At 64.4% G+C, this 57,452-nt stretch carries 54 protein-coding genes and 2 pseudogenes (1 of these 56 cut by a window edge); 25 read left to right on the plus strand and 31 right to left on the minus strand.

Features of this window, described 5'->3' with window-relative positions; genetic code table 11:
• From JN302_RS01800 to panD, 22 genes and pseudogenes are all read left to right on the plus strand, one after another.
• On the plus strand, positions 1-368 hold the 3' end of the coding sequence (locus JN302_RS01800; RefSeq protein ID WP_202309833.1) for an AAA family ATPase. It extends 622 nt beyond the left edge of the window; 368 of the gene's 990 nt are visible here — the last part of the coding sequence; its start codon lies beyond the left edge, outside the window; its stop codon occupies positions 366-368.
• A gap of 8 nt (positions 369-376) precedes the next feature.
• Positions 377-1,363, plus strand: coding sequence for a DUF58 domain-containing protein (locus JN302_RS01805; protein ID WP_202309834.1), 987 nt, complete (start codon positions 377-379; stop codon positions 1,361-1,363).
• Positions 1,360-1,833, plus strand: coding sequence for a DUF4381 domain-containing protein (locus JN302_RS01810; protein WP_202309835.1), 474 nt, complete (start codon positions 1,360-1,362; stop codon positions 1,831-1,833). The genes JN302_RS01805 and JN302_RS01810 overlap by 4 nt, the downstream gene beginning before the upstream one ends.
• A complete protein-coding gene (locus JN302_RS01815; protein ID WP_202309836.1) occupies positions 1,830-2,810 on the plus strand; it encodes a VWA domain-containing protein in 981 nt (326 codons plus the stop codon). The genes JN302_RS01810 and JN302_RS01815 overlap by 4 nt, the downstream gene beginning before the upstream one ends.
• Positions 2,807-4,333, plus strand: coding sequence for a VWA domain-containing protein (locus JN302_RS01820; RefSeq protein WP_202309837.1), 1,527 nt, complete (start codon positions 2,807-2,809; stop codon positions 4,331-4,333). Before JN302_RS01815 ends, JN302_RS01820 begins: the two co-directional genes overlap by 4 nt.
• Complete coding sequence (locus tag JN302_RS01825) at positions 4,330-5,607, plus strand: BatD family protein (RefSeq protein WP_202331400.1); 1,278 nt, start codon at positions 4,330-4,332, stop codon at positions 5,605-5,607. Before JN302_RS01820 ends, JN302_RS01825 begins: the two co-directional genes overlap by 4 nt.
• A gap of 308 nt (positions 5,608-5,915) precedes the next feature.
• Positions 5,916-6,590 (plus strand): response regulator transcription factor, encoded by a 675-nt coding sequence (locus JN302_RS01830; RefSeq protein ID WP_202331402.1) that lies wholly within the window; start codon positions 5,916-5,918, stop codon positions 6,588-6,590.
• A 405-nt stretch (positions 6,591-6,995) separates the two neighbouring features.
• Positions 6,996-7,814, plus strand: coding sequence for a bestrophin-like domain (locus tag JN302_RS01835; RefSeq protein WP_202331404.1), 819 nt, complete (start codon positions 6,996-6,998; stop codon positions 7,812-7,814).
• 150 nt (positions 7,815-7,964) lie between these two features.
• Positions 7,965-8,249 (plus strand): hypothetical protein, encoded by a 285-nt coding sequence (locus JN302_RS01840; RefSeq protein ID WP_202309841.1) that lies wholly within the window; start codon positions 7,965-7,967, stop codon positions 8,247-8,249.
• Positions 8,250-8,683: 434 nt separating this feature from the next.
• Complete coding sequence (locus JN302_RS01845) at positions 8,684-9,745, plus strand: putative urea ABC transporter substrate-binding protein (RefSeq protein WP_202309842.1); 1,062 nt, start codon at positions 8,684-8,686, stop codon at positions 9,743-9,745.
• Positions 9,746-9,837: 92 nt separating this feature from the next.
• On the plus strand, positions 9,838-10,656 hold the full coding sequence (locus JN302_RS01850) for an ABC transporter permease (RefSeq protein WP_202314450.1): 819 nt from the start codon (positions 9,838-9,840) through the stop codon (positions 10,654-10,656).
• Complete coding sequence (locus tag JN302_RS01855) at positions 10,653-11,477, plus strand: ATP-binding cassette domain-containing protein (protein WP_202309843.1); 825 nt, start codon at positions 10,653-10,655, stop codon at positions 11,475-11,477. Before JN302_RS01850 ends, JN302_RS01855 begins: the two co-directional genes overlap by 4 nt.
• Positions 11,474-12,679, plus strand: a complete 1,206-nt coding sequence (locus tag JN302_RS01860; protein ID WP_202309844.1) for an agmatinase family protein — start codon at positions 11,474-11,476, stop codon at positions 12,677-12,679. The genes JN302_RS01855 and JN302_RS01860 overlap by 4 nt, the downstream gene beginning before the upstream one ends.
• A 2-nt stretch (positions 12,680-12,681) precedes the next feature.
• Positions 12,682-13,191, plus strand: coding sequence for a hypothetical protein (locus tag JN302_RS01865; protein WP_202309845.1), 510 nt, complete (start codon positions 12,682-12,684; stop codon positions 13,189-13,191).
• A gap of 43 nt (positions 13,192-13,234) precedes the next feature.
• Positions 13,235-13,816, plus strand: coding sequence for a HupE/UreJ family protein (locus JN302_RS01870; RefSeq protein WP_244742797.1), 582 nt, complete (start codon positions 13,235-13,237; stop codon positions 13,814-13,816).
• Positions 13,817-14,165: 349 nt separating this feature from the next.
• Positions 14,166-14,404: pseudogene (locus JN302_RS01875) on the plus strand (IS3 family transposase); the annotation flags it as partial.
• A gap of 304 nt (positions 14,405-14,708) precedes the next feature.
• The gene (gene bioB, locus JN302_RS01880; protein WP_202331406.1) at positions 14,709-15,707 is read left to right on the plus strand and encodes a biotin synthase BioB; all 999 of its coding nucleotides are present in this window, start codon (positions 14,709-14,711) and stop codon (positions 15,705-15,707) included.
• On the plus strand, positions 15,704-16,843 hold the full coding sequence (locus JN302_RS01885; RefSeq protein WP_202331408.1) for an 8-amino-7-oxononanoate synthase: 1,140 nt from the start codon (positions 15,704-15,706) through the stop codon (positions 16,841-16,843). The genes bioB and JN302_RS01885 overlap by 4 nt, the downstream gene beginning before the upstream one ends.
• Complete coding sequence (bioD, locus tag JN302_RS01890) at positions 16,840-17,475, plus strand: dethiobiotin synthase (protein WP_202309848.1); 636 nt, start codon at positions 16,840-16,842, stop codon at positions 17,473-17,475. The genes JN302_RS01885 and bioD overlap by 4 nt, the downstream gene beginning before the upstream one ends.
• On the plus strand, positions 17,472-18,737 hold the full coding sequence (locus JN302_RS01895) for an adenosylmethionine--8-amino-7-oxononanoate transaminase (RefSeq protein ID WP_202331410.1): 1,266 nt from the start codon (positions 17,472-17,474) through the stop codon (positions 18,735-18,737). Before bioD ends, JN302_RS01895 begins: the two co-directional genes overlap by 4 nt.
• Entirely contained in the window at positions 18,734-19,717 is a 984-nt protein-coding gene (locus JN302_RS01900) for a beta-ketoacyl-ACP synthase III (RefSeq protein WP_202331412.1), read from the plus strand. Before JN302_RS01895 ends, JN302_RS01900 begins: the two co-directional genes overlap by 4 nt.
• Positions 19,718-19,751: 34 nt before the next feature.
• Positions 19,752-20,204 (plus strand): aspartate 1-decarboxylase, encoded by a 453-nt coding sequence (gene panD / locus JN302_RS01905; RefSeq protein WP_202331414.1) that lies wholly within the window; start codon positions 19,752-19,754, stop codon positions 20,202-20,204.
• Positions 20,205-20,456: 252 nt separating this feature from the next.
• On the opposite strand, the gene JN302_RS01910 is transcribed toward panD, so the two are convergent.
• From JN302_RS01910 to JN302_RS01970, 13 genes are all read right to left on the minus strand, one after another.
• Positions 20,457-21,866, minus strand: coding sequence for an FAD-dependent oxidoreductase (locus tag JN302_RS01910; RefSeq protein WP_244846161.1), 1,410 nt, complete (start codon positions 21,864-21,866; stop codon positions 20,457-20,459).
• Between the two features lies 1 nt (position 21,867).
• Positions 21,868-22,482: a cysteine hydrolase family protein gene (locus tag JN302_RS01915; RefSeq protein WP_202334149.1), complete on the minus strand. Its 615-nt coding sequence runs from the start codon at positions 22,480-22,482 to the stop codon at positions 21,868-21,870.
• Entirely contained in the window at positions 22,482-24,533 is a 2,052-nt protein-coding gene (locus JN302_RS01920) for a hydantoinase/oxoprolinase family protein (RefSeq protein ID WP_202331416.1), read from the minus strand. The genes JN302_RS01915 and JN302_RS01920 overlap by 1 nt, the downstream gene beginning before the upstream one ends.
• Positions 24,530-26,266, minus strand: a complete 1,737-nt coding sequence (locus JN302_RS01925) for a hydantoinase B/oxoprolinase family protein (protein WP_202309853.1) — start codon at positions 26,264-26,266, stop codon at positions 24,530-24,532. The genes JN302_RS01920 and JN302_RS01925 overlap by 4 nt, the downstream gene beginning before the upstream one ends.
• Positions 26,263-27,135, minus strand: coding sequence for an isocitrate lyase/PEP mutase family protein (locus JN302_RS01930; protein WP_202331418.1), 873 nt, complete (start codon positions 27,133-27,135; stop codon positions 26,263-26,265). The genes JN302_RS01925 and JN302_RS01930 overlap by 4 nt, the downstream gene beginning before the upstream one ends.
• Positions 27,132-27,638: a LeuD/DmdB family oxidoreductase small subunit gene (locus tag JN302_RS01935; protein WP_202309855.1), complete on the minus strand. Its 507-nt coding sequence runs from the start codon at positions 27,636-27,638 to the stop codon at positions 27,132-27,134. Before JN302_RS01935 ends, JN302_RS01930 begins: the two co-directional genes overlap by 4 nt.
• Positions 27,635-28,909 carry a 3-isopropylmalate dehydratase large subunit gene (locus JN302_RS01940; protein ID WP_202331420.1) on the minus strand — a complete coding sequence of 425 codons (1,275 nt, stop codon included), beginning with the start codon at positions 28,907-28,909 and terminating at the stop codon, positions 27,635-27,637. Before JN302_RS01940 ends, JN302_RS01935 begins: the two co-directional genes overlap by 4 nt.
• Positions 28,909-29,613 (minus strand): ABC transporter ATP-binding protein, encoded by a 705-nt coding sequence (locus tag JN302_RS01945; protein WP_202309857.1) that lies wholly within the window; start codon positions 29,611-29,613, stop codon positions 28,909-28,911. The genes JN302_RS01940 and JN302_RS01945 overlap by 1 nt, the downstream gene beginning before the upstream one ends.
• Positions 29,606-30,352: an ABC transporter ATP-binding protein gene (locus tag JN302_RS01950; RefSeq protein WP_202309858.1), complete on the minus strand. Its 747-nt coding sequence runs from the start codon at positions 30,350-30,352 to the stop codon at positions 29,606-29,608. The genes JN302_RS01945 and JN302_RS01950 overlap by 8 nt, the downstream gene beginning before the upstream one ends.
• A complete protein-coding gene (locus JN302_RS01955) occupies positions 30,345-31,346 on the minus strand; it encodes a branched-chain amino acid ABC transporter permease (protein WP_202331422.1) in 1,002 nt (333 codons plus the stop codon). Before JN302_RS01955 ends, JN302_RS01950 begins: the two co-directional genes overlap by 8 nt.
• Complete coding sequence (locus JN302_RS01960) at positions 31,343-32,215, minus strand: branched-chain amino acid ABC transporter permease (protein ID WP_202331424.1); 873 nt, start codon at positions 32,213-32,215, stop codon at positions 31,343-31,345. The genes JN302_RS01955 and JN302_RS01960 overlap by 4 nt, the downstream gene beginning before the upstream one ends.
• Before the next feature lie 63 nt (positions 32,216-32,278).
• Complete coding sequence (locus JN302_RS01965) at positions 32,279-33,517, minus strand: ABC transporter substrate-binding protein (protein WP_202331426.1); 1,239 nt, start codon at positions 33,515-33,517, stop codon at positions 32,279-32,281.
• Between the two features lie 24 nt (positions 33,518-33,541).
• A complete protein-coding gene (locus tag JN302_RS01970; protein ID WP_202331428.1) occupies positions 33,542-34,408 on the minus strand; it encodes a GntR family transcriptional regulator in 867 nt (288 codons plus the stop codon).
• Positions 34,409-34,494: 86 nt separating this feature from the next.
• On the opposite strand from JN302_RS01970, the gene JN302_RS01975 reads away from it, so the two are divergent.
• Complete coding sequence (locus JN302_RS01975) at positions 34,495-35,076, plus strand: nuclear transport factor 2 family protein (protein ID WP_202331430.1); 582 nt, start codon at positions 34,495-34,497, stop codon at positions 35,074-35,076.
• 31 nt (positions 35,077-35,107) lie between these two features.
• Here the strand turns inward: JN302_RS01975 and JN302_RS01980 are convergent, their stop codons facing one another.
• From JN302_RS01980 to JN302_RS02025, 10 genes are all read right to left on the minus strand, one after another.
• A complete protein-coding gene (locus tag JN302_RS01980; protein WP_202309862.1) occupies positions 35,108-36,058 on the minus strand; it encodes a LysR family transcriptional regulator in 951 nt (316 codons plus the stop codon).
• A 50-nt stretch (positions 36,059-36,108) separates the two neighbouring features.
• On the minus strand, positions 36,109-37,542 hold the full coding sequence (locus JN302_RS01985) for an aminobutyraldehyde dehydrogenase (RefSeq protein ID WP_202331432.1): 1,434 nt from the start codon (positions 37,540-37,542) through the stop codon (positions 36,109-36,111).
• A 57-nt stretch (positions 37,543-37,599) separates the two neighbouring features.
• On the minus strand, positions 37,600-38,640 hold the full coding sequence (locus tag JN302_RS01990; RefSeq protein ID WP_202331434.1) for an ABC transporter ATP-binding protein: 1,041 nt from the start codon (positions 38,638-38,640) through the stop codon (positions 37,600-37,602).
• Positions 38,641-38,642: 2 nt separating this feature from the next.
• On the minus strand, positions 38,643-39,446 hold the full coding sequence (locus JN302_RS01995) for an ABC transporter permease (protein WP_202309865.1): 804 nt from the start codon (positions 39,444-39,446) through the stop codon (positions 38,643-38,645).
• Positions 39,439-40,260 (minus strand): ABC transporter permease, encoded by an 822-nt coding sequence (locus JN302_RS02000; protein WP_202331435.1) that lies wholly within the window; start codon positions 40,258-40,260, stop codon positions 39,439-39,441. Before JN302_RS02000 ends, JN302_RS01995 begins: the two co-directional genes overlap by 8 nt.
• A gap of 55 nt (positions 40,261-40,315) precedes the next feature.
• Entirely contained in the window at positions 40,316-41,356 is a 1,041-nt protein-coding gene (locus tag JN302_RS02005) for an ABC transporter substrate-binding protein (RefSeq protein ID WP_202309867.1), read from the minus strand.
• 42 nt (positions 41,357-41,398) lie between these two features.
• Positions 41,399-41,875, minus strand: coding sequence for a DUF3830 family protein (locus tag JN302_RS02010; RefSeq protein ID WP_202309868.1), 477 nt, complete (start codon positions 41,873-41,875; stop codon positions 41,399-41,401).
• Between the two features lie 320 nt (positions 41,876-42,195).
• Complete coding sequence (gene lpdA, locus JN302_RS02015) at positions 42,196-43,596, minus strand: dihydrolipoyl dehydrogenase (RefSeq protein WP_202331437.1); 1,401 nt, start codon at positions 43,594-43,596, stop codon at positions 42,196-42,198.
• A complete protein-coding gene (locus tag JN302_RS02020) occupies positions 43,593-44,837 on the minus strand; it encodes a dihydrolipoamide acetyltransferase family protein (RefSeq protein WP_202331439.1) in 1,245 nt (414 codons plus the stop codon). Before JN302_RS02020 ends, lpdA begins: the two co-directional genes overlap by 4 nt.
• Positions 44,838-44,847: 10 nt before the next feature.
• Positions 44,848-46,926, minus strand: a complete 2,079-nt coding sequence (locus JN302_RS02025; protein ID WP_202331441.1) for a transketolase C-terminal domain-containing protein — start codon at positions 46,924-46,926, stop codon at positions 44,848-44,850.
• A gap of 118 nt (positions 46,927-47,044) precedes the next feature.
• On the opposite strand from JN302_RS02025, the gene JN302_RS02030 reads away from it, so the two are divergent.
• Positions 47,045-47,515, plus strand: a complete 471-nt coding sequence (locus JN302_RS02030; protein ID WP_202331443.1) for an Lrp/AsnC family transcriptional regulator — start codon at positions 47,045-47,047, stop codon at positions 47,513-47,515.
• A 140-nt stretch (positions 47,516-47,655) separates the two neighbouring features.
• On the opposite strand, the gene JN302_RS02035 is transcribed toward JN302_RS02030, so the two are convergent.
• The 7 genes and pseudogenes from JN302_RS02035 to JN302_RS02065 form a co-directional block, all read right to left on the minus strand.
• Positions 47,656-48,048, minus strand: coding sequence for a hypothetical protein (locus tag JN302_RS02035; protein ID WP_244846162.1), 393 nt, complete (start codon positions 48,046-48,048; stop codon positions 47,656-47,658).
• Positions 48,049-48,282: 234 nt separating this feature from the next.
• On the minus strand, positions 48,283-49,935 hold the full coding sequence (locus JN302_RS02040; RefSeq protein WP_244846546.1) for an arylsulfatase: 1,653 nt from the start codon (positions 49,933-49,935) through the stop codon (positions 48,283-48,285).
• Between the two features lie 652 nt (positions 49,936-50,587).
• Positions 50,588-51,295, minus strand: coding sequence for a hypothetical protein (locus JN302_RS02045; RefSeq protein WP_202331444.1), 708 nt, complete (start codon positions 51,293-51,295; stop codon positions 50,588-50,590).
• A 246-nt stretch (positions 51,296-51,541) separates the two neighbouring features.
• Positions 51,542-52,012: a DUF992 domain-containing protein gene (locus tag JN302_RS02050; protein ID WP_244846163.1), complete on the minus strand. Its 471-nt coding sequence runs from the start codon at positions 52,010-52,012 to the stop codon at positions 51,542-51,544.
• A 69-nt stretch (positions 52,013-52,081) separates the two neighbouring features.
• Complete coding sequence (locus tag JN302_RS02055; RefSeq protein WP_202331446.1) at positions 52,082-52,915, minus strand: hypothetical protein; 834 nt, start codon at positions 52,913-52,915, stop codon at positions 52,082-52,084.
• Between the two features lie 92 nt (positions 52,916-53,007).
• Positions 53,008-54,054 (minus strand): HAD family hydrolase, encoded by a 1,047-nt coding sequence (locus JN302_RS02060; protein WP_244846165.1) that lies wholly within the window; start codon positions 54,052-54,054, stop codon positions 53,008-53,010.
• Positions 54,055-54,220: 166 nt separating this feature from the next.
• Positions 54,221-54,418, minus strand: a pseudogene (locus JN302_RS02065) (arylsulfatase); the annotation flags it as partial.
• Between the two features lie 62 nt (positions 54,419-54,480).
• On the opposite strand from JN302_RS02065, the gene JN302_RS02070 reads away from it, so the two are divergent.
• Positions 54,481-55,449 carry an IS5 family transposase gene (locus JN302_RS02070; RefSeq protein ID WP_202328731.1) on the plus strand — a complete coding sequence of 323 codons (969 nt, stop codon included), beginning with the start codon at positions 54,481-54,483 and terminating at the stop codon, positions 55,447-55,449.
• Positions 55,450-55,469: 20 nt separating this feature from the next.
• Here the strand turns inward: JN302_RS02070 and JN302_RS02075 are convergent, their stop codons facing one another.
• A complete protein-coding gene (locus JN302_RS02075; RefSeq protein ID WP_446720708.1) occupies positions 55,470-57,143 on the minus strand; it encodes an arylsulfatase in 1,674 nt (557 codons plus the stop codon).
• Between the last annotated feature and the right edge of the window lie 309 nt (positions 57,144-57,452).

The raw sequence follows: 57,452 nt of genomic DNA on the forward strand, positions 1-57,452 counted from the left end.
CTTCCGCCGTTCCGCAGGACGCCATCTTCGCCGCAAGGCGCGAGATCGGCGCGATCCATGTCTCCGACGCGATCGAGCGCTACATGGCCGATCTGGTGAATGCCACGCGCATCCCCACCGAATACGGCAAGGACCTGCCGCGATGGATCGAGATCGGCGCCAGCCCCCGCGCTTCGCTGGCGCTCGACAGATGCGGTCGTACCCATGCCTGGCTGGCGGGCCGCGACTATGTCGATCCCGAGGACGTGCGCGCCATCGCGCCCGACGTGCTCCGGCACCGGCTGGGCCTGACGTTCGAGGCGCAGGGCGAAGGCGTGACGCCGGACAAGGTGGTTGGTGAATTGCTGAAGCAAGTCGCATTGACCTGAGCGAGACCATGCGGGACAGGCCGGCACGAACACGCGCAGGCATCGGGCGCCCGGCGAGCGCGACCGAGGTCGAGGACACCCGCATCCACGTCGATCTCGCCCATCTCAGGAAGCTGGAGGCACGTGCCCGCCAGATCAGTTTTCTTCCGCGCCAGCCCGCCCGCAGCGTGCTCAACGGCAGGCATGCCTCGCGGCTGCGCGGACGCGGGCTGAACTTCGAGGAATTGCGCGGCTACCTTCCCGGCGACGACATCCGCGCCATCGACTGGAAGGTGACGGCCCGCACCGGTGAGCCGCACGTGCGGGTCTATACGGAGGAGCGCGACCGTCCGACCCTGATCGTGGTCGATCAGCGCATGTCGATGTTCTTCGGGTCGGTCCTCAACATGAAGTCCGTGACCGCCGCCGAATGCGCCGCGCTTGCCGCCTTTCGCATCTTCGATCAGGGAGACCGGGTGGGAGGGATCGTATTCGGCGATAGCGCGATCGCCGAGATCCGGCCCGGGCGCAGCAGAAAGTCGCTGACCGCCTTCCTGACCGCGCTGAGCGATGCCAACGGGCAGCTCGACGCCGACCGGCCGCCGGTGGCGCCGATGTCCATGAATCGCGTCCTGCAATCCGTGGCGCGGATTGCGCCGCGCAACCATCTGGTGCTCGTGTTCAGCGATTTCGACGAAGTGGACGCGTCGACGCACCGGCTGGTCGCCGGCCTGTCCCGCCGCAACGACCTGGTGCTGGTGCTCGTGTCGGATCCCTATGTCGAGGAGATGCCGGCCGGGGTGAAAGTGGTCGTCTCGGACGGAACGCTGCAAGCGGAAATCGACACCGCCGACAAGACGGTGCACCGCCGGCTGAAGGATATGGCGAAGGGCCGGCTGGCCGAAATCCTCGACTGGCAGAGGCAGCTCGGGGTGCCGGTCCTGCCGCTGACGACGTCAGGCGACAGCGTCGAGCAGATGCGGCGGCTCATGGGCCTGCCGGGGCGACGGCGATGAACGACGAGGCCGAACCCGTTACGCTGCTCGATCTGCTCGGCCGGCTGATCGAGGCGCCGGAGCCGCCGCCGGTCTCGATGATGCCCCAGACCTGGGGCTGGGTCGCGCTGGCACTGATCCTGCTGGCGATCGGCATAATCGTCGCGGCTTACCTGCGGCGACGCTACCTGGCCAATGCCTATCGTCGGGATGCAGTCAGGGAACTCGAGGCGGCAGGGGACGACCCGGCGGCAATCGCGGAGATCCTCCGGCGCACCGCGCTCGCCGCCTATCCGCGGCGCAACGTGGCCGGGCTTGCCGGCGACGGCTGGCTGAGCTTCCTCGACGCTCAGGTGTCCGGACGGGACTTTTTGGAGGGGCCCGGCCGAGTGGTGGCATCGGCTCCCTACAGAACGATGCCGAAGGAGCCGGCGCTCTACGCGGTCGCCAGAAACTGGATCCTTCGGCACCGTCCGGAAGGAACGCCATGATCACGCTGGCTTTCCCCTGGGCGCTGCTCCTGTTGCCGCTGCCGTTCCTCTGGCTCCTGTTGCCGCCGCATCGCGAGCGCGTGCCGGCACTGCGCTTTCCCTTCTTCAGGCGGATCGTCGAGACCGCCGGCTCCTGGCCGGGCGAAGGGGCCGTCGTGTTGTCGCGCAGCCGCCTGCAGATGGGGACGGCCATCATCATCTGGCCGCTGCTGGTTCTCGCCCTGGCCCGTCCCGAGCGCCTGGGCGAAGCCGTCGAACTCGACAAGTCCGCCAGGGACGTCATCCTCGCGATCGACATATCGGGATCGATGGACGCCAAGGACTTCGTTGCCCCGGACGGCACCAAGAAGCAACGGCTGGAGGGCGTGCGCGGCGTCGTCGACGATTTCATTGCCGGACGCGACGGCGATCGCATGGCCCTGGTCGTGTTCGGTTCAAAGGCCTATGTGCAGGCTCCGCTGACGGAAGACCTGCAGACCATCAGCGAGTTGCTGAACCAGACGGATGTCGGCATAGCCGGCCCGCACACGGCGCTTGGCGATGCGATCGGCCTGGCGATCCGCACTTTCGAAGCCAGCAACATCGACCAGCGTCTCCTGATCCTGCTTTCGGATGGAACGGATACGGCCAGCCGCATGAGCCCGGTGAATGCCGCCGAAATCGCGCGTGACCGGAATATCGAGATCTATACGATCGGTGTCGGCGATCCGAATGCAGCAGGCGAGAACCGTGTCGATCTCGCGACGCTTCAGGACATTGCACGCCGAACGGGCGGCCAGTATTTTTTTGCGGAGGATGAGAAGGGCCTGCGGCAGGTGTACGACAGAATCGACCAGCTCGCCCCGCGCAAGGTCGAGACCCTGTCGTACCGGCCGCGGCAGGCTCTGGCCTACCTGCCACTGGCTGCGGCGACCCTGATCGGAACACTGGCCATCGCCTGGCTGGCCCTTGGCAGCGCACGCAAGGGGCGGGCATGACGGAGATTTCGTTCTTCCTCGAAGCCTTCCACTTCCTCAGGCCGGCCTGGCTCCTGCTGGTTCCCGCGATCGCGGCGATCTGGTTCCATGTCCGGCGCCGCGCGATGCGTCCCGCGCAGGCGACCGAAAGAATTGCACCGCATCTGCGCAAGGCCATGACGGTCGGCGGCGTCCAGACGCGGCATCTGCTGGCGATCGACGGCGTGGCCCTGGGCCTGTTGCTCACGGCATTGGGGGCTGCCGGGCCGACCTGGTCGCGCGTGCCGGACCCTTTCGTTGCGCAGACCGTACCCCTTGTCGTGGCGCTGAAGGTCACATCGTCCATGACCGCCGATGACCTCGCTCCGACGAGGCTGGAGCGTGCGAAGCAGAAAATCCGGGATCTTCTGAAACTGCGGGCCGGCGGGCGGACCGCTCTCGTCGCCTATGCGGGCTCGGCGCATTCCGTCGTGCCGATGACCGACGACCCAGGCGTCGTCGAACCCTATCTGCAGGGCTTGTCGCCCGAGATCATGCCGGAAGACGGGGCCGACGCGGGAGCAGCGCTCGCGCTCGCCCGTGACATCCTTGCCAGGGAGGATGTGCCCGGCGGCATATTGTTCGTGACCGATGCCGTCGACACGGCGGATGTCGACGCGCTCGGCAATGCCGATGTCGCAAGTCTCGCCGTCCTCGCGATGCTTCCCGAGGGCGCAAACGATCCGGGTATCGACCGCCTGAGCGTTCCGGTCGTGCGCGCCACACCCGACGGCGGCGACGTACGCACGCTCGAACGCCGGCTGAACGCCGCCTATGAGCGCGTCATGACGGAAGAGGGAACGCAGCCCTGGAACGATCGCGGATGGCTGCTCGGCTGGCCGGCGGCGCTGCTTGCGCTGTTGTGGTTCCGCCGCGGCTGGACGATGCGCTGGTCGCTCCTTCTTGCGCTCGGGATCGGCGCGATGCCATCCCCTCCCGCCCATGCCGAAGGCGTCATCGACTGGCTCCTGACGCCGGACCAGCAAGGCCGCCTCGCCTATCAGCGCAAGGAATACGATCGCGCCGCGGAACTGTTCGCCGACCCGATGTGGAAGGGCCAGTCGCTGTACCGGGACGGCCAGTACAGCGAGGCAGCGGATGTCTTTTCCCGGCTCGACACGGCGGCGGCGGCTTTTGCCGAAGGGATGGCGCATATCAAAGGCCGGGAATACCGGGACGGGATCGCCGCCTTTGAAACCACCCTGAAGCGCGATCCGGACTATCCGGGTGCGGCCGAGAACCTCAAGACGGCCAAGGAGATCCTCGACTACATCGAAACCACCCGCGAGCAATCCGACACCGGCGAGGAAGCCGGCGAAGGCGCCGACGAAATCGTCATGGACAACAAGGATGCGCGCGGAGCCGAGACCCGTATCCAGGGCAAGGGTGACGCACTGCTGACGACCGAGCAGTGGATGAACACGGTCGATACCGATCCCGCGGACTTTCTGCGCCAGCGCTTCGCCATCGAGGCGGCGACAAGACAAGCGACGACACGACAATGAGACTGCTCATCTTGCTACTCGTTCTCGTTGGAATGTCGGCGGAGGTCGTCCACGCACAGCAACCCGACCAGCAACCCGTTGTGGAAACCGAGCTTGACAAGTCACAGGTGGTGCCGGGGCAGTACGTGACCCTCCGCGTCACGGTCCTGGTGCCGACCTGGCTGCCGAAGCCGGTGGAGTTTCCGTCGATGGAGGGTCCGAACCTGCGGGTGCGTCTGCCGGAGCGATCGACGGGACCGACGAGCCGCAGGATCAACGGCGAACAATGGTCTGGGGTGACGCGGAACTATCTGATCTCGCCCATGGTGGCTGGAACCTTCGCTATCCCGGCACAGAGCATCTCCGTCACCTATGCCGTTCCGCGAAGTTCCGAGGCGGCCCGGGCCGAGTTGAAGACGAAAGCCGTCACGATCGCCGGCGTCCTGCCGCAAGGCGCCGAGGGGCTCGATCCGTTCATCGCCGCAACCAGCCTGAAACTGACGCAGGAGTTCACGCAACCGACGACGGGACTGCAGCCCGGCCAGAGCATCAAGCGGACCGTTACAGCCGAGATGGAGGGCGCATCTCCAATCGTGCTGCCCGAACTGATGCCCGAAATCCGGATCGAGGGGATAGAAGCCTATCCAGGGCAACCGTCGATCTCAGAGAAGGACGAGCGTGGCCTGCTGTCGGGAACCCGTATCGAACAGGTGACACTCATGGCCGAGGGCGGCGCGAACGGCCACGTGCCGGGGGTCGAACTGCGCTGGTTCAACCTGACGTCGGGCAAGATCGAGACGGCGACGCTGGATGGATTCGACATATCCGTCGACGGCCCGCCCGCATCCCGACCCGGCTCCGATCGCCGGACAATCACGCTGGCGGCTGCGGGGCTTGCGGGCATCGTCGTGCTTGCCGTGTCGGCGTTCCTGATCCGCCGGTACTGGCGGCGGGCGACAGACACCTATCGCCGCCGCCGGGCCCGACGTGCAGCCAGCAAGGCATGGGCGGAACACGCCATGTTGAAGGCCATTCGGAAGCGGGACTATCCGGCGACTTTGCGCGCCGTCGACGAATGGGCCTCACGCCCTCCCGTCACCGACGCGGCCCTGGTCGCCCCCATTCATCAGGCCCTGACCGGAATTGGCCGATCGATCTACGGCCAAACCGAAGGGACGCCTCCGTCTGACGCGTGGCGTACCGTCAGCGAAGCGGTGAAGGCCGCATCGGCGGGACCTCGCCGCAGCGCCCGCGACAGACTTCCGCCTCTCAATCCGGAGGTCGCCAACGGTTGACGGAATCCAGGATCGCAGCCGACGGCTGCCACCAATCCAGCAAGAGAGTAGCCGAAGATTTCCATCAGTAACGACTAAAATAACTGAATCTTTCACAGATGAAGCTTGCGGAAAGAAGGTTGAAATAAAGCCCATGAGGAGAGATGATGGACGCGGCGAGGCGTTGAACTGCGGCCCCTGGAATACCACCTGACATGGCGGGCTGTCGGTGTACCGTGTTGCATGGGGCATGCTGACGTTGGACGACGGCCACCACAGCAGGGGACGGAGGGCTACCGTGGTTTGGCCGTCGGTGTGAGGACCGGCCCATGGATGGAAGCGTTTCTACCGTCTACCTGGTAGATGACGACAAGGGTGTTCGGACGTCGCTGACGAGGTTGCTCTCGACAGCCGGACATGTGGTCAGGTCCTATGCGAGTGCCGGCGATTTCCTGGGCCATCACGACCCTGCCGTTCACGGCTGCGCCGTCATCGACCTCAGCTTGCCTGACATGGACGGGTTGGACGTCCAGCAATCCCTCCTCTCCGGGCGGATCAACCGGCCCGTCATCTTTGTCACCGGGTTCGGGGACATTCCCACGAGCGTCAGGGCGATGAAGGCGGGTGCCGTGGACTTCCTGACCAAACCCGTGGACGCTTCCGCCCTTCTGGCCGCGGTGGCGCAGGCGCTGGATCGCGACCTCCGTAGCCGGCGCGAAGGAGAGCTGAGACATTCCGTCGAGGCGCGGCTGGCGAGCCTCACGCCGCGAGAGGGCGAGGTTCTCGCGCATGTCACGGCAGGGCGCCTCAACAAGCAGATCGCTGCCGAGCTCGGGACAGTCGAGAAGACCGTCAAGGTGCATCGGGCCCGTATGATGAGGAAGATGGGGGTGCGCACAGTTGCGGACCTCGTGCGGGTCGTTGCCTCCGTTGGCAGTTCCGGACCCCTGATGGCGTGGCCCGGGATTGGCCCCAAGGTCAATCACGCCGACATGCCGGTTTGATATACGGACGTCGAGAGGCGGCGGCCACGCAGGAGCGTCCGGTCGCTCTCCAGAAGAGGCCCGTCGAACAAAGCATTGCTTCATGAATTCGCGGCGCGCTGGTTCCAGCCTTGGCAGGGATCGCTGCGTTGCCCGGCTGCACCGCGGCAAGTGCCGCGGAAAGCCTCCCCGCCGGCGTTGCCATCCGGCCGCTTGCCGGCACCACGGACGGGGGTCCTCCTGCCGGTGGCGCGATGGCGGCAGGGTGATTGGCCGAGGCGAAAGCATGGATCGAGCGTCCCCGAAAGCCGGCACCCCGCCGCGTAGCGCGCCTCCCCAAGGGTCGCCCGCTTGACAAGTGCCTGCGCGGCATATTCCAAACTGGTCGCGACGGCTGACGGCGATCTGCTGGACCGGGGACAAGGGATGGCGTTTTTCATATTCATCGCGGAGCGCAGCCTTCTGGCATTTGGGCTGCTTCTGTTTCTTGCCCAGCTGATCGCCCATGAAATCGGGCTGCGGTTCGGACGCCGGGACCGGGCCAAGGACCGCGGCCAGCCGGAGACGGTCGGCATCGTCGTCGGAGGCATGCTGGGGTTGCTGGCTTTCGTCCTGGCACTGACGCTGTCCTTCGCCAACACGCGCTTCAACGAGCGTCGTGAGGGAAGCCTCATGGAGGCCAATGCGATCGGAACCGCCTGGCTCAGAGCCAAGGCCATCGGCGGCCCGCAAGCGGACCAGATCGCCGCCTTGCTCGAGCAATATACGCAAATTCGCGCTGACTTCGTTCGAAAAGGCAGGGGCCAGGCCGCCATCGCCGAGTTGAACCAGCGCACGAACGCGCTCCAGTCCGAGATGTGGGGGCAGTTGGCGCCGATCGTGCGCGAACAGCCCAGCGCCATCTCGAATTCGCTGATGCTCGCCCTGAACGATCTGTTCGACGCGAGCACAAAGGAACGCCTTGCATTCGAGACACGGCTTCCCCCGCAGCTGTTCTGGCTGCTTATCGGCATGACTCTATTGAGTGTGACTTGCCTGGGCTATCAGTTCGGCCTCAAGGAGAAGCCCTCGCGCGTGCTGGTCGCGCTGCTTACCCTCATGTGGACGGCTGTCATCGTCGACATTCTCGACCTGGCAGCCTCACGTATTGGCCAACTCCGGACGGCGACGACCGTCTATGAATGGACACTTCAGGGCTTCGGCGGAACCACCTCCATCCCTTCGCCGTCGGGGACACGGCCTTAGAGCGGTGGCGGGCTGATCTCTAGCCCGAACTTTACCCGCTTGAAGGCCGCGGGATTGCTGGATTTCGAGCGATCCCTGGCGTTGTAGTGTAGTGAGGTATTGGCTGATATTGCGTTTGACAGGGGACGGGGTCGGTGAACCAAGATTCTCATGTACGTCCCACCGTCCCCAACCGCAATTCGCCCCCCCGCCGTGCTGTTGCGCGAGAGCTATCGCGACGGCGATAAGGTGAAGAACCGCACGCTTGCCAATCTCAGCCATTGGCCGGCGGAGAAGGTCGAGGCCCTGCGCGCGGTCTTGCACGGTGACAAGCTGGGGCTGGCGGGAGAGGGGCTGGAGATCGTCCGGGCGATGCCGCACGGCCATGTTGTGGCGGTTCTCGGGACGCTCAAGCGGATCGGGTTGGACCGGCTGCTTATCCATCCCGACCCCTGATCGCTGCGGGCCGCCATTTCACCGCTTCTGCTTCACCCGCTTCTGCTCAATCCCTCGGCGGAATGACGAAATTTCCGGCATTCTCGCCGTGCCGGACCGATGCAAGCCGCCGAAATACCCGTGCCCTGCCGATGCTGCCTGCTTGGCACATTCCTTGCTTGGTTATTTCCTGTGCAGAGCGTCTAGGGTTCCGGCCGCCGCGGCATGATCTGGCAAAGTCGCAGGCTTTCCGCATCATGCACCGGCACATCGGCGGTGCTGGTCCGAGAGACGCGACCGTACGGGTGCGCTGAGGCATCCGGCGGGACACGGCGGGCCAAAATCCCGGGAGAACACTGCACGGGTTTGCTGGCGCGAACCTTCTCCCGGTAGCGCGCACGCAGACCCCAACAGGATATCCGGACATGGTTCCGGATCCAGACGAGGGGTAAGATATGCTGCGCAGACTGACCGGAATCGTCCTAGCCGCCCTCCTGGCCATTCCCTCCACAGCGGCCTTCGCCGCGCCCAAGACCGACTTCAAGATCTGCTGGTCGATCTATGTCGGCTGGATGCCGTGGGGCTATATCGCCGACAGCGGCATCATGAAGAAATGGGCCGACAAATACGGCATCAATGTCGAGATCACGCGCATCAACGACTATGTCGAGAGCATCAACCAATATACCGCCGGCGGCTTCGACGGCTGCTCGATGACCAACATGGATGCGCTGTCGATCCCCGCCGGCGGCGGCGTCGACACCACGGCGCTGATCATCGGCGACTTCTCCAACGGTAACGACGCGGTGATCCTGAAGGACAAGAAGGAGCTCGCCGACATCGCCGGCCAGAGCGTCAACCTCGTCGAACTGTCGGTCTCGCACTATCTGATGGCGCGCGCGCTCGACACGGTCGGCCTGACGGAAAAGGACCTCAGCGTCGTCAACACCTCCGACGCCGACATTGTGGCAGCTTACGGAACGTCGGACGTGACCGCGGTCGTGACCTGGAACCCGCTCGCCTCCGAAATCTTGGCCATGCCCGGCGCGGCCAAGGTGTTCGATTCCTCCGACATCCCGGGCGAGATCATCGACTTGATGGTGGTCAACACCGAAATGCTCGCCGACAACCCTGCGCTTGGCAAGGCGCTCGTCGGCGCCTGGTATGAAGCGATGGCGCTGATGGCGTCCGGCACGCCCGAAGGCAAGGCGGCCAGGGAGGAAATGGCCAAGGCTTCGGGGACGGACCTCGACGGTTTCGAGGCGCAGCTCGCCTCGACACAGATGTTCTACGAACCGGCCAAAGCTGTCGCCTTCGCCAAAAGCGCGGAATTGCCGAAAACCATGGACCTCGTGCGCAACTTCCTCTTCGACCACGGCATTTTGGGCACCAACGCGCCGAACGTCGACGTTATCGGGATGAGCTTCGCCGACGGCTCGGCGCTTGGCGACAAGGAGAATGTCAAGCTGCGCTTCGACCCGGCCTTCATGGCGGAGGCGGCCGCCGGATCGCTCTGACCAGGCGGAGGGCGATGACGATGCTAGAGCGCGTTGCGATCGCAATCCCGGAGGCGGCTGCGCGGGCAGCCGCCGGCAGGCGCAAACCGCGCCTGCGGCTCGTCAACGCCAGGCTGTCTCGCACCTCGGCGTTCCTCCTCGCCCTCTTACCATTCCTGGCCGCTGCGATCACCTATGTCGTCGCATCGGCCGACAGGCTGGCCGCCAATCCCGCAGATAAGCTCCTGCCTTCGCCTGCGCAGATGTGGCGGGCCTTCTTCGAGCTCGCTTCCGTCCCCGACAAGCGTAGCGGCGACATCGTCCTGTGGGTCGACACCTTTGCGAGCCTCGAACGGCTCCTCGCAGGCGTGGGGATCGCGACGCTGTTCGCGCTCTGCCTTGGCACCGCGATCGGCTTTGTCCCCCGCATCCGTGCCCTGTTCCTGCCCTTTGTCACGGTCATCTGCGTCATCCCGCCGCTGGCGCTCTTGCCGATCCTGTTCATCGCGCTCGGCCTCGGCGAGGCGGCCAAGATCACTCTGATCGCAATCGGCGTCGCCCCGGTCATGGTGCGGGACGTCGCCAACCGCGTGGCGGAGCTGCCGACCGAGCTGATCGTCAAGGCGCAGACGCTCGGCGCCAATACCTGGACGATGATCCTGCGCGTTGTGCTACCGCAGGTCATGCCGCGCCTGATCGTCTGCGTGCGGCTTGCGCTCGGGCCGGCCTGGCTGTTCCTGATCGCGGCCGAAGCCATCGCCTCGACTGAGGGGCTCGGCTACCGCATCTTCCTGGTGCGGCGGTATCTGTCGATGGACATCATTCTTCCCTATGTCGCCTGGATCACGCTGCTCGCGGTCGTGACCGACTGGCTGCTCGTGCGCCTTTCGCGCGCGCTGTTCGGCTGGGCGCATGCCGGTGACGCAAAATGAGCCGAATCCTCGTCCACGGGCTGGAAAAGAGCTTTGGCGACGTACGTGTGCTCGAGCGCGTCAACCTCGCGGCCGAGCACGGGGAGTTCCTGTCGCTCGTCGGCGCCAGCGGTTGCGGGAAATCCACCTTCCTGCGCATCATCCTCGGCCAGGACGAGGCGTCCGCCGGCGTGGTGGTCGTCGGTGACGGTCCGATCGCGCCGGAGCCGACGCCAGACCGCGGCATCGTCTTCCAGCGTTATTCGGTTTTTCCGCATCTGACCGTCATGCAAAACCTCTTGCTGGTGGAGGACTTCCGCTCCGGCGGGATGATCGGCCGCACGCTCGGCGCGCGGCGCGCCAAGGCCAGAGCCGAGGCGGAAGCAATGCTGGAGCGCGTCGGCCTCGGCCATGCCCGCGACCTCTATCCCGCGTCGCTGTCGGGCGGCATGCAGCAGCGCCTGGCAATCGCGCAGACCTTGCTCGGGCGGCCGAAAGTGCTGCTTCTTGACGAGCCCTTCGGCGCGCTCGATCCCGGCATCCGGGCCGAGATGCACGAGCTCTTGACCGAAATCTGGACCGAGCACGGCATGACGGTGCTGATGGTCACGCACGATATCCATGAAGCCTTCAAGCTCGGCACACGCGTGCTTGTTTTCGACAAGGTGCGCCATGACCCGCAGTTCCCGTCCGCCTACGGCGCGACAATCACCTACGATCTGAAGCTCGACCGCAAGGAACGGGCTTCCTTCCCCGAGATGGCCAAGGTGGCCGCGCTGGCCGGGACGACCCGGCCGGGACATGTCAGCGCGGCGACGGCGCCGCAGGAGACCCAACAATGAGAGACCTGCCCGAGCGGAAGCAAACGCGCGCCGGACTGATCCAACGCGTGCCGACCGAGCACCGCCATCACCCGGATTTCGACGTGCGCGCCATGCAGGGCTGGCGGTCGATCGAGGCGGAGGAAAAGCTGCCCGAGAGAGGCTGGCGCAAGGAGCAGCAATGGGCGCTGGACATGGGCCTGCCGGGCGCCGAATGCCTGACCGACAGGAGCATCCCGACATTCGCGCGCGGCGAGCTGCCTCATTTTGCCGGCATCAACACCTTCCTCAAGGCGCCCTATGTCGAGAATGTGCGGGACGTCGGGAAATATGACGCCGCCATCATCGGCATTCCCTTCGATTCCGGCACGACCTATCGCCCTGGCACTCGCTTCGGGCCGCAGGGCATCCGCCGCATCTCCGCGCTTTACACGCCCTACAATTACGAACTCGGCGTCGACCTGCGCGAGCAGATGACGCTGTGCGACGCCGGTGACGTCTTCACCATCCCGGCCAATCTGGAAAAGAGCTTCGACCAGATCACGCGCGGCGTCAGCCACGTCGCCTCGTCAGGTGCGCTGCCGGTAATGCTGGGCGGCGACCACTCGATCGGCTTTCCCTGCGTGCGCGGCATCGCCGAGGTGACGTCCAAGCGCATCGGCATCATCCATTTCGACCGCCATATCGACATTCAGGAAAAGGATCTCGACGAGCGTATGCACACAACGCCCTGGTACTGGGCGACCAACCTGCCGAATGTTCCCGCCACCAACCTGGTCCAGCTCGGCATCGGCGGCTGGCAGGTGCCGCGCTACGGCGTTGCCGAGGCGAGGAAGCGCGGCACCAATGTGCTTACCATCGACGACATCGAAAAGCTGGGGCTCGAAAAGACGGCCGAGATCGCGCTTGAGATCGCCTGGAAGGACGCCGATGCCGTCTACGTTTCCTTCGACGTCGATTCGGTCGATTGCGGCTTCGTGCCGGGCACCGGCTGGCCGGAACCAGGCGGTTTCCTGCCGCGCGAGGCCCTGAAGCTGCTCGGGCTCGTCACCGCTCCCGGCGTCTGCGGGCTGGAGGTCGTGGAGGTCTCGCCCCCCTACGACACCTCCGACATCACCGCCCTATTCGGCACGCGCGTCGTCGTCGAGGCGCTTGGCTCGATGGTCGCCCACGGCACGCTTGGCAAGCACAAGTCGATCATCGACAAGCCGGTGAGTCTCTAGCCATGCACGATGATCATCATCACCATCACGATGACGGCCATAGCGGCTACGATCATCACCACCCGCATCCCCCCGGCCACAACGGCCCCGCGGGCAAGGCCGTGCAATGGCAGACGCCGCACCTGCCGCACGATCACAGCGCGCCGCAGCCGCGCGAGGCCGATCTCGACCTCGTGGAAAAGGCCTTTGTCGAGGCCTTCTCGGGCGCGTCTGATATCCCGAGCCTGCTGCGCCTTTCGGGCATCCCCTTCGTCGGCGAAACGGCCGATGGAACGCAACTGCATCTCCTGCGCGTGGAAACCGAGGACCTGGCCGATGTCGGCGCCGTCATGCCGCTCATCGGCGGCAACGGCGTGCGCTACGACCCGCTGCCGCAGCGGCTCGCCTCGCGACGGCGAAAGCTCGCCTTCGTCTATCACGACGGCCAGGCGGCGCACCGGCTAGGCTTCGCGGAAGCCCGGTCCTTGAGCGACCGAACCCAGGCCTCCCAAATCACGATGGCCGGCCAATGATCGCCGCCCTCACCTCATCGAACAGCTTGTACCGGAGAAGACCATGAACATTCGTGCCACCCGCCTCACCGGAGCCGCTACCGCGATCATGGCGCTCACGCCATCGATCGCCAACGCCCACACCGGCGGCGACCCTCTGCACGGGCTCGTCGCCGGGCTCGCGCATCCCATCTTCGGCCTCGACCATCTCCTTGCCATGCTGGCGGTTGGCATGATCGCGGCGCGAACAGGTGGGCGCGGTATCGCCGCCTTGCCGCTCTCCTTCGTCGCGGCCATGCTGGCCGGCGCCGCGCTCGGCATGAGTGGTGTGGCGCTGCCGGCTGTCGAGCCCTCGATCGCGCTGTCGCTCGTGGTCCTCGGCGCTATCATGGCCTTCGGCCGCCGCCAGCCTCTTGCCCGCAGTTGCGCGCTCGTCGGCCTCTTCGGCCTATTCCACGGCCATGCCCACGGGCTCGAAGTGCCTGCGAGCGCGAGCGGCCTTGCCTATGTGGCAGGTTTCGTCGCCGCCACGCTGGCGCTGCACGGAACCGGCGCCCTTGTCGGCGCCCGGGGCCTCCTCATGCGCGGCTTCGGCGCCGGCACGGCCCTGTTCGGCCTTGCTATCGCTGCCACGCAGGCGGTCTGACTGGGGTATCTGAACCCGGAAGATGGGAGACATGTTCAGGAAGGAGAGGCCATGAGCGGACTATGGCGCCGGCGGCTGATGAGGTTGCGTCGACTGCTCTTTGATCTCATCAGGGTCCGCGCCGAACGTCTGTGAAGGGGTCGCCGGGGCTGTCCCGCCGGGTTGGACGCGCCCAAAACCCGGCGGCGATTGTCGCATGGCACAGGGTCTTCCTCATTTGTGTGGTGCACGGTCAATCGCCTGCTCTGCTCACGTCAAGAGCAGCAGATTTCGCAGCATTTGAGCGCCCGTAGTGCTCCTGATCTTCAGAAACGATGGGTCGCGAAAGGGCTCCGTGGCAACCTTTCGGGGCAGCGTCGGAGACTCCTACGACAACGCTCTCGCTGAGACGATCAACGGCCCTAAAAAGCAGAGGTCATCCATCGACGTGGACCGTGGCGCTCGTTCGAAGCCATCGAGTTCGCCACGTTGACCCGGGTCGACTGCTTCAACGATCGCCGGCTCCTGGAGCCCATCGGCAACATCCCGCCGGCCGAAGCCGAGGAACGCTACTACGCCATGCTGGAAGATCCGGCCATGGCCGCGTGACTCAAACCAAATGGCCTCCGGCAAACCTGGGGCGGTTCACAACAGACAGAGTTGCCGCCTCAAGCTCCCATTTCGGCAACAGCTACTCGTCCTGGCCAGCTTGGGCCTGTGTCTGCCGACGCCGAGCAGCCAAGCAACAATTGCCACCTATGCGCGCTTGACAAGCCTTATGCTCACAATAAGCATATGATCCCGCGTTATGCCGCCATAGCAGCGTCGGATTTCTAGGCTGGCTACGAAGAGCAAAGCTGTCCGGTATTTGGACGCCGGGACGGGCGGCAAGACCTGGAGCAGTGGAGAGGACATGACCCTGAAATTGCAGCGTAACGACGCCGAGCCGACCCATGCGGCGTCCCGCCGGCATTGGACGGTGGAGGAGGCCCGAGCGCTCTATGACGCGCCTTTCAACGATCTCCTCTTTCAGGCCCACTGCGTCCATCGCGAGAATTTCGACCCCAATCGGGTTCAGCTCAGCCGGCTCCTGAGCATCAAGACCGGCGGCTGTCCGGAGGATTGCGGCTATTGCAGTCAGTCGGCGCACCATGAGTCCGGTCTGAAGGCCTCCAAGCTGATGGAGGTCCAGCGTGTCATCGACGAAGCCAGGAAGGCGCGCAATGCGGGCGCCACACGCTACTGCATGGGCGCGGCGTGGCGGAGCCCCAAGGCGCGCGACATGGATGCCGTCGTCGCCATGGTCGAGGGCGTGAAGGCGCTCGGCATGGAAACCTGCATGACGCTCGGCATGCTCGATATCGACCAGGCGCGCCGGCTCAAGCAGGCGGGGCTCGACTACTACAACCACAACATCGACACCTCCGAGCGCTACTATGGCGAGATCATCACGACCCGTAGCTTCGCCGACCGGCTCGATACGCTCGCCAATGTCCGCGACAGCGGCATCAAGGTCTGTTGCGGCGGCATTGTCGGCATGGGCGAAGAGGCAGTCGACCGCGTCGACATGCTGGTGGCGCTTGCCAACCTGCCCGAGCACCCCGAAAGCGTGCCGATCAACATGCTTATCCCCATCGACGGCACGCCGCTCGCCGGGTCGGCACCGATCGAGCCGATCGAGTTTGTCCGGACCATCGCGCTTGCGCGCATCCTGATGCCGAAGTCTCATGTCAGGCTGTCGGCCGGCCGCACGGCCATGAGTGACGAGATGCAGGCGCTGTGCTTCTTCGCCGGCGCCAACTCGATTTTCGTCGGCGACACCCTCCTGACGGCCGGCAATCCGGGCGAGGATAAGGATAGTGCACTGTTCCGCCGGCTCGGCATCGCACCCATGGAGATCGCCGCTTCGTGACGGTGCTCGACCGCTTTGAGGCGACGCTGCGCGGGCTTTCCCGGAAAAGTCGCCTGCGCGCATTGTCGCCGCGCGCCGGCCTCGATTTCGCCTCCAACGACTATCTCGGCCTCGCCTCCTGCCGGCGGCTTGCCGACGCCGTCGCCACCGCCCTGGCCAACGGCACACCGGTCGGAGCGGCGGGGTCTCGCCTGTTGCGCGGCAACGCACCCGAGCATGAGGAATTGGAGGCCGTTGCAGCACGATTCTTCGGCGCCGAGCGCGCGCTGTTCTTCGGCGGGGGTTATGTCGCCAATTTCGCCGTACTGACCACACTGCCGCAAAAGGGGGACCTTCTGATCCTCGATGCGCTCGTCCACGCCAGCGCCCATGAGGGCGCACGCGCCGGCCGGGCGCAGGTCGTCGAAATCCCGCATAACGACATTGGCGCCATCGATGATGTCATATCGCGCTGGCGCGACGGCGGCGGCACCGGCCACGCCTGGATCGCGGTCGAGAGTCTCTACAGTATGGACGGGGACCGCGCGCCGCTTGCCGATCTCGCCGCTCTCGCTGACCGCCATGATGCTTTCCTGTTCATCGACGAGGCGCATGCGACAGGCGTCTACGGCCCGGACGGACGCGGTGTCGCCCATAATCTCGAGGGCCGCGACAACGTTGTGGCACTGCACACCTGCGGCAAGGCGCTCGGCTGCTCCGGCGCGCTCGTCACAGCCCCCGCCGTGCTGTGCGATTTCCTGGTCAATCGCTGCCGGCCTTTCATCTACGCGACCGCCCCGTCGCCCTTGATGGCGGTCGCGGCGACCGAAGCGTTGGCCATTCTGCGCGACGAACCGGAACGTCGCGAGAGGCTGGCGCAGCTTGTCGCCTTCGCTGGACGGGAGATAGAGACACGTTGCGGGATCGGGCCGAGCGGCTCGCAGATCCTGCCCGTCTTCGTCGGCGACAACCGCCGCGCCATGTCGTTGGCCACAGCGTTGCAGATGCGCGGCTTCGATGTACGCGGCATCCGCCCGCCGACTGTACCGGAGGGCACCGCCCGTCTCAGGATTTCGCTCACCCTCAATGTCGGTCAGGCCGACGTGTCGGCCATGGTCGCGGCGCTTGCCGAGGAATGGGAGAGCGTCGCGGCATGAGCCCGATCGTCGTCACCGGCACAGACACCGGCATCGGCAAGACGGTCTTTGCGGCCGGTCTCACCGGCCTGGTGGACGGCGTCTACTGGAAACCTGTGCAGTCGGGGCTCGACGGAGAGACCGACAGTCGCGTGGTCTCCCGTCTCGCCGGGCTGTCACCCGAACGGATCTTGCCGGAGGCCTACCGCCTGTCGCAGCCGCTTTCGCCCCACCGCGCCGCCGAACTCGATAGCGTGTCGATCGACCCTGACCGCCTCGCCTTGCCCAGCGTCGCGCGGCCCTTGATCGTGGAAGGCGCCGGCGGCCTTTTGGTCCCGCTGACTCGGGAGCGCCTCTTCATCGATGTCTTCGCCCGCTGGCGCGCGTCCGTCGTACTCTGCGCGCGCACCGCGCTCGGCACGATCAACCACACGCTGCTGTCGATCGAAGCGCTGCGACGGCGCGACATCCCGCTCCTCGGCATTGCCTTCATCGGCGAGGCGATGCCCGACACCGAGCGCACGATCGCCGACCTCGGCAAGGTCCGCGTGCTCGGCCGCCTGCCGCATCTCGACCCGCTGACGCCTCAGACGCTGCGCTCCGCCATGACGTTCGGCTTCGACAAGGCGGCATTCGACGAGGTCCTGTCGTGAACCGATCGGCCGTCTGGCACCCTTTCACTCAGCACGCTGTCGAGCCGGACATGCCCTGCGTCGCGCGAACCGGCGGCGCCTATCTGGAGACGGCCGACGGCCGACGCATCCTCGACGCCATCTCGTCCTGGTGGGTGGTGACCCACGGCCACCGGCATCCGGCGATCGTCGAGGCGATCCGTTCAACGGCGGCGACGCTCGACCAGATCATCTTTGCCGGTTTCACACACGAGCCGGCCGAACGCCTCGCCACCGCGCTCACCACGCTGGCACCCGAGGAACTTGATTGGGTCTTCTATTCCGACAGCGGCTCGACGAGCGTCGAGGTCGCGCTCAAGATGGCGCTCGGATATTTCCACAACAGCCGCGCGGCGCGCTCGCGCATCGTCGTCATGGAGCACAGCTACCACGGCGACACGATCGGGACGATGAGCGTCGGCGCACGTGGCGTCTTCAACGCTGCCTACGAGCCGCTGCTGTTCGAGGTCGACACCATCCCGTTTCCAGTCGCCGGGCGCGAACAGGAAACGCTCGACCGCCTCGAGGGTCTGGTCCGCGATCGCAAGGCGGCGGCGCTGATCGTTGAACCGCTGGTGCTCGGCGCCGGCGGCATGCTGATGTATCCGGCATGGGTGCTCGCCGAACTGAAGCGGATCACAGAGGCGTCCGGGACCCTGTTCATCGCCGACGAGGTGATGACTGGCTGGGGCAGGACGGGCACGCTGTTTGCCTGCGAACAGGCCGGGATCTCGCCGGACATATTGTGCACGTCCAAGGGGCTGACCGGCGGCTCCATCCCGCTCGCCGCGACGCTCGCCACGGAAGCCGTCTTCCGCGCGCATTATTCCCGTGACCGCAGCCGGACCTTCTTCCATTCGAGTTCCTACACCGCCAACCCCATCGCCTGCGCCGCCGCACTTGCCAATATCGAGGTCTGGCGAAGCGAGCCGGTGATGAAGCGGATAGCGGCGCTGTCTCGCATGCAGGCGGAGCGCGCCGCCAGCTTCCGCGGCGACAGGCGCTTCGCCGATGTGCGCTGCACGGGGACGATCGCCGCGTTTGACCTCCACGTCGAAAGTTCCGGATACCTCGCCGAAATCGGGCCGAAGTTGCGCGCCTTCTTCCTCGGGCGCCACCTTCTGGTGCGGCCGCTGGGCAATGTGGTCTACGTTCTGCCGCCCTATTGCGTGACGGCCGACGAACTCGACCAGCTCTACGATGCGATCGACGAGGCGGCCAGCCTGGTGGAGGCGGCCGCATGAACCGGACATCGAGGATCGTGGGCCTCGGCCATCACGCACCGGCGCGAAAGGTGCCGAACGCCGAGATCGAAGCCCGCCTTGGTCTGGAGCCCGGCTGGATCGAGGGGAGGACCGGCATCCGCTCGCGTCACTGGGTTCTGCCCGGCGACACGCTGTCGGGCATGGCTGAACAGGCCGCGGAGATGGCGATGGCGATGGCGGGCATCGAGCGCGACACGGTCGGCCTGATGGTGCTCGCGACGTCGACGCCCGATCATCTGCTTCCGCCAAGCGCCCCGCTGGTCGCGCACCGGCTCGGGCTTCTCCGCGCCGGCGCCGTCGACCTGGCCGGAGCCTGCGCCGGCTTCATCTACGCCATGACATTCGCCGACGCCTTTGTCCGGCTGCACAACAAGCCCGCACTCGTGGTCGCCGCCAACATCCTGAGCCGCCGCATCAACCCGGCCGAGCGCGCGAGCGCTGTGCTTTTCGCCGACGCCGCCGGCGCCGTTGTGCTGATACCTTCCGCGGAGCCCGGCCACGGCATCCTCGGCGCCTCGCTCGGCGCCGACGGATCGGGCTATGGTCTGATCCGGATCCCAGCCGGCGGCAGCAGCAAGCCCTTCGCAGAGGACCTGGATATCGCCGAAACCCGCATGACGATCACCGACGGTCGCGAGGTGTTCGTCAAGGCGGTGGAGATGATGTCCCGCTGTTCCGTGGAAGCATTGGCCGCTGCAGACGTCTCTTCGCAAGAGGTCCGCCGCTTCATCCCGCATCAGGCCAATGCGCGCATCTTCAAGGCGGTGGGCAAGAACCTCGGCATCGAGGACAGCAGGGTGATAAAAACCATCAGCGAATACGGCAATTCGTCAGCCGCCACCATCCCGCTTTCGCTGTCGCTGTCCCACCAAGCTGAACCATTACAGTCCGGCGAAAAGCTCCTGCTCGCAGCAGCCGGCGCAGGGCTCACCGGCGGCGCGCTGCTGGTCAGCGTGTGACGGAGAAGGGTCAACCGACAAGGAAAGGGACGGAATGCGCAAGATCGTCGCCGGCAAGCTGCATGGCATCCACGTGACCGACGCCAACATCAATTACCACGGCTCGATAACGCTCGACCCGGATCATTGCGAAGAGGCGGGCATCCTGCCGATGGAGTTCGTGGAGATCTGGAACAAGAATTCGGGCGCCAGGATCTCGACCTACGTCATCCTCGGCGAGCGCGGCTCGCGGTGCTGCATCCTCAACGGCGCGGCCGCGCGCACGTGCCAGCCCGGCGACCAGGTCATCATCTGCAACTCTGTCTATCTCGATGAGAGCGCGATCACGGAGATCCAGCCTCGCGTGCTTACCTTTGACCGGGACAACCGGATACGCGAGATCCTGTCCTATTCGGTCACACGCGATACGCGCGGGCGCTACAGCTTTTCGGTTCTAAACGGATCAAATGCGAGATTGTCCGTTCCGACACTGGCGAGCGGCGATTGACGCGAGAATTCCAGGTTCTGCAGATGGCTGTAGCGTCATTCCATGCGGACCAACCAAACCCACGACGCAATCATCCATGGTACGACGGCGAGGGAGTTTCGCCGAACACCTCCGGCAAATCCCGCCAAGCCGAACCAGTGCGCATGCCGCCATCGAATCAGAATTCGAGTCCGTTGAGAACCTCCTACACGGACACAATTCGCAAAGAACTTAGCCCGGACGCCCTGCAAATCCGCCACTATCCCGACATTCTCAATTCAAACTTCGATCTAACGCGCCTTCTCCGGCCAGGAAACCGAAGGCCAGCGCCGTCAGCAAGCCGTTTCCGGAAAGATAGCCGGAGACGTTGGGGCCCGAGACGCCGCAGGCGGCCCCGCCTCCGGCGAAGAGATTCGGGAACGGCGCACCGTCCGGCCGCACTACACGTGCATTGTCGTCGATGACAAGGCCGCCTTGTGTGTGGAACAGCGCGCCTGTGACCCTCACCCCGCAAAACGGTGCTTCGAACGGGGGAAGGGAGCTGAAATCGCGGCCGAAAGCATCCTTTCGCCGTCCTGACCGGGAGGCTTCCAATTCGATGAACGTTTCCTGGAGGACGGCCTCAGGCAGATGCGTCGCGCGCGCCAATTCCGAAAGATCGGCGGCACGGATCACCGCGCCCGCCGCCACGGCATCGCGGTAGTCGGGGAAGGCCAGCGCGAAATCGTGGATGCGTTGGTCATAAACGTTCCAGGCGACGCCGCCGGGCTGGGAAACGACGCAGACCGCCTGTTCGGAATAGCCGCCGCTCTCGTCTGAAAACCGCCTGCCCTCCGTGTTGACCTGGATTGCGCCCTTCGTCATCAGCGCCCAGGAGATCAGGATGCCATGCGGATGCGCAAGCGAGCCGTGCCCCTGATAAGCGGAAAGATGCGCCACGTCGGCACCCAGCGCCTCACCCCATGTCAGCGCATCGCCCGTATTGCCGGCATGGCCGTAATAGAGGCCGCCGGCGATCTCGGGAATGTGACGGGCGACGAGCTCGCGGCTCCCGCCATAGCCATTGCAGGCCAGCACAAGTGCCCCGCAGCCGACGATCTCGGCGGCGCCGTCCGGACGAAGGAGCTCGACGCCGCGCACGCGGTCGAGATCGTCAACGAACAGCCGCACTGCCCGCGCATCGCAGACGACCGGAATGCCTGCCCGCTCGGTTGCCGCCTGCATCCGGGCCAGAAGTGCCGCGCCGGTCTTTTCCGGGACTGCGTGCATGCGATGGCGGGAGTGGCCGGGATAGAGAAAGTCGTCGAGCACGATCCATTCGAGCCCATGTCGGTCGGCAAGCCATTCGAGCGCGGGACCGATCGTGCGAGCGGCAAGTGCCGCAAGCCGCGCATGCGAACTGCCATGGGATTTGGCCATGATGTCAGCCAGGAAACGGTCGGGCGTGTCATCCTCGATGCCCGCCGTCCACTGGAAGCGCGTTGCCGGCGCGGGAACAAAGCCCGAGGACATGGAGGTGGAGCCCGAGGCGGAGCCATCGCGTTCGAGCACCAGAACATCCGCGCCGGCGTCGCCGGCCTTCAGCGCCGCCGCCAGGCCGCAGGCGCCAGCGCCGATGACGACGACATCGGCCGAGGCGTCGATGCGCGGCGGCGGCTCGCGGCTGACCGCGCCGGCCTCCACTTCACAGCCCCGCGATCAGGCTTGCCGCTTCGGCGCAGGTCATCTGTCCCGCGACGGTGCGCAGATCGGCGAGCGTGGTTTCATGCGTATCGCGCCCGAACGCGGCGCAGCCATCGCTGAGCACGGTGGTGGTGAAATCGCGCATATGCGCGTCGCGCACGGTCGAGGCGACCCCGCCATTGGTGACGATGCCGCAGACGAGCAGCGTATCGATGCCGGCCTTGCGCAGCACCCATTCGAGCCGGGTCATGTAGAAGGCGGAATAGGCAACCTTCTCGATCCGGATGTCGGCCGGCTTCAGCATTTCCACCAACTCCTGCCCCCAACTCCCCGGGGCGAAATCACCCTTGCCGAGGAAAGGGCGAATGGCCTTGAGGTGGGGCGAGATGAACGGCTCGCCCCTCTTGCCCGGCACCAGCGTGAACTCCGCCGAGACGATCCAGCCGCCCTTCGCCCGCAGGGTCTCGGCCACCGGAAGCACGCGTTCGGGCAGAGCGGCGATTTCCGGGCTGGTCTGTCCGCCGCGCGCATAGGCGCCGTCGGGATGGAGGAAATCATTGGTGAGATCGATGATGAGAAGCCCGGTCGTTCGCGGGTTGGAGACCGCCGGCTGCATCATCGTACCCGCTCGATCAGCAGGTTGCCGAAACGGTCGACGCTGGCGACAAGTCCCGGATCGACGAAGATCGTCGTGTCCGGCTGTTCCAGCAATGCCGGCCCGACGATTGTCGCGCCAACCTCCAGCGCCAGCCGGTCATAGATCGCGGCCTCATGAAACGCGCCGTCGGCATAGATGCGGCGCGTGCCGATCCGGCAGGCCTCGGCCGTCTTCCCGTCCACCGGCGCGAACACCGCCATGTCGAGGTTCGGTCGGCAGCCAACAACGGCCGCGCGGTAGTTCATCACCCGGGTCGGAATGTTCTCGAGCAACCTGCCATAGGCGTCGCGATAAGCCTCGTCGAATGCCGCCTGGATCGCCGCGCGCGTCAATCCGGCATCGACTACCGCAATCGGCACGCTCACCGTATGCGTCTGGCCGAGATAGAGCATGTCCAGTTCGAATATGCGTTCGACGCGTTCGAAGGTCACGCCAGCGCGCGAGAGCAGCGCTTCGGTTTCGTCGGCAACCCTTTTCATTTCCTCGCCGAGGGAGGCCGCGTCGATCTGGTCGAGCAGACGGTTGACGGTCTGCACCCGGTCGTGGCGCATGTCGGCCACCACGCAGCCAAGCGCCGAGGTGACGCCGGGAAAGCGCGGTACGAGAGCCGCGCCAAGGCCAACCTCCTTGATCAGAGCGCCTGCATGCAGCGCGCCGCCGCCGCCAAAGGGCATGGCGGCATACTTCGCCGGATCATGCCCCTTCTCGATCGAAACGAGCCGGATCGCTCCCGCCATCTTGGCGTTGGCCAGCTTCAGGATCGCGTCGGCCGCCTGCTCCACGCCCAGACCGAGCGGGAGGGCGATATGGGCATCGATTGCCCTGCGCGCCGCCTCGACGTCGAGACGCGCGAGCTTGCCGCCGATGGGACGGTCGGGATTGATGCGGCCGAGCACGAGGTTGGCGTCGGTCACCGTAGGCCGGTCGTTGCCCAAGCCGTAACACACCGGCCCCGGATCGGAGCCGGCCGATTCCGGCCCAACCTGAAGGAGGCCGCTCTTGTCGACCGAAGCGATCGAGCCGCCGCCGGCTCCGATCGTGGTGATCTCGATCATCGGCGTGCGGACAACCATCCCGAAGTCGATCGCCGTCTGGGCGGCCAGCGCCGCCTTGCCGCCGGTGACGAGCGAGACGTCGAAAGACGTGCCGCCCATGTCGCAGGTGATGATGTTGTCGAAACCCGCCGCCCGCGCGATCGCCGTCGCCGCGATGACCCCGGCCGCTGGACCGGAAAGCGCGGTGCGGACCGGATAGCGCTTGGCGGTATCGACCGCCATGACGCCGCCGTTCGACTGCACGATCATGATGTCGCCGGCGAAGCCGCGGCTGCCCAGCGCATTCTCCAGCCGCTCCAGATAGGACGAGACGACGGGTTGCAGATAGGCGTTCAGCGTCGCGGTCGAGACGCGCTCGAATTCGCGGATCTCCGGCAGTATCTCCGTCGCCGCCGTCACATAGGCGTTGGGCCAGACCGAACGCACCGCGTCCACGGCGCGCTTCTCGTTGTCATTGTTGGCATAGCCGTTGATGAAGAAGACGCAGACGGCCTCGCAACCGCTTGCCGCAAGTGCCTTCGCCCGCGCGCGCACTTCCTCCTCCTCGACCACGCGCAGAACGGAGCCGTCGGCGAGCACGCGCTCCGCGACCTCGACCCGATCCGAACGATCGACCACCGGCTCAAAGGAGCCTTTCAGGCCCCAGGTCGTCGGGCGGTCACGCCGGCGCATCTCGAGCACGTCGCGAAAACCCTGCGTGGTGATGATGCCGGTGCGGGCGCCCTTGCGTTCGAGCAGCGCGTTCGTGCCAACCGTGGTGCCATGCACGACAGTGCTGATATCGGCGAAGTCGCCAATCCGGTTGCCGATGCCTTCGACCATGCCCTTCGACTGGTCGCCGCGCGTGGACGGCACCTTGGCGGTCATCACCGTGCCGGCGCTTTCGTCAAGGATGAAGACGTCGGTGAAGGTGCCGCCGACATCGACGCCGATCACGTAGGCAGGGCGGTTCATTCGGCGGCCTCCCGGTTGCGAAGTCTTGCCGTTTCGCCGGCATCGATCCGGCCGTCAGAGATTGAGACGCCATAGTCGGAGGCGGCTCGTTCCGGGCTCACGAAGCCCCGCCTGACATCACGCACCACCAGATCCGGGTCACGTTCCAGAGGATCGCCGTAGCCCCCTCCTCCCGGCGTCTCCAGGCGAACCTTCTGCCCCCGCCGCAGATGGATGCCGACCATCTTCGAAACCATCGGCGGCTCGCATTCGCCCTCGGCCTGCTCGTAGCGGAATCGGTTGGGCGCGGCGGCGGCTCCGCCCGCGACACCGGGAGGCGCGAACTTTCCACGCTCGCCGAACAGGAACACATCGGCTTCCCTCTCCAGAAGCTCGATCTCATACACCGCGCCGAGGCCGCCCCTGTAACGGCCCGCTCCGCCGGAATCGGGCCGCAGGGCCCATTGGGTGAAGCGCACCGGATAGGCGGCTTCGAGGATTTCGAGCGGCGGAATGGTCGCCGTCGAGATCGGCGCATTGCCGTGGTTGAGGCCGTCGCCGGCGCCATGCGCGCCATGACCGCCACCGAAGAAGGAGAACATGACCCAACGCTGGCCGTTAGTCCTGTGGCCCGCAAGCGAGAGGGCGTTGATCGTGCCGTAGGCGCACGCCATGGCCGGCCCAGGCGCGATCTTCGCAACCGCCTGGAAGACGACGTCGATCAGCCGCAGGATCGTCTCGGTGTACCCACCGACGGGCTTGGGCGCCACGACCGACAGAAGCGAGCTTTCCGCGATGCGGAACTCGACCGGCTCCAGAACCCCCGCATTCGCCGGCACTTCGCCGAAAATGTGCTTGAGCGCCACATAGCAGGCCGCAATGGTGGTCGAGCGCGAGATATTGACCGGGCCGGCGCAGGCGGGCGAGGAGCGGGTGAAATCCATCACCATCCGGTCGCCCTCGATGGTAAGATCCAGCGCGATCTTCAGCGGCTGGTCGACGATGCCGTCATTGTCGAGGAAATCCTCGGCGGAAACCGTGCCCGCCGGCAGGCCGGCGATCTGCGCACGCATCATCTCGGCCGCGCGTGCCTTCAGTTCGACAAGCGCCGACGCGACCGTCCCGTCGCCATAGTCGTCGATCAGCGCGTGCATGCGACGCTCGCCGAGTTCCAGTGCGTTGATCTGGCCATTGAGGTCGCCATAGAGCGACAGCGGCAGCCGGGAATTGGCGGACAATATGTCCACGACGTCCTGCCGGAACTCGCCCCGGTCATAGAGCTTGACCGGCGGGATGAGCATTCCTTCCTGGAAACATTCGGTGGCGGCCGGATTGTAGTTTCCGGGCACATTGCCGCCGACGTCGTGCCAGTGGCCGACGGAAGCGAGAAAACAGAACAGGTTACCGTCCCGGAAGACGGGTTTCACGAGCCGGAAGTCCGAAAGATGGGTGCCGCCCTCATAAGGATCGTTGAATATCCAGACGTCGCCTTCATGGACGCCGCCCTGGCGGGCGGCCTTGCCGATCACGGCCTTGACCGCGAAGGCCATGACGCCGACGAAGATCGGCAGACCGGACTTGCCCTGCACCAGCGTTTCGCCGGTGATCGCATCATAGATGCCGTGCGAGGCATCGTGCGCCTCGGCGATGATGGGGTTGAAAGCGGAGCGGAACAATGTCGCATCCATCTCGTCGGCGATCTGCTCGAGGCGGCCCTTGAGAATGGCGAGCGTGACCGGATCAAGCGCCATCACGCGTCACCTCCGTCATAGCGACGGCCCATGGCCAGCAAGTCGGGCGTGCCGATGACGGCATTCAAGCCGGCAAAGTCGAACATGCGGTCGCGGAACGCCTCGTTCGACCCCGTTCGCGTCAGGTTGCGGTAGTAGTCGCGCTGCGTCGCCGCAACGGCACGAACGATGCCGCCGGGGAAGATCACGAAGCTGAAGCCGAGCTTCTCCAGCCCGGCCGCATCGACGATCGGAGTCTTGCCGCCTTCCACCATGTTGGCCATCAGCGGCACGCGGCCGGCAAAACGTTCGACGACGCGGCCGATCTCCTCCATGGATCGCGGGGCCTCGATGAAAAGCATATCGGCGCCGGCTTCCACATAGGCTTCCGCCCGATCCAGCGCCGCCACGAAACCCTCGACGGCGATGGCGTCGGTGCGGCCTATGATAAGCGTGTCGTCGGAAGCGCGCGCATCGCAGGCCGCCCGGATCTTTCCCGCCATCTCTCCCGGCGAGATCAGCGACTTGCCATCGAGGTGACCGCAACGCTTCGGCATTGTCTGGTCTTCAAGCTGCAAGGCATTGGCGCCCATGCGTTCGAAGACGCGCACCGTGCGCTGAACGTTGAGCGCATTGCCGAAGCCGTTGTCGGCGTCGACGACGATCGGCAGGGCGATACGGTCGCGCAGGACCGCGATGGTATCAGCCACCTCGCTCATGGAGACAAGACCGATGTCCGGGCGGCCGAAACGCGTATAAGCGATCGAAGCCCCGGAGAGATAAACGGCCTCCGCCCCGGCCTGGGACGCGATCAGGCCGCTCAGGGCGTCGTAAACGCCGGGAGCAAGCAGGATGCGCTCTTCTCCGAGGCGTTGCTTCAGATTGACTTTCATAGGGGCCTTCCATTGCTGCGCGCCGCCGCGAAGCGCTTCTTCAGATGCGGAACCAGGCCGCCGTCGGCGAGCATGCGCTTGAGATTGTCTGGCAGGGGCTCGAGTACCACCGCCCGTCCGCTCGCCGCGAGGCGCAACGCCCCCGCCTCGAGATCGAGGTCGGCTTTTTCGCCGTCCGTGACACCGGCAAGGTCTGGCGCCACCAGGACCGGCAATCCGAGATTGATGGCATTGCGATAAAAGATGCCGGCAAAGGAACGTGCCACCACGCCGGCAACGCCCAGATGCAGCAGGGCCTCGGCAGCCTGCTCCCGCGACGAGCCCATGCCGAAATTCCTGCCGGCCACGACGATATCGCCGCGCCCGACCTCGTGGGCGAATTCCGGCCGCACGCCTTCGAGGCAATGTTTCGCAAGCTCTTCGAGCCCCCCTTTCATATATTGTCCGGGCGCCAGCTGGTCGGTGTCGATGTCGTCGCCGAAAAGAAAGATACGACCGCTCATCGGTTCGCCTCCGGCAGGAAGTCGCGCGGATCAGCGATGTGCCCGGCAACGGCAGAGGCCGCTACCGTCAACGGAGAGCCGAGCCATACCTTCGAGGACGCCGCTCCCATACGGCCCTTGAAGTTGCGCGCCGTGGACGAGATGCAGGAGACGTCCTCCCCGAGACGGTCGGCGCCATAGCCGGCACAGATGCCGCAAGCATTGGCCAGGATGCGCGCGCCGGCATCCTCGAACACCTTCATGATGCCGTCGTCCGCGGCGCGCTGCTGATCGCGGCGCGAGGCCGGCGCCACCAGAAGTTCGACCCCTCTGGCGAGCTTGCGGCCACGCAGCAGGTCCGCCGCGCCCTTGAGATCCACATATTTGGCGCCGGTGCAGGCGCCGATATAGGCGACTTCGACCGGCGTGCCGGCGGTCTCGCCCACCGGGGCGGAATTGGCGGGAGAATGCGGCGCCGCCACCTGAGGTTCGAGGGCTGCCGCGTCGAAGACGTGATGCTCCAGCAATTCGGCCCCGGGATCGGTGAACAGATGGCCGTAGTCGCCCTGCTCGCCGCCGGCGGCCCTCAGGAAGGCGGCGGTCGTCTCGTCGGGGGCGATCAATCCGGCCTGCGCACCGAGTTCTGCGGCCATGTTGGAGAGCGTCATGCGTTCCTGCATGGAAAGGGCCGTGATCGCCTCGCCGGCAAATTCGACCGCCTGATACTTCCCGCCGTCCATGCCGAGCCGGCCGCAAAGCGCAAGCATGATGTCCTTGGCGGTCAGACCCGGTCCCAGCCGGTTCTTCCATTCGATCAGGATGGTGCCCGGCACCTTGAGCCAGATCTCGCCGGTCGCCAGCACGCCCGCCATTTCGGTCGCGCCGATCCCGAACATGTAGCAGCCGAAGGCGCCGCCGGTGGGCGAATGGCTGTCGCCGCCGACAACGAACATGCCGGGTTTCAGGTGCCCGCGTTCCGGCAGCACGACATGGCAGATGCCTTCGCCGTCGTGGAAGGCGACGCGGCGGTCCCTGGCCCACTGGCGGGTCAGTTCCAGGATGCGCGCGCCCTCGTCGGTGTCGCCAGGCACGAAATGATCGGAGATCAGGACCACCTTCGAGGCATCGAACAGGCCGACGCCGAATTCCTTCAGGATGGGTTCGACGCGGCGCGGCCCACCCGAATCGTGGATCATCGCCAGATCGACCCTGGCCGTGACGACCTCGCCCGGCCGCACGCTCTGCCGTCCCGCCGCGCGGGCGACGATCTTCTGCGCTAGCGTCGCCTTCATCACGCCAGCCCCAGATAGGAGCGCTGTAATTCGGGATCGTTCATCATCTCGGCCGGCCTGCCGGACAGGCGGATCTCGCCGTTCTCCATGACGAAGGCGCGGCTGGCGATCTCCAGCGATTGCAGCACGTTCTGCTCGACCAGCAGGATCGTAAGCCCGGTCGCGTTGAGGCGGGAGATCAGCGCGAACATCTCTTCCACCAGAAGCGGCGACAGCCCGATCGACGGTTCGTCGAGGATGAGCAGTTTCGGCTCCGCCATCATGCCGCGTCCGATCGCCAGCATCTGCTGTTCGCCGCCCGACAGCGTGCCTGCCTTTTGCCCGAAACGTTCCCTCAGCCGCGGAAAAATGTCGGCCACCTTGTCGATGTTGTCCGGCCGGTTCGCCCTGCCTCGGCAGTAGGCGCCAAGCTCGAGATTCTCGAGAACGGTCAGGTTGGGGAAGATGTGGCGCCCTTCCGGCACCTGGATCAGTCCGAGATCGACGATCGCACGGGCGCCGAGCCCGTTTATCTGACGCCCGTCGAAGCGCACCGACCCCTGCCGGCAAGGGATCAGGCCCGACAACGCGGCCGCGAATGTGGTCTTGCCGACGCCGTTGGAGCCGAGCAGCGCCACGATCTCGCCCGAGGCGATGTCGAGGTCGATGCCGCGCAGCACCTCCACCGCACCATAGCCGCCTTTGAGACCTTCGACCTCAAGCATCGGCCACCTCCCGCCTGGCGATGCGCTCGGCCATGCCCTTGCCGAGATAGGCCTCGATTACCTGCCGGTTCGAGACCACGTCGCGCGGCTTGCCTTCGGCGATCAGTTGTCCCTGGTTCAGGACCCAGGTGTATTCGGACAGGCTCATCACGGCCTGCATGACATGCTCGATGAGAAGGATGGTCACGCCGGTTTCGCGGATCGCCCGGATGATGGGGATGACGTCGCGTATCTCGGATGGATTGAGGCCGGCCAGAACCTCGTCGAAGAGCACGAGCTTCGGCCCGGTCGCCAGCGCGCGGGCGACTTCGAGACGCTTGCGGCCGGCGACCGTCAGCGCGCCGGCCGGCATGTCGAGCCTGTCCCCGAGGCCGACCATGCGCGCCACTTCGCCGGCCCTCGCCAGCGCTTCCCGCCGCGACGAAATATGCAGATGCGCGCCCACCGCAATGTTCTCGCGAACCGATTGGCCGGCAAAGGGCTGCACGATCTGGAAGGTGCGCACCAGGCCGCGGCGGGCAATCGTTTCGGGTGCGTGTCCCGTGATGACCTCGCCACGGAAGGCGACCGAACCGGAATCCGGTCTGTGGAAGCCGGTGATCAGCGAGAACAACGTCGTCTTGCCGGCACCGTTGGGACCGATCAGCGAGACGATGCCGCCTTCCGGGACGGTGAAGCTGACGTCGCGCGCCGCTTGAACACCGCCGAAGCTCTTGCAAAGGGCGCGGACCTCAAGCATGGCCGGCAACCTCCGCGTCTCCGGCAGCAACCCTGTCCTCATGCCTCTTGCGGGCCCTCCGGGCGAGCAACCCGGCAAGCCCGCGCGGCATGAAGAGCACCATCACCACCAGGACCGCCCCGTACAGGGCAAGGCTGATGCCCGGCGCCTCGCCTACGAAGCTGCGCGTGCCTTCGGAGATGGCATGCACGCCGACGGCACCGAGAAGCGGCCCGAAAAGCGTCCCCATGCCACCGATGATCGGCACGAGCAGGCTGGTGATGGAGATCTCCGGCCCATAACCGATCGAAGGGTCGAGATAGAGGAAATACTGCGCGTAGAAGACGCCGGCGAGGCCGGAGAAGAATCCGGAAAGGACAATCGCGCCCATCTTGACGCGGAAGGCGTTGACGCCAAGCGCGCGAGCAGCCTCCTCGTTGTCGCGCACCGCCGTCAACTGTGCGCCGAAGCGCGAATTGCCGATCCACCAGACGGTGACAAAAGCGGCCAGCGCCAGCGCCCACACGACCCAGAAATAGCCGGCGCGCGACGCAAACTGGAAATTCTCGACCCCGCGAGCGAGCGGGATGAGCAATCCTACGCCGGCGCCGGTGACGTCGACGGAGTTGGACAGGATGCGAAGGACCTCGGCGAAAGCCAGCGTGACCAGGGCGAAATAAGAACCGCGCAGGCCATAGCGGAAGGTGCAGAAGCCGATGAAAGCAGCGACCGCCGCAGCCAGCACACCGCCCAATGCCATGCCGATCCACGGATTGATGCCGAGTTGCACCTGCAGGACGGCCACCGCATAGGCTCCCGTGCCGAAGAAGGCGGCATGACCGAAGGAGAACTGCCCGCCATAGCCGCCGAGGATGTTCCAGGCCTGCCCGAGCAATGCCGCATAGAGCGTCATGATGACCACGTTGAGCCAGAAGTCGGACGTCACGACGAGCGGCGCAATGCCGATCAGCAGGAAGACCAGGAGAAGGGTCGAGAGGCTGCGCATCGCGGTCATGCCTTGTGCCCCAGCAGACCCGTCGGGCGGAAGATGAGCACCAGGATGAAGATCAGGAAGATGCCGATCTGGCCGAGGCTCTCACCGAGGAACAGTCCGCCCATCGCCTCCACGATGCCGATGATGAAGCCGCCGAGCAGCGCGCCCACGAACGACCCCATGCCGCCGAGCACGACGATGGTGAAGGCGATGAGGACGAAGCCGTGGCCGACCTGCGGCGTGACGTAGTAACTGGGCAGAAGCAGGCAGGCGGCGACGCCAAGGCAGGCGATCCCCAGACCGAAGCTCATGGCATAGACATGTTCCGTGTCGATGCCGACGAGTGCGGCGCCCTTGCGTTCCTTGGCAAGTGCGCGGATCGCCTTGCCGAGATCGGTGCGCGCCATGACGAGCCAGAAAAGTCCTGCCGTCACCAGCGCTCCGAAAAAGGCGATGACCTTGGGCAGGGGCAGGAATGCGCCCAGCACCTCCACCGTCTCGAACGAATAGGGTGTATCGATGATGCGGGTATCCGACTTGAAGAAATAGAGCGCCAGGTTCTCGATGATGATCGAGAGTCCCAACGTGGCGAGCAGGATGTTCTCGTCACGGCCGTGGCTGGCGCGCGTGATGATGCCGCGTTGCAGGGCGTAGCCTAGCGCGAACATCAGCGGCGGCACGATGAGCAGGGCGACATAGGGATCGACGCCGAACTGAACATTGAGGAAATAGACCGCATAGAGGCCGATCATCAGCAGCGCGCCATGCGCGAAATTGATGATGTGCAGCACGCCGTAGATAAGCGTCAGCCCGAGCGCCACCAGCGCGTAGAGCGCGCCGGTGGTGATGCCGTTGAGCAGCGAGGGCAGGACAATCGTGAAATCGGGCATAAGCGACGACATTTCCTCGATGGACCGGGCGACCGCAGAGCCGCCCGGCAGGCGCATCCGGAGTCAGGCGTTGGACTTCATCGGGAAGACAGCTCCGGCCGAGGCGAATTCCGCCGGATAGATGACCTCGATCTGGTTGTTGAGGATCTGCGTATTGACCGGCTGCGCACCCATGTTTTGACCGTTCTCCATCTTGGTCGGGCCATAGGGCATTCCATGCTGATCCCATGTGGAATCCGCAAGCGCGGCGATCACCTTCTCCTTGTCCGTGGACGCTGCCCTCTCGATGGCATCGGCCAGATAGGCGACGGCGTTGTAGGTGAGGAACACCTCGTAGGTATAGACCAGACCCTTTGCTTCCGCCGCCTTCTTGCGCGCCAGCGCAAGGTCGGATTTCGGGTTGAACCAGTGATTGCAGTCCATGATCTGATCGGCTGCGTCGGGAAATTCCTTGACGAACTGGTAGTTGGAAGCCGCGCCCCCGAGCACCGAATAGATGGCCTTGGCCTCGACCTTCTGCTGCCGCAGGGTGCGGGCGAACAGGATATATTCGTTGTAGTAGTTGGCCGGGATGATGATGTCCGGCTTCTTGGACTTGATCTGCAGCACGATGTTGGTGAAGTCCCGCGTCGGATTCGCATGTTTGATCACATCGACGACCTCGATGCCGATCTTCGGCAGCTCCGTCGAAAGCAGCTTGGCCGAACCCGTGCCGAACAGCGATTCCTCGTGCACGATAAGCGCGGTCCTGGCCGGCGAACCCGCGGCCTTGTTGATGGTATCGAGATTGGCGACCGCGGTTGACGCGATCTTGCTGTAGCCCGGCGAGAAGCGGAACGTGTTCTTGAGGCCGCGCTTCATGATGTCGTCGGCGACGCCGACATCGACCACGTGCGGCGTATCGGTCTTGGCCGCTTCCTGCGAGGTCGCAAGCGAGATCGCGGAGGAATAGCCTGCGACGATGCCGTGGACGCCTGCCTCGACCATCTTGGTGACTTCGGCCGCGCCCACTTCAGGCTTGCCCTGGCTGTCGCCGAGCACCGCCTCGAGCTTCGCCCCGCCGAGCGACTTGATGCCGCCGGCCGCATTGATCTCCTCGATCGCCATTTGCGCGCCGGCCCGCGACTGCGTACCCGAGAAGGCGATGAACCCGGTAACGGGATGGATAAGGCCGATCTTGATCGAAGCCGGCTGCGCCCTGAGCACCGCGGGAAAGCCCACCACCGCAGTTCCCAAAGTGGCTGCGCCCGCGGCAAGAAATTCACGACGGCGCATCGCGCCCCTACCTGTCCTGTCGGTCATGTTCACCTCCTGTATTGTTGATCTTCACTGTTCCCCGGCATTCATCACTGTTTCGCCGGCCGGGACCGGTGTCTGCGTAAGGGCCGACCAGTGCATGCCTTCCTTCCCGCGCACCCGGCGCATATCCATCTCGAAGCGATAGACGTCGGGCCTGTAGAGCACGCGGATATATTCAACGGGTCTCCCCGAGACGTCCCGCACGACACGCCGGACCTCGATCAGCGGCGCTCCCGCATGTATGGAAAGAGCGGCGGCAACCTCGCCGTCGGCGATGGTCGCCGATATGGTCTGCCGGGCCGACGCGACTTCGACACCTGCCCGCTCCAGAAGGTGAAGCAGCGGCTTGGTGTTGAGGTCGTCACGGTCGTACTGGCGGCCGATATCGCTTGGCACATAGGTGACGAGGAACGACATCGGCTTGCCGTCGAGGCGGCGAACGCGCACCGCACGTTGAACTTCCATTCCGGATGTGAGTTCGAGGGCAGCGGCTATGTCCTCGCTTGCCGGCACATAGTCGAATTCGAGCACGCGCGCCTCGGTGGCGATGCCCATGAGGGAGATGTTCTCCAGCCAGCCTTCGATGGAGGAGGTGACCGCCGGCGTCGGCGGACGGGCAACCACCCGCGTGCCCTTGCCGCGTTCGCGAACGACAAGCCCGACATCCGCCAGTTCGTTGAGCGCCCGCTTGGCGGTAATGCGGGACACCCCGAATTCACGGGTAAGGTCCAGTTCGCCGGGGACGAGATCGCCTGGTGTCAGGACGCCGCCATAGATCCGGTTACGCAGCAGGACGAAGATCTGATGATAGAGCGGCACACGGGCATCGGGATTGAGCCGGCCATGCAGCTCGCTTCCCTGGTTCTCCCCGTCTCTCGCTCCGTCGCGAACCATCCATCTGCCTCCCTAGACTTGCTCAATATGGTATATAGCTATACCAATATGTCAACTGATCGAAATCGTGATTTGGGAGAAAGGGAATGCCTGTCGTCAGGACGACGCTTATCGAGGGATATGACGACGAGACCCGCAGCCGGCTGGCGGCACGTCTGACTGATGCCGTCCGCTCGACGATCGCGGCGCCGCTCGAAGGCGTCACCGTGGTGATCGAGGAGGTCAAACCCTCCAGCTACATGCGCGGACGTGTATCACGCATGCCCGGCAAACCGGTGGCCGCGGCTGCCGAAACCGTGCGCGCATTTCTTGCTGCAATGGAAGCACGCGATCTGGATCGTGCCCGCGGGTTTCTTGCGGACGATTTCGTTATGACCTTTCCGGGCAACGCCCGGTTCACGGCACTCGAGGAGTTGGTAGCATGGGGCAGCAAGCGCTACCGCTTCGTCAGCAAGACCTATGAAGGCTTCGACGAGAGCTTTGGCGAGCAAGGCATGGTGGTCTACTGTTTCGGCACGCTTTCGGGCGAATGGCCGGACGGGCGCCCGTTCAAAGGCATACGCTTCATTGACCGCTTTACGGTCGACGGCGGCCGGCTCGTGGATCAGAGGGTATGGAACGACCTCGACGCTGAGGCGCCGATAGACAACTCGCATGCCGTAGGCTGACACCCCGCCTCCGCAAATCCGGGACAACCGGTTAGCCGGCTTTCTCGGCTGCAACCATGGCCTCCGTCGTCCAGGCGGTGCCGGGCCTGACGCGGGCGCAGAATTCGCCGGCCACCTCGTGCACCTGGTCGGCGACGAGATGGATGACGTTCTGGTGCGTCGACGACTGATAGGTCGCGATGATCGGCATGGGCGGGAACCACTTCTCGACCTCGATCTGGTGCAGCAGTCCCGCCTTCAGTTCGCGCTCGATCGTGACGGCCGGCAACGCCGCCACGCCGAAGCCGTCGATGATCAGGTTGATGATGGCGAAGAGCGAGTTCGAGCTCGTCATCTTCGAGGCCAGCACGCGCTCGTCCTGGAAATAGGGAGCGATCTGGCGATAAGGCGGCGTGTCCTTCGGAAAGGTGACGATCGGCATTCGCGCCAGTTCGTCGACGCTGTAGGCCATGTCCTTCTGCACGAGCTTCGGCGAGCCGGCCCAGATCATCTGCCAGACGCAGGCGACGAAGCTGCGGAAACCGTCGCCGATCGCCGGATCGAGACAGAAGATCATGTCCAGCTCGCCCTTGGTCATGTGCTGGACGAGATCCTTCGTCGATTCCACGGTCAGTTCCACCCGCAGGTTGGGCGCCCGGGCATGCAGCGATTCGATGAGATGCGGCATCCAGGTGGAGGCCACCGAATCGATCGCGCCGATGCGGACCGTTATCGTAGAGCTGGGGGTGCCCTGGCGCAGCTCGGCACGCAGGCCCTGCAGCGTCCCGATGACGTCCTGGAAGACCTGCAGCGCCCGCTCCCCCTCGGGCGTCAGCCGGAACTCGCGGTCGCCGCGATGCACGAGGCGACAGCCGAACTCGGCTTCGAGCGCCGCCAGCCTGGTCGAGATCGCCGGCTGCGTCGTATTGAGTTCCTGGGCGGTCCGGCCGAAATGGCGGTTCCGCGCCAGCACCAGGAAGGTGTTCAGGTCGAGGATACGCATACCGTACCCTCTAACAGAAAAGTCCGACGGCAACATCGGAACCGCGCGTCTCAGGCCGCCGTCATCAAATGGCGGATCTGCGTGTATTCCAGAAGCGACTGCATGGAGAGATCCGAGCCGTAACCCGAGTTCTTCATGCCGCCATGCGGCATCTCGGTCGCCATGGAGCCATGCGTGTTCACCCAGGTCACACCGTATTCGAGCGCATCGGCGATCCGCGCGGCGGTCGAGGCATTGCGCGACCAGACCGAGGAGGCGAGGCCGTATTCGGACGCGTTGGCCCAGTCCAGGGCGGTTTCCATCGAGTCGACCGGAGTGATGGTGAGCACCGGCCCGAAGATCTCCTTCTGGACGACCTCGGCCTCGAACGGCGCCGCGATCAGCGTCGGCTCGTAATAGAAGCCGGCCTCTTCGGGGATCCTGCCGCCGACGATGATGTCGCAGCCATCCTCATGGGCGCGAGCGACGAAGCCGGCGATACGCTCGCGCTGGCGCGCCGTGACCACGGGCCCGAACTCGACATCGTCGCGCTCCGGCGCGCCATAAGTGAGCGTGCGGATCATCGCCGACAGTCTCTCGGTGAGATCGTCGGCGATCGCCTTGTCGGCGAAGATGCGGCAGGCCGCGGTGCAGTCCTGGCCGGCATTGTAGAAACTTGCCTCACGCAGCGTCTCCACCAGCCGATCGAGATCGGCATCGGCAGCGACGATAACAGGCGCCTTGCCGCCGAGCTCCAGATGGGTGCGCTTGATCATGTTGCCGCCCGCAGCATGGAGGACGGCCCGGCCGGTCCGCACGTCGCCGGTGAGCGAGATCATACGGACTAGGTCGTGGGAGATGAGTTTCTGGCCGACATCGAGGCCGTTGCCGCAGACGATGTTGACGACGCCGGAGGGAAGACAGTCGGCGAAGACCCCCGCCAGCACCAGGATACTGAGCGGCGTGTGTTCCGAGGGCTTGATGACGACGGTGTTGCCGGCGGCGATCGCCGGGGCGATCTTCCATGCGGCCATCAGCAGCGGATAGTTCCACGGCGCGATCTGGGCGACGACGCCGATCGGATCGCGACGCGTCACGCTGCTCAATGTCGGCGACCGGTAATTGCCGCTCGCCACCGCCGGCATGTTGCGCACGGCGGAAGCATAGAAACGAAAGACATCGACCACATTGGCCAGTTCGCCGCCGGCGACGAAACGCAATGGCTTGCCGGCGTTGCGGGACTCGGCCGAGGCGAGCGCGGCGGTCCGCTCTTCTATCGCGTCGGCAATCGCCAGCAAAGCGAGGCTTCGCTGCTTGGGGGTGGTGCGGGACCAGTTGCGATAGGCGAGTTGGGCGGCACGGACGGCCTCGTCGATCTGTTCCTCGGAAGCCGACCGAACGTCCGCCAGCACGCCCGTGGTGGCCGGCTCGTAGGCGTGCTCGACGGCCCCCTCGCCAGGCACGAATTCCCCGTTGATGAAGAGACGTGTCTCAAACCCGTTCATGGTACTGCTCCGGATCTGCCCTGTGGTTGAAATGGCTGGTCTTCTTCGTCACCTGCTTCAGGCGACGATCACGCGGATGCGGGACGGATCGATATCGAGCGCGACGGGCTCTCCGGCCGAGAACACCTTGTCGCTTCCGGCAAGAACCCTGACGGCCTGCCCGGCCAGCGAAACCACGTAGCGGTTGCGCGCTCCGAGATAGACGCGCGTGCGCACGGTCCCCTCCAGCCTGCCCGCCCCGGCGATGGCGAGGTCCTCCTGGCGCAGGACCAAGAGCACGGGCCCGCGAATCCTCTCCTCGCGCACCAGCGGCAAGGTCTGTCCGTCCGGCAGGATGGCGACGGGGCCGGCGGCGCTGTCGTCGATCCTGGCCGGCAGGATGTTCGCGGAGCCTATGAAATTGGAAGCAAATTCGGTCGCCGGGTGCGAATAAATGACCGCAGGTTCGCCCTCCTGCTCCACCTTGCCCTGGTTGAGCAGCACGACACGGTCGGAGAGGCTCAGCGCCTCCTCCTGGTCGTGGGTGACGAACAAGGTTGTCAGGCCGAGACGCTTGTGGATCTCGATAAGCTCGACCTGCATGTCCTCGCGCAGGCGCGCATCGAGGTTGGACAGCGGCTCGTCCAGCAGCAGGACCTTGGGCTTGGAAACGATAGCGCGCGCCAGCGCGACGCGCTGCTGCTGGCCGCCCGACAGTTGCCGTGATCGTCGTTCGGCGAGGTGACCGAGTTGCACGGTCTCCAGAGCCGCCTTAACACGCTCCGCCTGTTCCTCGCGATTGCCGATCCCACGCATGCGCAGCGGAAAGCGCACGTTCTCCGCGACGGTCAGATGCGGCAGCAGCGCATAGGACTGGAACATCATGGCGATGTCGCGCTTCTCCGGAGGCAGGCCCGTCACCACCTGGCCGTCGATGGAGATCGACCCCGATGTGACCGTCTCGAGCCCGGCCACCGTGCGCAGGAGGGTGGTCTTGCCGCAGCCCGAGGCACCGAGAAGGCTCACGAACTCGCCCGAGGCGATGTCGAGAGTGATGCCGTGGAGCACCTGGACGGAACCGAACGACTTCCTGACGTCGTCAAGTCGGACATTGGCCATGGTCAAGCACTCGCGAACTTCTTGATGCCCAGGAAACGATCGATGACCAGGATGAGCACCACGGTCAGCGCGATCATGATGGACGAGACGGCTGCCACCGACGGATCCGGGCTGAACTCGAGCTGGCCGTAGATCTGAACCGGCAGCGTGGTGAAGCCGGGCTTGCGCAGGAAGAGCGACAGCACGGCCTCGTCGAAGGAGATGTTGAAGGCGAAGAATGCCCCCGCGGCGAGGCCGGGAAAGCACTGCGGCACGACGACCAGAAATAGCCGCTGCATCCGGTTGGCGCCCATCGTGCGGGCTGCCTCCTCCAGGAAGGGGTCGGCCTCCGACAGCACCGCCAGCGTGGTGCGGATGACATAGGGCATGGCGATGACGGTGTGGCTGATCCACAAGGCAGGCAGGGAAACCGGGCCGAAGGTCGCGCTCCAGAACATCAGCATGCCGATCGCATAGATGATCGTGGGCAGGACCAGCGGCGAGAGGAAGAACGCCGCCATGGCCTGCGAGCCCGGCAACTGTCTGCGGTGGATGGCGATCGCTGCGGCGCCGCCGACGAGCGTGGCGGTCACGGTGACGAAAAGCGCCACGATCACGCTGATCAGGCCGGCATGCAGATAATCAGGCGACGACAGCACCTTCTGGTACCAGGCGAGCGAGACGCCCTGCGGCGGGAAGACCACGAACTGGCTGGCGCTGAAGGACGCCCCGACCACCACGATCAGCGGACCCAGCAGAAGAAGGGCCGTCAGCGCGACGAAGACGATCCCCGCGATGCGGACCAGTCGCGGAACCGCCTCAACCATGGCCGCGCTCGGTCAACCGGATATAGGGGATGAGCACCAGGACGATGCCGACGAACAGGATGACCGCCTGCGCCGCCGCGAAGGGCCAGTCGAGCGTCTGCGTCACCGAATTATAGATCGAGGCCGCCAGCACCTGGATTCGAGTCCCGCCGAGCAGGTTCGGCGTCACGAAGGAACTCGCCGAAAGCGTGAAGGCCAGCAGCGAGCCCGCCACGATGCCGGGCAGGGAAAGCGGCAGGACGACGGTGCGTATGGTCTGCAGGAAGGAGCAGCCCATGGTGCGTGCCGCCTCTTCGAGGCGAGGGTCGATGCGGGTGATGACGCCGAGGATGGACAGGGTCATGAAAGGCAGCAACACCTGCACCATGCCCACCACGATGGCGGTTTCGGTGTGCATCAGCGTGAAGTTGCGGCGAACGAGGCCCAGGTCGCGCAACAACTCGGGGATCAGGCCCGACTTGCTGAGCAGGACCATCCAGCCGAATGTGCGCACCACGACGCTCGTCATCAGCGGCAGGATCACCATGATGACGAGCCAAAGCCTGACCCGCGGCCCGACACGCGCCATGATATAGGCGAGCGGGAAGCCGATGACCGCGCAGATCGCCGTGATGATCAGCGACAGCTTCACCGTTCGCCACAGCACGCCGAGATAGAAGGAATCGCCCAGGAAACGGGTGAAATGTTCGAGCGTGGGGCCCTCGGGGGCCGACACGCTGAGCGCCAGCATCTGGAAGATGGGGAGGAAGAATGCCAGCGCGAGGAGCAGCAGGCCCGGCGACACCAGCAGCAGATTTTCGGTACGATCGTTCACCGGCCCATCTCCTGCGGCCTCGCCCCATGAGGGACGAGGCCGGGCGATGCGTTGATCACTTGGCTATGGTCTTGTTCCAGGCTTCCACCCAGGCGGCGCGGTTCGCCTCGATCTTGGCGGGATCGAACCGGATCAGGCTCTTCACGCCGTCGACGCCGTAGGCGACGTCGGCCGCGACTTCGGACGAGAGCGTCGCCTTGCTGTTGGTCGGCGTATAGCGCAATGCCTCGGCGAAGCAGGTCTGGGCTGCCGGCGAGATCGACATGTCGATGAACTTCAGCGCCAGGTCCTGGTTCGGCCTGTTGGCCACCAGATTAGTCGTGATGTAGCTCGCCGGCGTGCCTTCCGCGCCCTGCACGAACTTGGCCGGCAGGCCGGCGGCGCGCAGCGTATAGGCGTAGTCGGAGGCGTATGGCGCGATCCAGGCTTCGTTCTGCGCGAATTCCTGCTGGATCTCCGGCGACTTCGAGACCACGACCGCACCGCCCTCCAGGAGCTTGGCGACGGCATCGAGGCCCGGCTGGATGTTGTCGAGGCTGCCGCCCTCGACCTGGTTGAGCATCAGGAAGCCCAGCATGCCGTAGCCATTCGAGATGTCGGTGAGCACCAGGTGCTCGCCAAGGGCAGGATCCATCAGGTCCTTCCAGCTCGACGGCGTCTTCGGCGACTTCTCGCTGTTGTAGACCAGCCCGATCGCCGCGATGGAATAGGCCGGGCCTTCACCGCTCGCCAGCTTGGCCTTGGCGAAATCGTAGAGATCGGCCGCGTTGGTCAGCCTGGCCGGGTCGATCGGCGCGAGCAGGCCTTCGGCCGCGCCGACGATCTCCTGGCCGCCGGAGAAATGGATGACGTCGAATTGCGGCGCATCCTTCTGGGCGCGGAGCTGGGCGAAGGCATCCGCCGAATAGGCGGTGACGATGCGGACCGTCGCGCCGTTCTCCTTCTCGAAGGGCTCGATCACGCATTTCTTGTGCGCCGCTTCGTAGGCGCCGCCGAAGGAATTGATGATGAGCGTCTTGTCCTGGGCATTGGCGGTGCCCGCCGTCAGTGCGACGAACGACGCGCCCAGAACTGCGATACCGAAACTGCTTCTCATGGCTGTTCCCCTTTGATGTCCGGTTGCTGGTGATACGACGGCTCAGCTCAGCCGGCCGATCTCGACGACTTTCTGGCCTTCCTTGCGGATCAGCCGGCACTGCTCGGCGACGCCCTCGAGGTTCTGCGTCATCTTGCCGAAATAGGTGCACGGGATCCAACCCGTCGGGCCGAATGTGCGGCCGCCGACGCCGTAGAACATGCCGATCTCCCAGAACTCGCTCGGATCGATCTTGAAGAAGTTCTTCGGCTGATAAAACCAGAGCAGCTCGCCGACCTCGGGGATGATCGTCTGGTTCTCGGGCGGCAGCGCCGTCGGGTCGAAATTGCGGTTTTCCTCCGGCAGCCCCATCATGATTTCCGGTCCCGAGAACATGGCATGGGCCGCCGGCCAGCGGATCGGCTTCTCCAGCGCGCCCCACAGCGCCTTACATGTTTCAGGAGCGACATCCCAATAAAGATCAATGATGCCCTCGACATTGGCGTCGACAAATCTCAGATAAAGCCTGCGCTCGTCCATTTTCATTCCCTAGGCTGACGATTGCTTATGTTCCATGAGTTTCCACGGGGCATCGCGCATTTGTCCAATCGCTATTCGGAATTGTCCGTATAAAGTTTTTTTATCGAACAGCCTTGACGCTGGGGAAGGATCATTGCCGCGCACAGCATGATCACCGCGCTTGCCACGAGGCGACGCTGGCCGCCCGGCAAGTCCGGCCGCGCCCGGCCGGTGGACGGGACGAGCATGCCGCTCCGCTCACCATCTGCGCAACGGATGTCGCCCATGAAAGGCGGGCGACGCGCAGCCAGGCGAGTTCGCAGGCAGCCGCCAGTGGCTCCTCAGATGTGGATCGGCCTTCCCGAGATCCCGAGCGCCGCTTCCTTGATCGCTTCGTTGTGCGTGGGATGGGCGTGGCAGCTATAGGCGATGTCTTCAGCCGTCGCGCCGAACTCCATGGCCTGCGCCACCTGTCCGATCATCGTGCCCGCGAGGCTGGAGACGATATGGGCCCCGAGCACCTCGCCGGTCCCGGCGTCGGCAAGGATCTTCACGAAACCGTCGAGCTCGCGATTGGTCCTCGCCCGGCTGTTGGCCGACATCGGGAACGACGACTTCTCATAGGAGATGCCGTCGCGCTTCAGTTCCTCTTCGGTCCGTCCGACGCCCGCAGCCTCGGGATCGGTGTAGACGATGGCCGGGATGACCGCGTGGTTCACCATTCCCGGCCGGCCGGCGATACGTTCGGCCACGGCAATTCCCTCGTCTTCCGCGCGATGGGCGAGCATCGGGCCGCGCGTCACGTCGCCGATGGCGAAGATCCCCGGAATCGCTGTCGCCATGTTGCGATCGACCGGGATGAAGCCCGCCTCGTCGACGGCGAGCCCGGCCTGGGCGAGACCGAGCCCGGCAGTGTTGGGTTTGCGGCCGGTCGCGACGAGCACGGCGTCTGCGACGAGTTCTTCAACCTTGCCGGCCTGCTCGATCGCCATCCTCGCCTCGCCATTTCCGCTACGAATGCTCTTCACACGGCTGGACGTCCTGATGTCGATACCCTGCCGCCGCAGGATCTTGGCCATGGCCGCGCCGACGTCCCCGTCCATGCCGGGCAGTATCCGGTCCATATATTCGACGACGGTGACGCTCGCGCCCAGTCGGCGCCATACCGACCCGAGCTCGAGCCCGATGGCGCCGCCGCCGATCACGGCGAGCCGGCCGGGCACCCGGTCCAGGGAGAGGGCACCGGTGGAATCGACCACGATACCGTCGCCGCCTTCGATCTCGGCGCCCGGCAAGGGCCCCGGCACCGATCCCGTGGCGATCACGATGGCGCGCGCCGTAAGCTGGCGACCCGCGACATCGACGCGGTCGCGGCCCGCGAAGCGCGCAAGCCCCTTCAACCGGGTCACGGAGTTCTTGCGGAAGAGGCCGTCGATGCCCTTGGTGAGCGTCTCCACCGTGTCGTCCTTGCCGCGCATCATCGCAGCGAGGTCGAAGGAGAGGTCCCCGACCCTCACGCCGAAGCGTTCCCAGCCCGATCCCGACGCCTGGTCGTATAGATGAGAGGCATGGAGCAGGGCTTTCGACGGAATGCAGCCGACATTCAGGCAGGTTCCGCCGAGCGTCTCCCGGGCATCGGCGCAGGCCGTCCGCAAGCCAAGCTGCGCGGCACGGATCGCGCAAGCATAGCCGCCGGGCCCGGCGCCGATAACGAGCACGTCAAAATCATCCTTTTCGCTCACGACGGCCAGCCTTCCAGCGTCCTGACGAAATGGGAGAGCCAGGCATTGGTCTGGTGCCCGTCGACGGCCCGGTGATCGATGGTGAGGGAGACATAGGCCATCGGCCGGATCTGGATCGTGTCGACGCCGTCGACTTCGCGCACGACCACCCTCTTCTCCAGCTTGCCCACGCCCAGGATCGCCGCTTGCGGCTGGTTGATGATGATAGGCGCCGCGAGCAGCGAACCGGAGACGCCGTGATTGGAGATGGTGAAGGTGCCGCCTTTGACATCGGCGGGGCTGAGCCGACCGATCCTGGCGCGGTTGGTCAGGTCCTGGAGCTGCGCCGCGATGCCGGAGAGCGACAGATGCTGGGCCTTGCGGATGACCGGGACGACAAGGCCCTTGTCGCCGAGAGCGGTACCGATGCCGATATTGACGTCGTCGAATATCTCCAGGCGGTCCGCATGCCAGCGGCTGTTGATCTCAGGGACCGCTTTCATCGCGGCAACCGACGCGGCAACGAGATAGGCGGTGTAGGACAGGCTGATGCCCTCGGCCGCCATCCGTTCCTTGTTGGCATCCCGGTGCCGCATGATCGCGGCGAAATCCGCCTCGAAGACGGCCGTCACATGCGGCGCGGCGGCAAGCGATTCCGCCATGTGGCCGGCGATCGCCAGACGCATGGGCGAATGGGCAACCACATGCGAGCCGGCGGACGGCTCGCTGAGCGGCAGAGCGGGAGGCATCCCGGCTTCGGGAAAGAACTGCGGAGCCGGCCTCTCGGGGACGGCTGGCGGCGGCGCGGTATCGGGACCACGCGCCGCGAAGGCCGCGTCCATGTCCTTGCGCGTGACCCGTCCGCCCTTGCCGGTTCCGGTCACCTCGGCAGGATCGATGCCGTATTGCTCGGCGGCTCGTCGTACGGCCGGGGAGAAACGCGACGGGAGAAACGCGCCGTCCACAGCCTCGGCCGTCGTTGGCGGCTGCTCGACGGGCGTATCCCGTGCCGCCTTGGCCGCTCCCACACGGATCCGGCCGAGCACGACACCCGGCACGGCATCCTCGCCGCTCCCGAGAACGATCTCCTCCAACACGCCGGCGGCGGGGGCGGGCACTTCCTGCGTGACCTTGTCCGTCTCCAGCTCCACCAGCGGATCGTCGAGAAGGACCGCCTCTCCCGGCTGCTTCAGCCAGTTGCGCACCACCGCCTTGGTGCCCTCCTGCTCGAGCGGCGCCTTCACCTCGACGAGATCATCCATGGCCAGCTACTCAGAACGCGACGACGTCGGCGATCTTGCGCCGGATGCTCTCGACCGACGGCACTGCCCAATCGAGCAGCGCCGGATTGTGGGGGCTCGGAATATCCGGCATCGTCAGGCGCGAGACCGGCGCATCGAGATCCATGAAGGCCTGGTCGGCAACGACCGCGGAAATCTCGGCGCCGAAGCCGGCCGTGCCGAGATCCTCATGCACGATCAGGCAGCGCCGCGTGCGTCTGACCGAGGTCAGCACGGCCTCGCGGTCCCACGGCATCAGGGTCCTGAGGTCGATGATGTCGGCCGACAGGTCGGCCGCCGCTTCTTCGCAGCGATGCACCATGGCGCCCCAGGTGACGATGGTCAGAGCGTCGCCCGTCCTGGTGAAGCGCGCCTTGCCGTAGGGCAGCGCAAAATCGTCACCGGGATAGGCGCGGCGCGCCCAGGCATGATCGAGCATGGCGCGATGCTCGAAGAAGATCACGGGGTCGTTGCCGCGCAGCGCGGTGCGCAGCAGGCCGACGGCGTCCTCTGCGTTGGACGGCACCGCCACCTTCCATCCCGGCTGATGGACAAAGGCGACCTCATTGGTCTGGCTGTGCCAGGGGTCGCCGCATTTGAAGAAGCCGCCTGGCATGCGCAACACGATCGGCGCCGCGAAGCGATTGTTGGTGCGCCAGCGGATGGTGCCGCAGTCGTTGATCTGCTCGGTCGCCGGCTCGGCATATTTGCGAAACTGGATCTCCGGCACGGGGACGAGTCCGGCAAGCGCCATGCCGACCGCACGCCCGACGATGCCCTCCTCGGAGAGCGACGTGTCGAAGACGCGCTCGGAGCCGAACTTCTCCTGCAGGCCCAGCGTCACGGCATGGACGCCGCCCTTCGGGCCGATGTCCTCGCCGAACAGCACGACCCGGTCGTTGATCGACATTTCATGGTCGAGCGTGCGGCGGATCGCGGTGACCATGTTGATGCGCTGGCCGTCGGGGACGGGCACATCCGACGTGGCGGGCGCGACATAGCCGTGGCGGTGCTGGCCGCCCATCGCCTGCATCTCGCCCTCGAAGAAGACATGGCGGGTCACTGTCTCGGGGATGGCCACCGGCCGCGCTTCGGCCTCGATGCGGGCCGCCTCGGCCGCGGCGGCGGCACGCGCGGCGGCATCGTTCCATTCTTCCGGGGTCATCGCGGCCGGCACCAGATAATCGCGCAGGCGCGGCAAGGGATCGCGCGCCCATTCGGCATCGAGGACCGCCTTGCTCTTATAGGCCTGGGTATCCTGGAAGCTGTGACCCTCGAGACGCGGCACGGTGAGCCTCAGCAGCGCCGGCGCCCTGTTCTCGCGCACGAACTCGACCGCCTCCTCGATGAGCCGGCTCGCCTCGGCCGGATCGCAGCCGTCGCCCTCGAAGATCATGAGATCCTTCCACCCGGCGAGGTTTGCGGCGATGTTGCCGCCGGGCGTCTGCACGGTGGAGGGAACCGAGATGCCGAAGCCGTTGTCCTCGATGTAGAACAGCATCGGCAATCGCTGGGTAGTGGCGATGGTCAGCGCCGACCAGAAGCCGTTCGAGGCGACCGAACCGTCGCCGCCGAGCACGACGGCTATATCGCGCCGGTAGCGATCGTCCTTCAGCACATTGCCATAATAGTCGAGGGCCTGCGCCCAGCCCGCGGTCGGCGTGTACTGGGCACCGACGCCGCCGCACATGGGAAGCGCCGACGCGCCATCGCTGTTGGGATAGTTGAACACCACGCCGATGTCGCGCCCGTCGGAATAGCCGCCCGCGCGCCCCATGGCCGAGCCGAGCGCGTCGGCGGGATCGACGCCGAGCGACAGCAGGAGCGGACGCGACCGATAGTAGCCGCAGGTCGCGTCGTGGGTCTCGGTGAGCCGGCAGCCCAGCATGATCTGCGCCATGTCGTGGCCTCGCGCGGAGAACTGGTAGAGGACCTTCTTCTCGGGAACGAGCCTGGTCTCCTCCATGTGATCAATTGCTCGGGAGAGCTGGACGAGATAGGCGATCCGCCTCCAGTCGACATTCTCGTCAGGGGCGTTGCGTCCGACCTGCTTCAGCGCTGCTCGTCCCATGGCGGATCCTCCTGACATGCTGTTCGTCAAGAATAATACGCGCGCAATGCGATTGCGTTTCATATTCGAGGCACATAGCATCCAATATGAAATAGTCATTTCATAATTGGAGCAATTCGTGGAGAATCAATTCAAGCTCGATGCCACTGACCGGCGCATCCTGCGTGTGCTGCAGGAACGGGCCGACATCAGCCATGCGGCACTGGCAGAGGAGGTCAGCGCATCGAGCGCCTCCTGCTGGCGGCGGATCAAGGCGATGGAGGCGGCCGGCGTGCTGGGTCCGACGGTCAGGCTGGTCGATCCCGATGCCGTGGGGCGCGGCCTCAACGTGTTCTGCCAGGTGCGGATGCGGTCGCATGATCCGATCGCGCGGAAGGACTTCGAGCGGTTCGTCGAAAGCCATGACGAGGTGCTGGAATGCTATTCGATGTCCGGCGATTGGGACTATCTGCTGCGGGTCGCCGTCGGCGACGTGCACGACTACGAACGGCTCCTGATGCAGGGCATCCTTACGCATGAGGCCGTGGCGACATCGTCGTCGCATTTCGCCCTGAAAAGCGTGAAATACACGACCGCCCTGCCCGTCTAGGCCGATTCCGGAAAAGTGTCCCGCGGATTTCCGACAAGAATCCGCGACAAAACAAAAGGCCCGAACGTCTGCTCAGGTGCGGCGGCAGCAGGACCGGCGAACAGTCCGATTCGCGAAGCTTCCCGGTTGGGGCTCCGCGTCTAGTTCGAAGGCGAGAGGGTTTGAGCCTTATCGGAGGATGTAAATTCCATTGTGAACGGATTCCCCCCAATTCCCTGGGCCAGGCCGGGCGACAGTTCAACGGGCGTGCATCGATCCACCGCGTCCATGGCAGCAGCGACAAACTGTTGACGAACTGTCTCGTCGCCGGCGACATCGATGGATGTGGATTGAGGCGGACCAACAAGCGATCCATCGCTCTTCAGGCTGAAGCTCAGCGTAACCGCGGACTTTTCAACCCCCGTCGGTGGATTCCAGCATGACATGATGGCCGCCCCGACCTCATCCATCGTCGTGAGAGGTTCCGCATGAATTGGCAGCGGTATCAAAGTTATCGCAGCCGAACAACAAACAATCAGCTTGAGGCCTTTCAAGGAGAGTCCTCGACAAGCACGAGCAAGAGCGGCCGTCGGCCGAGGCGCCCGGGCGACAGCCACTCTTGCAATGTCCCGCGTTGCAAACATGAAGGCGTCTCCTTCTTGACTGCCCTGACCTGCCACCGGATTCTCATCCAGCCGCAATCAGAGTCTCGGCGGGTTGTACTCCGTATGGCGCGGGTTGAGCAACGGGCGCCCCGAAGAGAGCCGCCCGTCGGTCGATCTTGTTTCCTAGTTGCCCGGCTTGTTCCTGATTGCCGCGTCAATCTGTTTTTTTACCGCATCGAGGTTGAATGAGGCCGGATCCTGCATCGGGGGGTAGTCAACCGCCGTGAGGGCCAGTTTCGCGACTTCCTGCTGAACACTTACGAACCGCCAGAACTCGCGTGCGAAAAAGTCATTCATGTAGCCGCCGCCGAGATCATTGAGGCTTTGCTCGCCGATCGACGGTGTCCGTTCAAATGGGTCCTGACGGATGTTGACCATTGTGGGCATATCCGTGGTTACTTTCGCACCTGGCCAACCTTGCGGCTGCTGAAAGAACTGGAACTTGAAGTTATCGATACGAACCGCACCCAACTGAGGGCCGCCGAAGTAGAAGAACTCGCGACGGGCGGACGGCCCATTGCCTTGCAGCAGGTCCAGCTGGTTGTAGCCGTCAAGGTGGTTCTTGTAGGTCCGATCACCCAGTTGCACGCCTTTGAGAAGTTGCTCGGTTATGTTGGGGTTGCCGGCAGCCGCTAAGAGCGTGGGGAACCAGTCCAAAGCCGAGAAGATACCGTTCTCAACTGTGCCCGGCTTGACCTTTCCCGGCCAGCGAATGATCGCGGGCGCGCGAAAACCGCCCTCCATCACCGTACCCTTCGTGCCCTTGAACGGGGTCATGCCACCGTCGGGCCACGTGAAGACTTCGGCGCCATTGTCGGTCGTGAAGATGATTATGGTGTTGTCGGCTTCGCCCGCATCCTCCACACATTTCATCAGCGCACCGACGCTGTCGTCCAGTTGCGCCATGCCGGCCTCCTCGAGGCCGTAATTGGTATCGCTGTTCATGAGCGCCTGGTACTTGGGCGACAGAAATGTCCAGACGTGCATCCGCGTCGTGTTGTGCCAGACAAAAAACGGGTTGCCGTCGGTTTTGGCTTTGTCCATGAAGTCGCACGAAGCCTTGACCAGCACTTCATCGAACGTTCCCATGTCGTACTTGGCCTTGGGCGTGATGTCGTGCATGTTCGGTACGTTGGACATATCGGGGTACGGTGCCAGGGGACCTTCATCCACGATCCTCTGCTTGCCGATCTTGCCCCATCGCGGCTGCTCTGTCGTATCGTCCGTATCGGCTGCAAAGCTGTGGACCAAATTGCGCGGGCCGACCTTGTCACGGTACGACTGGTCATTCGGGAACGAATACCAGTAGGGGTCCGACATTGCGTCGAGGTGATAGAGGTATCCAAAGAACTCATCGAAGCCATGCAGGGTCGGCAGATATTTGTTCAGATCGCCGAGATGGTTCTTGCCGAACTGGCCGGTCGCATAACCCTCGGTCTTGAGGGCGGCAGCGATGGTCGCAGCCTTGTCGGGCATGCCTACGTCGGCGCCGGCCTGGCCGACGGTCGTCAGCCCCGTGCGTAACGGGATTTCACCGGTGATGAAGCTGGCCCGGCCCGCAGTGCAACTGGCTTCCGCATAATAGTCGGTGAACATCATGCCATCGGAGGCAAGTTTGTCGAGGTTCGGCGTCTTCCCGGACATGATGCCCCGGTGATAGGCGCCGATATTGAACCAGCCGACATCGTCGCCCATGATCACCAGGATGTTGGGCTTGGCCTGTTCCTGGGCATGGACCATCGATGTGCCGCAAAGAAGGGTCGCACCGACTGCCATACCCGCTGCAATGAAAGTTGCTGCTGCTTTCATGTTACTCGCCTTTCTTCAATAAGGCGGACGTTGCCATTGCGGCGAAGGCTGATTCAGATGGGTAAGATACTGCCAGGTCTCACTGGCACCGAAATCGGGTAGGACGTACTCGTGGCCGCCTTCCCTTTCTCTTCGCTCTTGCACACGAATTTCTTGTGCCAGCAGATCCGAACCTTCGTCACGAATAATGAAGCGATGACAACGCGTCCGGGATTACCCGGTATCAATTATATCGAGCGGTTCGTCGAAGCGTTATAGTCCTTTTTGAGGAGGTGGCAGCCGCCAGGAACAACATCGTATGCCCGGATTTCAGGCAAGGCTGCGTTCAGCGTTGGGGAGGGGCGAAAGGGCGTTCATTGCAGCGTCGGTCAGCACAGCAAATCGGCTGGAAACGGCTTGCGCAGGAAGGCCACACAGCCCAACTGGACCGCCGCCATCCTGACCGCATCATGGTCAATCGCCGTGACTGATCCCGCCGCCTCCAGCCGGTAGCTCAACTCGGCCCGGATATTTCTTGCAGATGTCCGATACTCTCGCGCCTGCACCTTTCAAGCGCGTTGCGGACCTTTCACGAACACCACTGCCCCGAGGCGCGCCACGTCCTGATTTCCCGCCGGGCTCAGAACTCGTGCTTGAAGCCGAGTGCAAGGCCCGTTTCGTCCGGGTTGCCGTCTTTCCAACTGCGATAGAACTTGGTCGAGACCGAGTTTGCGTGATCGACCTTGAAAGAAAGACCGGTCGACAGCTGCGGCGTATCATAGTCGTTGTCGGTGTCAAAGGCGTTGCGGTATCGATAGCCGATGGCGTTCCAGGTGACACGATCAGTCATGCGCAGGTCGGCGCCTACCTTCAGAACATAGTAGGCGAAGACATCGTCCGATCCGCTGAACCTCGCGCCGATACCGGAACTGCCCACCACCGAGAAGACTTGCCCAAGCAACAGGCGATAGCCGATGGTCGCTTCCACGTTCTGACTGTCCTTCCCTCCCCTGGCCGGGTCTGTGTACTGAAAGGATCCGGCCAGAATGACGCCGTTATCGAAGGTATGCGCACCGTCGATTTGATATTTGACGTCCTTCGACTCGCTGAAGTCGTCCGCTTCCCGGTCGTTGGCTATCTCGAGGCCGATCGAGTTGTTTCCCGCGAACGCGGGCACCACGCTGAAGAGGAGCGCTGATATCAGCCAACTCACCCGAGCACCCTGCAGTGCTGCGGGATGGTTGAGCCGGTGGTGACATGTGGAGCGTTCCAGGCCCATGGCCTTACCTGAATAGCAGGGTGGATAGGGATAATATCCACATTGCTCGTGCCGGACATAGGTCGCCATTGGTCGAGCCACCTCCTGCTGGATCTTTGCCTTTGCACCGGGTCGCGGAGCTCTGAGGAGATAGAATACCTTCCGCCAGTTCGCGACTCGGCCGGACCTCTGCGTGCGTCAGTGGAGGCGCCTCCACTGACGCGGGCGCAAATGCCTCAGTCCATTTGGGCCACTCCGAGCATCACTTCGATAGGCGCGCGGAATGGCCTCCAAGCTGCTGTTTGTCAGCCTCGTGGTTTTGATCCCGTTCGGTTCTCAAGGGGCAGGCTTCAAGGTGACAGCGGTAACCCCGCCCGCGATGTTGATGCCTTTCTGAGCCTCCACAGAGATCGGCTGCAAGGAGAATGCGCGGTTGCTGCCACCGACGAGAACATTGGCGCCACCGCCGGCGCCGAGCGATGCGTTGGCGCCCACTCCAGCATAGGTGCCGGCAAGCGCGCCCTGCGGAAGGCCGCGTGTCGCCGCCACGACGCCCCAGACCAGATGCCCGGCTGCAACCTCGCCGATCGCGACGCCGAACTGATCAATTGAGCCGGTGTAGTTTTCGACATTGCCTTTGCCGTCTTCGAAAACGCACGAAAGCGTCTGCTTTTCGACCACGAAGAAGCCGATTCCGCGAGACACATCGCATGACAGCGTGCCGATCTGCGTCGAGTTCTGGGCACTTGCGTCGAGTGAGGCCAGTGCGACGATCAACCCAAGACATGCTGTGCGGACGAAAGCCATTATCATCTCCTTATTTGACGAACGCCGTTTGTTGGCTAGGACGAGCACTCTTATCCTCCGGTTCTCGCCCTAGTAGCAAGGCGGATACGGATAATATCCGCATTGCCCGTAAGCGTAAGGGTACGCGCCATAGTAGCGACTTGCCGCGGCTGCACCAATCGCGGCACCTGTTGCCAGCCCGCCGGCGTACCACGCGCCATGATAGACGGGCGCGTGCCAGTAGTGATCGACGCCGTATCGGTCGACCGCGTATCGATCGTCAGGGAAGCGTCGATAGTCGCCAGCCAATCGATCGCCGGCGAAGTCGTCATGGAAGCCGCCGAAGCTGCGGTCGCCACCGCCAAAACCGCCTCCGCCGAAACCATGGCCACCACCGCCAAAGCCGCCTCCGCCGAAGCCGCCGCCACGATCAATAAACAGCGCGGCGGGTCCACTGCCTCCGCTCAGGCTTCCCTCAAGAACCGCAACCTCGAAGGTCAGGTTGCCGGCTTCGAGCAACGGCTTCATCAAGGTTACCACGGCATCCTCGACCTTGGAGCCGTCGCCGCCGAGGACCGAAATGGTCGCATTGGGCGGATCCTTGATGAAGTTGTCCTTGCCTTCGTCCCACTGCATGATGAACTGCTCGGTGGTGACATGCCCTGCTGCCCGCACCGGGCGATCGGCGAAAACGATCGAGTTCGGCGCAACGCCGGTCATGGTCAGCTTGTTGCCCTCGAGCTTTGCGCCGGCCGAGTTGAGCACAAAAAGCGAGGGAACCGGGCCGGTCGGCGTGACCTGGCCTATCGTTTTCTGAAGGGGAACATGCGGTTTGGCATCGGCCTCCTGCGCGAGGCCACCATTCAAGCTAAACCACTGGCTTCCGGCAAGCACGGCAAGAAGGATAAGAGTTCTGTGTGTCATGCTTCATCTCCCTACATAGCGGACGTAGCCCTGCATGCGCCCAAGCGTCCGGTCGATGCCTGTTGCAAATGGCCGCGGCCCAGCCGCTTCGGTCAGTCCGCGAAGATGCTCTTCCAGTCTTTCTTCATGCTGATGACGACCCAGCCGTTCTTCATCGCGTCGTCGTAGAGTTCCTGTGTGAACGCTCCCACCTTGGTCTCGGGAAGCTGCTGCGCCGGCCCGTAGGCATATTCGCGCTCGGCATCGTCGTGGAGCACCAGCATGGCCAGCCGCGGCCCTTCTCCTGCTTCGGTGTATTCCAGCATCTGCTTGTCGCCGGTCGAGTTTCCGAACGCTGCAACGGGCCGGCGCCCGATCATCAGATGGATGCCTTCAGGCTTGCCGGCGTCGTTGTCGTTCAGGAGAAGCTTGGGGTCCTTGGTCAGGGTCGGCTTGCCATCCTTGTCATAGCCGTAGGTGGTTCCCCCGGCTGTCCCGACCACTTGCTCCGGCGGAATCCCGTAGGCAGCCTCGGAATACACGCGGACGAAATCCTGGCCGCCCCCGGTGACGATGTAGGTCTTGTAGCCATTGGCACGCAGGTAGCCGAGAACCTCCTGCATGGGCTGGTAGGTCAGTTCGGTATAGGGACGCCTCCAGCGCGGGTCCTTCGCCGTGGCCAGCCACTTTGCAGCCTCGGCGTTGAACTGATCGACCGTCATCCCTGTCAGCGTGGCGGCGAGGATCTTCTCGAGATCCGCCATCGGCAGCCTGGCTATCGCTTCGCGGTCGCCGCTCAGCACCGTCTTGAAGGGCTCGACCTCCTTGAGTTCCGGTTTGGCGGCAACGACGGCCGGGACCCGTTCCAGACAATAGATCACCTGGCTGTACATCGGGTGTTCGACCCAGAGTGTTCCATCCTGGTCAAAGGTGGCGATGCGCTCGCCAGGCGGCACAAAGGTCGCGCTGCCCTCCTTGGTTGTCGCCGTTACGAACTCGACGATCGCCTGCTTTGCCGTCCCGTCGTTCCACGACGGCAATGGGCCATCCTGCGCGCGCGCCGTCAAGCCCGAGCAGGCGACAGTGATCGGAGCCAGCATCGCGACGAACGTCAGAAACAGTCGGCAACGGCTGAGCTCGAAATGATGGAACACTCTCATGCCGTGTCTCCTTGTCAGTTGCTACCGAGTTGCCGCCGCGGCAACGGCAGACGCCTTCGAGAGAGTGGTTCCGCTGCGTACCCGCGAAGTTCGGAGCGATCCACAGCGGATCAGTTCGGGGGCGGCCATTTCGGCCGCCCCGCCGCGTCGTATGCCGGGAGGCGCGTCAGTCGTGACCCGTCTTCATATCGCGGACCTGCTGCATCACTTGCTCCAGATTGTAGCTTGCAGGGTCCTGAAGCGGCGGGAAGTCGATGTAGGTCTCGAGATGCTTCAGCCACAACTGCTGGCCGATGGGCAGGATGTTCCAGTCATAGACATACGCGGTGGACGGTGACGCGATGGCGCCGGCCATACCGAAGAGGAGCGCTTTTCAAAAGTCCCAACTCTATGATTCAATAGAGAAAAGTTAGGATTGATTCGGCTATGTCTCGTCGTAACTTGGCGCAACCTTCACTCGCCGATGCATTGGTGCGTGACGTGAGCAGGGGTAACAAGTTTCTGGAAGAAGTGCAGAAGTTGATCGATTGGTCGGCTTTCGAGGTGCTGTTCCGGGAAATCCATAACGATGCTCTGGGGGCGCCCGGCTACCCGCCGATAGCAATGTTCAAGATTGCGCTCTTGCAGCAATGGTACGGCCTGTCCGATCCGGCGGCGGAAGAAGCGGTGGCCGACCGGCTGTCGTTCCGCCGCTTCTGTGGGTTTCCGCTCGATCAAAAGACACCGGACCACATGTCGATCTGGCGCTTCCGCCAGAGGCTGGTCGAACTGGCGCTTCAAGATAAGCTGCTTGCCGAATTGAACCGGCAGTTGGAAGGGCGCGGTCTTCTGGTAAGGCGCGGCACGCTGGTTGACGCCACCATCATCTCGGCGGCGGTGGCCAGGCCCGACTACGAGAAGGGCCAGGTGTCGGCGCGCGATCCGGATGCAGGCTTCACGCACAAGCACGGCAAGACCTATTTCGGCTACAAGGCCCATCTCGCCGGCGACGCGGAGAGCGGGCTGATACGCCAGGCGGAGATGAGCTCGGCCGATCTGCATGACAGCCAGATGGGCGCTGTGCTCATTCAAGGTGACGAAGAGGCCTATTACGCCGACAAGGCCTATGACAGTCAGGCGCTGCGCGACGAACTGGCGGATCGAGGCATCAAGGACCGGATTGCCTACAAGGCCAAGCGGGGCAAGCAGCAGCCGAATTGGCAGAAGTGGATGAACAAGGTCGCCGCCAGCGTGCGGGCCGGCATCGAGCGGACCAACGCGACGATGAAGAACTGGTACGGCATGGCCCGGGTTCGCTATCTCGGCCTGGCGCGCAACCACTGCCATCTGCAGCTTGTCGCCTGCGCGATAAATGCCAAACGGGCGCTCGTTCTCGTCAAGGCCGGCACGGCCTGAGGGGAAGGCTGCGTCCAAAATCAGGAAATCGAGGGCAAAATCGGGAGCAAGTGAGCAGAAACTGAGCCGATAGGCTGGAGAAAGTTGCGCGGATCGGCGGCGACGGGCCGCTGATGCCCGCCACATACGGGCGAAGAACGTCTAAGGGCGGGACGCCCCAACTTTAGAAAAGCACTCAAGAGTGTCTTGATCTGTTGACCGACCGAAGTTTCGAACGGGTCGCGCTTGATGTTGACGACCTGCGTCCACGAATACGGCATCACTCCGGCAATGAAGCCAGCTGGGTCGTCGGAGACCATCGCGAAATACATCTTCCAGTTCTTGTAACGGACCGCCGACGGCTCCTTGCCGGAATAGTACAAGAAGTGGTCGCGCGCGGATGGCGACTTCCCTTCCAGGAAGTCGCGCTGATCGATCCCGTCGAGCGTGGTCTTGACGACTCTCGGATACGTGCCCGCCTCGATCTGTTTCTTCAGCTCGTCGCCCTTCGGGCCGCCGGCGATATTCACGAGCGTCGGCACCCAGTCGAGCGACGAGAAGATGTCGTTCTTGACCGTGCCGGGCTCGATGTGCCCAGGCCAACGCACGACCAGCGGCGCACGCATGCCGCCCTCCCAGGTGCTGAGCTTGCCGCCCTTGAACGGGGTGGTGCCGCCGTCGGGGAAAGTGATCGTCTCGGCGCCGTTGTCGGTGGTGAAGACGACGATCGTGTTGTCGAGCTGGCCCATGTCTTCCAGCTTCTTCAGGACGACGCCGATGTTGTCGTCCATCTGCTTCATGCCCGCTTCGTTGACACCCCAGTCCTTGCCGCCAGGTTCGCCGACCATGTTCAGATATTTGTCGGGCAACACCGTCGTGATGTGCATCCGGGCCGGGTTGTACCAGACGAAGAACGGCTTGTCGGTCTTCTTCGGGTCGTTTCGGTCGAGGAAGTCGACGACCTTGGCAGAGATTTCCTCGTCGATGGTTTTTGACCGCTCCAGCGTCAGCGGACCCTCGTCCTTGCAGGATTGATTTGCCGGGGTTCCGTCGGAGGATGCGCACGCGAGCATCGGACGCGGCGGCGTCAGGCAGGTCGTGGTCTTTGGATCGACAGCCCCCGGAACCTCAGCCAGGCCTGGGATCGGTGTATTCATGCAAGGTGGTGCGATCCCCTGTTCGGTTGGGGTCTTGTTGATGTCGGGGAAGCTCACACCCTGCATGGCGTCGAGGTGATAGAGGTAGCCCCAAAATTCCTGGAACCCGTGTGCCGTCGGCAGGGATTCGGTGGTATCTCCGAGATGGTTCTTGCCGAACTCACCGGTCGAGTAGCCGAGATCGTTCAGGAACCTGGCGAGGTGAGGCGTGCCGGCCCGCAGGTAGGATGGGCTTCCGGGAATTTCCGGCAGGACCATGCCGACGCGCACCGGCTGCATGCCGGTGATAAAGGCAGTACGCCCGGCAGTGCAACTCTGCTCGGCGTAGTAGGTCATGAACTTCGCGCCCTCCTGCCCGATGCGGTCGATGTTGGGCGTTTCGCCCACCATCAGACCCTGATGATAGATGCTCGGCTGCATCCAGCCGATGTCGTCGCCCATGATGAACAGGATGTTTGGCTTGGCCTGTTCCTGCGCTTGGGCGATTGCTGTGCTGCCCAGCAAGGCGGCGCTGATTGACATCGCCGCTCCGATGAACATTTCTGTTGCTGCTTTCATGTCGCTCGTCTCCCTCATCGATGATGGCGTTTTGCCTGGGAGCCGGGCCGGTTTCGTCAGCCCGGTTTCGAATGTGTAAGTTCGCGTAGCTTGCCCGAGAGAAGGCGCGAACTCCGGCGCGCGTACCGTCATCCATCCACTCCGCGCGAGAGTTTCGTGGCAATATTGGCGTATCGATATCCGGCGATGCAGCGACGCTGCATTACCTTACGTCAATATTACTTGGCATCGTGCTTAAAAGATATTGTCCTTTTGGGAAACGACGGTGGTTTTCGTCACCAGCCCAATGGATTGGCCGTCAAGTTACGC

The organism is Mesorhizobium sp. L-8-3 (genome assembly GCF_016756615.1).
Taxonomy (GTDB): Bacteria; Pseudomonadota; Alphaproteobacteria; order Rhizobiales; family Rhizobiaceae.

Coding starts and splice junctions, on each gene's coding strand:
- JN302_RS01805 (WP_202309834.1), top strand. CDS start 377: ATGCGGGACAGGCCGGCACGAACACGCGCAGGCATCGGGCGCCCGGCG.
- JN302_RS01810 (WP_202309835.1), top strand. CDS start 1,360: ATGAACGACGAGGCCGAACCCGTTACGCTGCTCGATCTGCTCGGCCGG.
- JN302_RS01815 (WP_202309836.1), top strand. CDS start 1,830: ATGATCACGCTGGCTTTCCCCTGGGCGCTGCTCCTGTTGCCGCTGCCG.
- JN302_RS01820 (WP_202309837.1), top strand. CDS start 2,807: ATGACGGAGATTTCGTTCTTCCTCGAAGCCTTCCACTTCCTCAGGCCG.
- JN302_RS01825 (WP_202331400.1), top strand. CDS start 4,330: ATGAGACTGCTCATCTTGCTACTCGTTCTCGTTGGAATGTCGGCGGAG.
- JN302_RS01830 (WP_202331402.1), top strand. CDS start 5,916: ATGGATGGAAGCGTTTCTACCGTCTACCTGGTAGATGACGACAAGGGT.
- JN302_RS01835 (WP_202331404.1), top strand. CDS start 6,996: ATGGCGTTTTTCATATTCATCGCGGAGCGCAGCCTTCTGGCATTTGGG.
- JN302_RS01840 (WP_202309841.1), top strand. CDS start 7,965: ATGTACGTCCCACCGTCCCCAACCGCAATTCGCCCCCCCGCCGTGCTG.
- JN302_RS01845 (WP_202309842.1), top strand. CDS start 8,684: ATGCTGCGCAGACTGACCGGAATCGTCCTAGCCGCCCTCCTGGCCATT.
- JN302_RS01855 (WP_202309843.1), top strand. CDS start 10,653: ATGAGCCGAATCCTCGTCCACGGGCTGGAAAAGAGCTTTGGCGACGTA.
- JN302_RS01860 (WP_202309844.1), top strand. CDS start 11,474: ATGAGAGACCTGCCCGAGCGGAAGCAAACGCGCGCCGGACTGATCCAA.
- JN302_RS01865 (WP_202309845.1), top strand. CDS start 12,682: ATGCACGATGATCATCATCACCATCACGATGACGGCCATAGCGGCTAC.
- JN302_RS01870 (WP_244742797.1), top strand. CDS start 13,235: ATGAACATTCGTGCCACCCGCCTCACCGGAGCCGCTACCGCGATCATG.
- bioB (WP_202331406.1), top strand. CDS start 14,709: ATGACCCTGAAATTGCAGCGTAACGACGCCGAGCCGACCCATGCGGCG.
- bioD (WP_202309848.1), top strand. CDS start 16,840: ATGAGCCCGATCGTCGTCACCGGCACAGACACCGGCATCGGCAAGACG.
- JN302_RS01900 (WP_202331412.1), top strand. CDS start 18,734: ATGAACCGGACATCGAGGATCGTGGGCCTCGGCCATCACGCACCGGCG.
- panD (WP_202331414.1), top strand. CDS start 19,752: ATGCGCAAGATCGTCGCCGGCAAGCTGCATGGCATCCACGTGACCGAC.
- JN302_RS01915 (WP_202334149.1), bottom strand. CDS start 22,482: ATGCAGCCGGCGGTCTCCAACCCGCGAACGACCGGGCTTCTCATCATC.
- JN302_RS01920 (WP_202331416.1), bottom strand. CDS start 24,533: ATGAACCGCCCTGCCTACGTGATCGGCGTCGATGTCGGCGGCACCTTC.
- JN302_RS01930 (WP_202331418.1), bottom strand. CDS start 27,135: ATGAAAGTCAATCTGAAGCAACGCCTCGGAGAAGAGCGCATCCTGCTT.
- JN302_RS01935 (WP_202309855.1), bottom strand. CDS start 27,638: ATGAGCGGTCGTATCTTTCTTTTCGGCGACGACATCGACACCGACCAG.
- JN302_RS01940 (WP_202331420.1), bottom strand. CDS start 28,909: ATGAAGGCGACGCTAGCGCAGAAGATCGTCGCCCGCGCGGCGGGACGG.
- JN302_RS01945 (WP_202309857.1), bottom strand. CDS start 29,613: ATGCTTGAGGTCGAAGGTCTCAAAGGCGGCTATGGTGCGGTGGAGGTG.
- JN302_RS01950 (WP_202309858.1), bottom strand. CDS start 30,352: ATGCTTGAGGTCCGCGCCCTTTGCAAGAGCTTCGGCGGTGTTCAAGCG.
- JN302_RS01955 (WP_202331422.1), bottom strand. CDS start 31,346: ATGACCGCGATGCGCAGCCTCTCGACCCTTCTCCTGGTCTTCCTGCTG.
- JN302_RS01960 (WP_202331424.1), bottom strand. CDS start 32,215: ATGCCCGATTTCACGATTGTCCTGCCCTCGCTGCTCAACGGCATCACC.
- JN302_RS01965 (WP_202331426.1), bottom strand. CDS start 33,517: ATGACCGACAGGACAGGTAGGGGCGCGATGCGCCGTCGTGAATTTCTT.
- JN302_RS01970 (WP_202331428.1), bottom strand. CDS start 34,408: ATGGTTCGCGACGGAGCGAGAGACGGGGAGAACCAGGGAAGCGAGCTG.
- JN302_RS01975 (WP_202331430.1), top strand. CDS start 34,495: ATGCCTGTCGTCAGGACGACGCTTATCGAGGGATATGACGACGAGACC.
- JN302_RS01980 (WP_202309862.1), bottom strand. CDS start 36,058: ATGCGTATCCTCGACCTGAACACCTTCCTGGTGCTGGCGCGGAACCGC.
- JN302_RS01985 (WP_202331432.1), bottom strand. CDS start 37,542: ATGAACGGGTTTGAGACACGTCTCTTCATCAACGGGGAATTCGTGCCT.
- JN302_RS01990 (WP_202331434.1), bottom strand. CDS start 38,640: ATGGCCAATGTCCGACTTGACGACGTCAGGAAGTCGTTCGGTTCCGTC.
- JN302_RS01995 (WP_202309865.1), bottom strand. CDS start 39,446: ATGGTTGAGGCGGTTCCGCGACTGGTCCGCATCGCGGGGATCGTCTTC.
- JN302_RS02005 (WP_202309867.1), bottom strand. CDS start 41,356: ATGAGAAGCAGTTTCGGTATCGCAGTTCTGGGCGCGTCGTTCGTCGCA.
- JN302_RS02010 (WP_202309868.1), bottom strand. CDS start 41,875: ATGGACGAGCGCAGGCTTTATCTGAGATTTGTCGACGCCAATGTCGAG.
- JN302_RS02020 (WP_202331439.1), bottom strand. CDS start 44,837: ATGGATGATCTCGTCGAGGTGAAGGCGCCGCTCGAGCAGGAGGGCACC.
- JN302_RS02025 (WP_202331441.1), bottom strand. CDS start 46,926: ATGGGACGAGCAGCGCTGAAGCAGGTCGGACGCAACGCCCCTGACGAG.
- JN302_RS02040 (WP_244846546.1), bottom strand. CDS start 49,935: ATGGCAGTCGGTGCGACCCTTCTTTGCGGCACATCGATGGTCCATGCC.
- JN302_RS02045 (WP_202331444.1), bottom strand. CDS start 51,295: ATGGCGACCTATGTCCGGCACGAGCAATGTGGATATTATCCCTATCCA.
- JN302_RS02050 (WP_244846163.1), bottom strand. CDS start 52,012: ATGGCTTTCGTCCGCACAGCATGTCTTGGGTTGATCGTCGCACTGGCC.
- JN302_RS02055 (WP_202331446.1), bottom strand. CDS start 52,915: ATGACACACAGAACTCTTATCCTTCTTGCCGTGCTTGCCGGAAGCCAG.
- JN302_RS02060 (WP_244846165.1), bottom strand. CDS start 54,054: ATGAGAGTGTTCCATCATTTCGAGCTCAGCCGTTGCCGACTGTTTCTG.
- JN302_RS02070 (WP_202328731.1), top strand. CDS start 54,481: ATGTCTCGTCGTAACTTGGCGCAACCTTCACTCGCCGATGCATTGGTG.
- JN302_RS02075 (WP_446720708.1), bottom strand. CDS start 57,143: ATGAAAGCAGCAACAGAAATGTTCATCGGAGCGGCGATGTCAATCAGC.